We start from the raw sequence: 42,621 nt of genomic DNA, 5'->3' as shown, positions 1-42,621 counted from the left end.
CCCGAGGCGAACCCGCCACCCGCCAACAACGCCTCACCTTCAACACACCCGACTGACAGCAAAGTGAAACGCGCTCTCAGGGCGGCGGTACTCGCCAGCCGATCCTCCACCGGGCTGCCGTTGCCTCGCCCGGTTCCACTCCTCCCACGGCCAGCCAGAGCTGATGCAGAAGGTGGAGAGAACCCCCTGTCGGGCTAGCCAAACTTTGCCGCCCATTTGCCGCGACGAGTGAGACGCGGCGGCCCCGAGCGAGACGAAGTGAGACTGACTCGCCATTCACAGAAACGCCCCCCGGCCAGCGTTCGCGCTGGTCAGGGGGCGTTTTTGCTGTCCAGAGGGGCGGAGGGTGTGGGATTCGAACCCACGAAGACATCGCTGCCTTACCGGTTTTCAAGACCACGCGTGTCACGGCGCTGACCTGGGGATATGCAGTGTTGCCTACGTCTGCCGACACGAATCCGGCACAACGCGCCCCCCGCGACCATGATCCCGTAGGTAGTCTCCGCTGTCATGATCGCGCCGCCCCTCGCCTCACGCTCGTGGAAACTCCGCGCCGCAGTGGCCGCCGCTGTCGTGCTCGCGTCGTGCCTTGCGATCCCAGTTGGCTGGGCGGCAGTGAAGACGGCAGGAGCGGGCCGAGGTGAGGCGACCCCGGTTGCTGCTGCTGATGCCTACTTGCTGGCAGCGTTCGCCGAGTACGGCGACGGGCTCGGCGTAGAGCGTTGCCTCTGCGACAGTCGCCGCGACGCTCTGTTGGAAGAAACGAACAAAATGCGTGAGCAACTCGCGGCGACCGGCAAGAGCATCAAAGTGGAGTCGTCCGACTGGCGAGAAGTCGACGCGGACGGCACTGTCTCTGTACAGATACATCTACGATTTACCGACGTTGCTGCCAGCGGAGGGCCGATCTTTATCGTCGGCAAAAGCCATGAATGGCGCTTCAAGACTAAGCACGAACGGGGCCTTGACTCAGGTTGGAAAGTCTGCCGCATCGACGCTCCGCCGCTGTGTGGTACCCATATTCGCTGTTAGTGGCGCTTGTGCTCTTTCTCCATTGCAAGCAGGATGGCCCTTGCGGCATTGTCGGGATCGACTGCACCGGTATCAATGCGCAAATCTGCCTCTACGTTTTCGGTCGCATCCCACGCGCTTAGTCGAGCAGGCACATCACCCGTGTTCCGCCCGCGCATTCGCTGTTCAGCTACATCCCGGGCGCACCAGAGATACACCACTAGCCAAGCGATGGAATAGTCAGCGTTCTTCACGGCTTCGATGGCCTTGCTCTGTCCGAGGTGCAGTACCGGCACCCCGGAATCCGAATGCCTTGACAGGCCGGCGCGGTCGACCGCGTAAACCGCACCATACCTACGATTCTCCCAAACGATTTCGCCCCTGTCAGCTAGGTTCGCCAATTCGGATTCGCTGATCATCCGGTAGCCCTCGGTGCGCCCACCGCCGACCTTCAACCGCTCGAAGAGTGAGCAACGCGTGTCGGCCAAGTGGAGGGCTTGCGTCACTGTGTCTTTGCCGGCTGCGGGTGGCCCGTAGAGAATGATGCCTGCTCTCACTGCTTGACCTCGCTGCCCATCACCTCACGGAGAAGCGCTCTTGCCTGCGCCTTGAGTGGTGCACTAGAGACACAGTTCTTGATCAGCATGTGCGGAACCTGCGGCCGGAAATCCAGATCTATACGGCCAAGGTAGCCATTCCAATTTGCCAGCTTCGCTGCATCACGGGCAGCTCCCCGACGGCGGATATAGGTCTGCATGCTGCTTTCGTCACAGTAGACCCAAACAAACGTAACGCTAGCGTTCTTGTCAGCAAAGGACGACTGTGCACGTTCCAGCCAAGCCGAATCATTGAACTCGGCGACGAAAGGCGCGGTAATGATAGCGCTATTGCCGCAAGCGACGTTTTCGGCAGCGGCTTCCATCAGGGCTTCATATTCTCGCGGCCTCAGCAGTTTTAGATACTGCTCCGATTCGCGGTCATGCGGAGAAAGCCCAATAAGCTCTAGTGCGGCCTCTAGGACTGGACGTGTCAACGTGTCCTTATCCAGCATAGGCCAGCCTGTTTCGCGAGCCAGTATCCTGCCCAGCTCTGTCTTGCCGCTACCTGCGTACCCGCCGACGATCAGAACGCGCGGAGACTGAAGGCGGATCTCGTTCTTCTTGTTCTGATCCGGCGCGTTCACCACGCGCTTAGAGCGAGATTTGCTGACTACTAGTCCTTCGGCTGCCAATAGCTGCATGGCCTCGGTGATAGTGAAGACGCTTACGCCCCATTGGGCGGCAAGCTCGCGGGTCGAATCAAGCACCTGGCCATCCCGAAGTGCGCCCGACTCGATGTCGTTGCGGATGGTCCGGGCCACCTGTTGGTGAAGCGCCTCAGGGCGGTCCAGCCGTGGCTCAGGGGTTGGCATGACAGTCCTCTCGCGGTCAGACAGGAGCAGGGGAAGCCTACCAGCGGCCTACCAGATGGTAGGTGCCCTGCCGCTGTTGTGGCAGCTCAGACGCGAGTTTGGGCCTAACAGTTGACCTGACTGCATACCAGTTGTTAGGTTGCGTATGTCACACAGCCGGCAGGCAGCCGGGGAAGGCAGCCCCTCACGGAGCTGCGCGCCCACGAGCCTCCGCGCAGCCGTTCATTGAAAACCGAATAGCAGGAGTCGCCGCGTGGATTCGTCTGCGGCATCCCCGCCTTGAGCCACACGGTGGCCGACCCCGGTGTCTTCCCGGGCGAGCGGGGCGAGTGGGCCGGATCTGGCGCGCGGCATGGACTTCTGCCTCTTGATTCTTGTTCGCCCCGGGGTGCGGCCGATCTGGTCGCACCCCGGGGCGTCCCCCCACTTCATCGACACCGGAGGTTCCCCGTGCGTACGCACCTCGCCCTCGTTACCGCCGAACCGACCGCCGCCGAGTTGGCCGCGATCGACGCGGAGTGGCCGCTGATCGCGGCCGAGCTGGACGTCCTGGACGCCGAAATCACGCTGCTCTACGCCGAGGATCACGGCGGCCCGACCGAGCTGGACTGGCGTCGGTTGCGCCGGGCCGTGGCCCGCGTCACCCGCGCCGCCGCCGACACCGCTACCCGCACCGACCCGCTCCGCGCGGCCTGATGGCCCGCATCCGCGCCGCCTACTTCGATCCGGACGGCACGCGGTACGGCATCCCCACCTACTGGTGGCGCGGTGCCCCGCCCGGCTACGCCACCCGCCGCCAACTGACCGCCGCTGGCCTGCGTCCCGGTGGTCAGTCTGTCGCCGCTCAGGTGCTCTGGCGCGGCGTTGGGGGCACCCGCGCCGCGTACCTGTACCGGGTCGATCTGGCCGCGCCGAAGCGCACCGCGACCCCCGCGCAACGCGTCGCCATCGGCAAGGCGCTCACGGCCCGCCGTACCTGCCGGACCTGCCGTCAAGTGCGGCCCTACTTCATCCCGCGCTCGCTCGGCGAGTGCATCGACTGCGCCTATCCACAGGAGGCCGCCGCATGACCCGCACCTACACCCTTGTCGGCGCGGATGACGCCCGTTGCGCGGCCTGGCTGCACGCCGAGTCCTACCAACACCTCGTGGAGTACCTGCGCCACTACCTCGACGGCGACGTGTTCCCCGCGCACCGCGACCTGCTCGCCGACATCCTCGACCACTGACCAGGAGGTCACCCCCGATGTTTCGTCGTACGCCGGAAGACCCCGCGATCCTCGCCGCCCGCGCGGCGGCTAGCCGCGAATCCGCCGCCGCCGAGGTGGAGCGCACCCGCCTGGTGGCGCAGCTCGACCGGGAGCAGCAAGAGGCCGCCGCCGAGCACGCCCGCCGGCAGGCCATCGCCGACGAGCAGGAGCGCCGCCGCCGGCAGGCCGCCCGCCGCATCGACCGAGCCGAGGCCACCGCCCGCCGCCGCAAGGCTCGCGCGGAGTTCGCCGCGAAGCTGCGCCCGGTGCTGCCGCTACTGCTGATCAACGGCGGCGCGGCCTACGCACAGGCCGCCTACGCCTACTCCGAGATCGCCCCCGCCGCGTGGAACGGCCCGTCTCGGGTGGCGTTCGCGGTGGCGTTCTCGCTGGCGCTGGAATCCATCGCGGTCTACGTGCAGTGGCACGCCCACGATGCGCTGATGCTCAAGGCCCACGCCACCGCCGCCAGCTTGCGCCGGGCCGCGTGGGGCATCGCCGCCGTGGTCGCCGCCATCAACTACGCCCACTTCGCCAACGGCATCACGCCCACGGCGGCGGCTATCGCGTTCGCGCTGCTGTCCCTGCTCTCCCCGTGGCTGTGGGGACTGCACACCCGCCGCGCACAACATGTGCAACTGCTGGCGGAGGACGCGAGCCTGATCGATGACGCCGGGGTGGAGTTCTCCCCGAAGCGCCGCCGGATGTTCCCGATCCGCTCCCTGATGGCGGCGCGGTGGTCGATCGAGCACAACGAGCGTGACCCGCGCAAGGCGTGGGACGGCTACAACGCGGAGCGGGCCGCCCGCGCCGCCGCCCGCCAAGCCGACAAGGCCACCCGGGCGGAGAAGCCCACCGCACCGCCGACGCCGGAGGTGCCGGAGCACGCCGAGCCGGTCACCCCGACCCCGGTCACGCCGGTTCGTGAGCCGGTCCGCCCCGCGCGGGTCACGGCCCGATCCCTGACCGCCAGTGAGCGCGTCGTCGCCGCCCACATCGCCGACCCGACCGCACCCCACGGCCAGATCGCACGGGCCGCGAACGTCAGCGTGAGCACCGTCAAGCGCCACCGCCCCCACCCCGAAATCGGGTCACCATTCCGCCCGGACGCTGCGGCAACGCCGGTCAACGCCACCCCGATTGCCGCCTGAGGAGAACCGATGCTCGGCAAGAAGACCACCGTCCCGAACACGATCAGCGACCAGCAGATCAGCGACCTGACCCGCCGCGCCCAGAAGTCCAACCCGCAGATGTTCAGCGACAAAGCCATCAAGCAGCGGCTGGCCTCACAGGCACAGCAGCGCAAGGCCGACCAGAGCTAACCCCGCCCGGCGGCACGGCCACCGGCTCGCAACCTGAGCCGTGCCGCCGGTCCAACCCCTCAACCCGCATGGGATCTCAGGAGGACCACCAGTATGTCGGATCGCCAGCTCCGTGAGCAGCACGACCGGATCGTCGCCCGCAACCGGGCAGCCCGTGAGGCGCAGATGCGCGAGGCGCAGCGCCAGGCCGACGAGCGCAACCGCGCCCGCGCCGCCCGCCAGGCCGAGCAGCCCCGCAAGCGCTGACCGCTTCCACCGCCACCGGCTCATCACCCGGTGGCGGTGGTGGCCGCCAGACCCGCTGGACGGCCGGAAGGAGCACCCGTCATGGGCAAGAGCAACCAGAACCAGAACGTCGGCAAGAGCCTGATCACCCGGCGGGCCGACCTGCGCGACGCCAAGACCATCACGGCCAAAGCCGACCGGACCAAGGACCGCACGGAGCGCAAGGGCCTCGACACCGAGGCCGCCCGGCTGCGCAAGAAGCACGGGCAGTAGCGCCCGCCCGGCGGCGCGGCCCCTGGCTACCAACCTGCGCCGCGCCGCCGGCCCCCTACCGATCTCCCGACCGTTGGAGGAACCCCCATCATGACTGCCCCTGATGAGAACCGTTTCGACTGGCAGGCCGCCGAGAACGACCTGACGGACCCGACCACCGGCGGCCCGGATGCCGAGGTGGTTGACCTAGATGCCGCCCGGTCCCGCCGCGCCGGCACCGTTGACCCCGACCCCGGCCCCGACCCCGACGACCTCGACGCCGACTCGGGTGAGGGTGGGCCGGTGCTGGTGGACAGCATCGACGCGCAGCGTCGACCGCGGTTCACCCTCGCGGGGTTGCGTGACGCGCAGCGTCGGCCGATCCTGCCGGGTTGGCTGCGCTCGCGTTCTGAGTTCGCCGGGAATCTGACGTGGGCTACCGGCCTGGCCGGGCACGGGGTGCTCTACCACGGGCTGCGGGTGCCGAAGTACGGCGCGAAGTTGGCCTGGCGCGCCCCGTCCGGCCTCGGCCGGGTGGTCGGCGGGTATGTGCGCTGGCTGTTCGACCTGGAAGGCGAACCGGTCCGCCAGGCCGTGGTCCGCGCGTCCGTGACGAAGCCGGAAGAGGCCAAGACGTACGAGACGCTGTCGCGGCGCCGGGATCGGCGGGTGCGCTGGCGCGGCCTCACCGCCGTGCTGCTGTTCGTGCTGCTGGTCGTTGGCGTCGGTGGGCTGCTGCTGGCGAGCACCGCTGTTCAGGTGGCCGCGTTCGCGGTGGCGGTGGTGGTGTTCGGGGTGCTCGGTGCTCCGGCGGATCGGCCGCTGCTCGACACGGCCGTGGTGCGGACCGATGCCGCGCCGCTGACCAGTACGGAGGTGTTCACGGCCCTGGCGTCGCTGCGGATTGCGGGCATCGACGCCGCGATCCGCCGGGGTGACAACGGCAAGCGGTGGTTCCCCGCGCCGATCGCGCGGGAGAACGGCGTCGGCTGGCGCGCGGAGGTGGAGCTACCCCGAGGCGTGGTCGCCTCGGCCGTGATCGAAAAGCGCGAGGAGTTGGCGGGTGCGTTGACTCGCCCGCTGGGGTGCGTGTGGCCAACAGCCAACGCCGACGTGCACCCGGGCCGGCTGGTGCTGTTCGTCGCGGACAAGGACATGTCCCGGGCGAAGCAGAAGCCGTTCCCGCTGCTCACCTCCGGAACGGTGAACCTGTTCAAGGCCGCGCCGTTCGGCACCGACCCGCGCGGCGCGCTGGTCACCATCACCCTGATGTACGCCTCGATGATTATCGGTGCGTTGCCCCGGTTCGGGAAGACGTTCGCGCTGCGGTTGGCGTTGCTGCTGGTCGCGCTCGATCCTCGGTCGTGGGTGCTGGCGTTCGACCTCAAGGGCACCGGTGACCTGTCCCCGTTGGAGCCGGTCTGCCACGCCTACCGGGCCGGTGACGACGAGGACGACATCGTGTACCTGGTCACCGCGCTGCGTGAGGTCCACGCGGAGATGCGCCGCCGCACGAAGGTGATCCGGGACCTGCCGCGCGACCTGTGCCCCGAGAACAAAGTCACCGACGAGCTGGCGAACAACCGCAAGCTCGGATTGCACCCGATCGGCATCGGGATCGACGAGTGCCAGCGGGGGTTTGAGCACCCGAAGCACGGCCCGGAGATCGAGGAAATCTGCGAAGACCTCGTCCGCCGAGGCCCGGCCGTCGGGATCATGCTCAAGCTGGCCACCCAGCGACCGGACGCCAAGAGCCTGCCCACCGGAATCAGCGCCAACGCGGTGCTGCGGTTCTGCCTCAAAGTCATGGGACAGACCGAAAACGACATGGTGTTGGGCACCTCGATGTACCGCAACGGCATCCGGGCAACGATGTTCTCCCGCCGGGACAAGGGCATCGGCTACCTGGCCGGTGAGGGCGACGAGCCGGTCATCCTCAAGACGTTCGAGATCGACGGCCCGGCCGCCGAAGCGATCGTCGCCCGCGCCCGCAAGGCCCGCGAGCGCTACGGCAACATCACCGGCCACGCCGCCGGGGTGGTGCTCGACACCACCGCCGTACGGCGAGACACGATCCTTGAGGACGTCGCCGGGGTCATGGCCGAGGCCGAGCCGAAGCTGTGGTCGACCGTGATCGTGAAGCGTCTCGCCGCGCTGCGGGCCGACGTGTACGCCGGGTTCACCGCCGACCAGCTCCGCGAAGCGCTCAAGGTCCACGGCCTGGCGACGAAGCAGTGCTGGGGCGAGGACACCGACACCGGCGAGTCCGGCAACCGCAAGGGCTTCCACCGCGCCGACATCCTCACCGCGATCACCAAGCGTGACCGCGAGACGGGGAACGGCAAGACCGCGTAGCCCACGATCCGCCGCTAGGTCTAGCGGCCAGCCCCGCTAGACCTAGCGGCACCGCTAGCGACACAAACATTTCCTGGCCAGCGCCCTAGCACCTAGCGGCGTCGGCTGCTCGCACCCTCAAAACGGCCTGTGGAGGCGTTTCGTGCTGACCATCGCCGCGCTAGCTAGCCTGACCATCCTCGGTTACGCAGCGTTCTACCTGATCATCTGCTACGCATCCCCGTTCGGCCGCTGCCGCCGCTGCAAAGGTGCCGGCCAACGCCCCGGGCTGATCATCCGCCGCCTCACCCGCGAGTGCCGCCGCTGCGCCGCCACCGGCAAACGCGTGCGCGTCGGCCGCCGACTCATCGAGCACATCCGCACCGAGTACAAGGCTGGCCAGCAGTGAACCGGCGCGCCGCCGGGCACACCGAGTGGTGCGGGATGGATCACCGCTGCAACCTCGGAGAGCACCGCTCCGAAGAGATCGTGGTCGACGTCGCCGGGCGCTCCCGCGCGGTGCTGGTGCGGGTGCGTACCGCCGCCGGGCGGGAGCACGCCGAGGTGCGCGTCAGGGTCGCGCTCGCGCCGGGCGAGGTGGCCGCGCGCCGGCAGTTGGTCGGGCTGCTCGGCGACCTGCGCGACGCGGTGACCCGGGCCGCGATCACCGCGCGGCCTCGGCCGAGGCGGTGACCCGGTGGCCGCCCGGTGGCTGGTCGCGAGCGCGGTGCTCGGTCGGCCCGTGACCGACGCCGAGGCATATCCGCACATCTGCGGCCGGCTGCTCGCCGCCGACAACGCGCGCAGCGGCCAGCCCGTCCTGCTGCGACGCCGCGACTGCGCCGCCTGTGCCCAAGGCCGACACGAACGCCAACACGGTCGACCGCAAGCCGTTCGCCTCACCACCTCACCCGCACCACCGGAGAGGACCCGCACCATGCCCGATAACCCGCTGCTCACCGCTGCGCTCGCGCACGCCGAACGCGGCTGGCACGTCTTCCCGCTACGCCCCGACGACAAGCGACCCGCATTCCCCGACCACGCTGGCGACGACTGCACCGGCCGCGACCCGCGCTGCCACGCCGCCGGGCACCACCTCGGGTGGGAGCCACGCGCCACCTGCGATCCCGACCGCATCCGCCGGGCCTGGTCGGTCCGCCCCTATGGCATCGGGTTGGCGTGCGGCCCGTCCCGGCTGGCCGTGGTCGACCTCGACACCCCGAAGGACGGCACCGCCGGTCCGACCGGGCTGGACACCCTCGTCGAGCTGGCCGCCGCACACGCTGCCGGCATCGAACCGACGTACACCGTGACCACCGGGCGGGGTGGCACCCACCTCTACTACCGCCACCCCGACGACGGGCCGGAGCTGCGCAACACGGCCGGCACGCTCGGCCCGCTGGTCGACACCCGCGCCCACGGCGGTTACGTGGTCGCGGCCGGCAGCACCGTGGCCGGACGGCCCTACCGGGTCGACCTGGATACCGATCCCGCCCCGCTGCCCGGGTGGCTGGCCGCTCTGCTGATTCCGGCGCGGCTGCCGCCGCAGCGGCCGGTGGTGGTGTCCCTGCCGACCGACCGCAGCGGCGCGTACGTCCGGGCCGCGATCACCCGGGAAGCCGACCGGGTAACCACCGCGCCGGCAGGGGAGCGCAATCGCTGCCTCTACATCGCTGCCGTGGCACTCGGGCAACTCACCGCCGGTGGGTCGCTCACTGCCGAGAACGCCGAAAGCGTGCTGGAACAAGCCGCAGCGAGGGCCGGGCTGGGCCACGTCGAGACGGCCCGCACCATCCGATCCGGGCTGGCCGCCGGCAGCAAGCGACCCCGGCAGGTGGCCGCATGAGCGCCGCACGCCTCCACCTTGTGACCGACCACCCCGACGCCACCGGCGAGCCGGCCTCGGGCGGGCCGCTATGGGATGTTCCAGTGCCCTTGACCGGGCCGAGCACCGCGCCGCCGCCGTTCCCGGTCGACGTGTTCCCCGCGTGGTTGGGCGACATGGTGACCGGCGTTGCCCGCTTCACCCAGACCGATCCGGCGATGGCCGGCACCCTCGCCGTGGCCGTGCTCTCCGCGTGTGCGGGTGGCCGGTTGGAGGTGGAGCCGGTCGGCGGGTGGCGGGAGCCGGTGAACGTGTTCGCCGCTGTGATCGCTGGCCCTGGCGAGCGGAAGTCGCCTGTTCACCGGGCGATGACCGCGCCGCTGTTCGCCGCTCAGTCGACGCTCGGCGACGCAATGCGACCGCGGATCGCCGAGGCTGCCGCGCTTCGGGATATCGCCGACCGACAGGCGGAGCAGGCCAAGGCCCAAGCGGCGAAGGCCAGCGACCCGGGCAAGCGCGACGAGGCCGCCGCCGAGGCGGTAGCGGCTGCGATCGCGGCTGAGGCGATCACCGTTCCGGGCCTGCCTCGGCTGATCGTGGATGACGCCACCCCGGAAGCCCTCATTGGGCTGATGGCCGCCAACGGCGGACGGATGGCGATCATCTCGGATGAGGGCGGGATCTTTGACACCCTCGCCGGTCGGTATTCCGGTGCCCCGAACCTTGACCCCTACCTGAAGGGGCACGCGGGGCAGCCGATGAGCAACGAACGGCAGACCCGAGAGGGTGCCTCGGTCGACAAACCCGCGTTGACCGTGTGCGTGATGGCGCAACCGACCGTGCTGCGCAAGTTCGGCGGTAACGCCGACCTCGCAGGCCGTGGTCTGCCGGCCCGGTTCCTGTTCGCCCTGCCCCGATCCCTCGCGGGGTATCGGCTGGTCGACACGGAGCCGGTGCCGGAGCAGGTGACGGCCGGCTACCGGCACCGGGTGCACGACCTGGCCGCGACCCTCGCCGAGTGGGAAGACCCCGCCGTGGTCACCCTCACCCCCGAGGCGGGGCGGGTGCGGCTGGCTGCCGCTCAGGAGGTGGAGGCGCAGCTACGGCCCGGCGGGACGCTGCACGACATGCGCGAGTGGGGCAACAAGCTCTCCGGCGCAACGCTGCGCCTGGCTGGCCTGTTGCACGTCGCCCACTACCCCGCCGACGCGTGGCGACGCACCATCGACGCCGACCGGATGACCGACGCGGTGAGGCTGGCGGAGTTCTTCGCGGCGCACTACCGGGCAGCGCTCACCACGATCGGCAGCGACGCCGCGATGGAGAACGCCCGGTACGTGCTCGGGGTGCTCACCACCAAGGGCATGACCACCTTCACCCGCCGGGAACTGCACCGCAAGGTGTCCCGCCGGCTGCCGAAGTCCGATGAGGTGTCGGCGGTGCTCGCCGAGCTGGCCGCTCTCGGGTGGGTGCGCAACGGGCCGGACGGGCGGTACGAGCTGCACCCTCGCGCCGTGGCCGAGGTGCCCGATGGCGTTGACACGTTGACAACCGCCCCCGACGCGGACGTTTCCGCAGCTCAGGGCATCCGCGAGGGTGTCAACGGGGCGCGTTGACAGGCGTTGACAGGCGTTGACAACCCGCCGCCGGTCGACCCGGTGTCAACGGGTGTCAACGCCTGTCAACGGGGGGCGTTGACACCTCGGCACTGCCTCTCACCTGCGCAAACGTGGCCGCACTGGCCGATTGTCAACGTGTCAACGCTTCCCGGCCCCTCCCGGCCCGCATTCGCCCCGCCGCCGGGTCGACCAGCACCCGAAAGCGGCCCGCTGAGAGCCGCACAGCCGGTATGGCCCTATGCCTTACACCAACCCTGCCCGGATCTTGCCCCTACGGCGTTCTCAGCGGGCCGCCCTGCGCCCTTCTGCCGCACCGCTACCCCCACCCTCCACAGGTGACCAGCGCCGACCGGAAGCCGCTCACCGCGCCACTCAGCCCCGCAAAGCACCCCGCTGAAACAGCCGCAGCGCTAGCCACCCCCGCCCGCCCGCATCTGTTTCAGCGCATCACCTCCCCGCGATCGAAGGAGGACAACCACCATGGCCCCGCCGACCGACGCCGCAACACCGGCCAGCAGCGGACAGTGCACCTTTCCCGGGCACCCCGGCCCCGCCGGACACATCCCCGCCTGCCAGCTATGCCCCGCCTCGCCGACCTACTGGCGCAACCAACTCGCCGCGAAAGATCGCGCCCAGGTCGAAGCGGTCGACGCTGGCCAGTGGAAGGCACCGACCGCCGCCGAGGTGACGCGATGACTGCCCGCCGCACCTCTACCGGGAACCTGCTCACCCTCGCCGAAGCCCTCGACGAACTACGCGTGCCCCGGTCGACCTTCTTCCGCTGGAAGGCCACCGGCCGCGCCCCCAAAACCATCAAGTACCCAAACGGCAGCCTGTACGTCCGCCGCCGCGACCTGGACAACTGGCTCAATGACCACGAAGAGGCAGCATGAGTAGCTACGAGGTACGTGTTCACGCGATTCTTGCTAATGAGCTATCAGGCAAGAAGAAGTCGTACACGGTTCGATGGAAGGTCGCTGGCCAGCCGTTTCGAAAGACCTACGCCACCCGGGCACTCGCCGAAAGCTTCCGCTCAAAGCTGGTGGTGGCACAACGCGAGGGAACGGCGTTCGATGAAAAATCCGGGCTACCGGAACCGATGGCCCGCGAGTTAAACAGCCGGAATTGGTATGACCTGGCAGTCGCGTTCGTGGATATGAAGTGGCCTCGTGCCGCAGCAACCCAGCGCAAGAGCATTGCCGACGCGCTTACGACGGTCACGCTTGCCCTGCTCGCTACGTCGCGGGGCGCACCGGACGACGCCCACATTCGCCACGCCCTCTACACATGGACCTTCAACAAGTTGCAGCGTGACTACGACAAGGGCTCACCGCCAGGGACGCTTGCGCCGGCTATCCGATGGCTCGCGGCGAACACGTTGCCGCTAAGGGAGGTGGCGAATCCTGCCACTACCCGGAAGGCGCTCGACGCACTCACGGTTCGAATCGACGGCGGCCCGGCCGCAGCAAACACCGTCGCACGAAAACGGGCCGTCTTTTACAGCGCCTTGAAGTATGCCGTTGAACTTGGCTACCTCGACGCACACCCGATGGATTTCATTCAGTGGCGAGCGCCGAAGAATACCGACCAGGTTGACCGAAAGGTAGTCGTGAATCCCGAACAAGCACGTTCCCTGCTCTCAGCAGTTCGGAACCGCGATCCGCACTTGGAAGGCTTTTTTGCCTGCATGTACTTCGCCGCGCTTCGCCCGTCCGAGGTAATCCACTTACGCGCCGACGAATGCGAACTACCCGATACCGGGTGGGGGTGGCTTCGCCTCAGCGGCTCCACACAGCAGGTGGGCGAGGATTGGAGCGACAGCGGCCAGTCGCTGGAAGACCGGGAGTTGAAGCACCGGGCAAAGAAGGCGACCCGCGACGTACCGGCCTGCCCTGAGTTAGTCCGCATCCTGCGGCACCACCTACGGGAGCACTGTCGGGATGCCAATGGGCGGATGTTCAACGCGGCCGGCGCTCGACTCGCACCCGTGTCCAAGAGCACCTATCTGCGCGCCTGGCGACAGGCACGCGCGGCAGCGCTGACACCGGCTCAGCAGCGCTCACCACTGGCGCACCGGCCCTACGACCTGCGGCACGCCGCCGTGTCGCTCTGGCTCAATGCCGGAGTGCCGGCTACCCAGGTCGCCCAATGGGCCGGACACAGCGTGCATGTGCTGTTGAAGGTCTACGCCTCGTGCATCGACGGGCAGGACGAGGCCGCTCGTAGGCGGATCGAGGGAACATTGGGCACCGAGGATGGCACCAAGCCGGCCGAAGGGCCGGAGAACGCCGACACGTAAACGACACGACCAGTGAGACACGGCGGCATCGAGCGAGACGAAGTGAGACTGATTCACTGTTGACTAGTACGCCCCCTGGCCGGCGTTCACGCTGGTCAGGGGGCGTTTTTGCTGTCCAAGGGGCGGAGGGTGTGGGATTCGAACCCACGAAGACATCGCTGCCTTACCGGTTTTCAAGACCAGCGCCATCGGCCACTAGGCGAACCCTCCTGGGCCGCCACCCGCGGGCGTACGGCCACGCACAGTCTGCCACGCCTCCCGCCGGACGGCCCGGCGTCCCTCCCCCATCGCGGTGACCAGGCCGTCCCGGCTGTCCACTGTGGGCTCGCGGTTGCGCCTGCGGCACCCGACGAGATCGGGAAGACTGGGCCCATGCGAGCCATCACCATTCCGCAGCCCGGTGGACCCGACGCGCTGGTCTGGGCCGAGGTGCCCGATCCGGAGCCCGGCCCCGACGAGGTGATCGTGGATGTGCGGGCCAGCGGGGTCAATCGCGCGGACCTGCTGCAACGGCAGGGGCACTACCCTCCGCCGGCGGGCGCGTCCGCGTACCCCGGGTTGGAATGCTCGGGGGTGATCACGGAGGTCGGGTCGGAGGTCGCCGGGTGGGCGGTCGGGCAGCAGGTGTGCGCGCTGCTGGCCGGCGGGGGGTACGCCGAGCGGGTCGCGGTCCCCGCCGGGCAGTTGCTGCCGGTGCCGGCCTGCGACCCGGTGGACGCCGGGGCGCTGCCGGAGGTGGCCTGCACGGTCTGGTCGAACCTGATCCCTGTGGGTCGGCTCGGCGCGGGTGACACGTTGCTGGTGCACGGCGGGGGCAGCGGGATCGGCACCTTCGCGGTCCAGTTCGGGGCGGCCCTAGGCGCGACAGTGCTGACCACCGCGCGGGAGGCCAAGCACTCCCGGCTGCGTGAGCTGGGCGCGGCCCACACGATCGACTACCGGGAGCAGGACTTCGTCGAGGAGGTCCGGCAGGCCACCGACGGTCGGGGCGCGGACGTCATCCTGGACATCATGGGCGCGTCCTACCTGGGCCGGAACGTCTCCGTGCTGGCCACCGGCGGCCGGCTCGTGGTGATCGGGATGCAGGGTGGGCGGAAGGCCGAGTTGGATCTCGGCGCGCTGCTCTCGAAGCGGGCGAGTGTCGCCGCGACGTCGCTGCGCTCCCGGCCGCTCGCCGAGAAGGCGGAGATCGTGCAGGGCGTACGGGACGAGGTGTGGCCGCTGATCGAGGCCGGCACGGTCCGACCGATCGTGGACCGGCGGGTGCCGATGAGCGAGGCGGCGACGGCGCATCGGCTCGTCGAGTCGAACGACCACTTCGGCAAGGTGCTGCTCACACGCGGATGAGGCCGTCAGACGGGCGTGTCGTCAGTTGGGCGGGGCAGCATCAGGCGGGCGCCCGGCCCCTCGCCGGCCAGCGCGTCACCCGGGTTGTTGAGGGTGCAGCGTTGCAGGGACAGGCAACCGCAGCCGATGCAGCCGTCCAGGTCGTCGCGGAGGTTGGTGAGCAGTCGGATCTTCTCGTCCAACCGACCCCGCCAGCTCGCGGAGAGCCGCGCCCAGTCCTGTGGGCTGGGCGTGCGGGCCTCGGGGAGCGACTCCAAGGCCGCCCGGATCTCGTCGAGCGAGACGCCGACCTGCTGGGAGATCCGGATGAAGGCGACCCGGCGCAGCTCGGCGCGGGCGTATCGGCGCTGGTTGCCGCCGGTACGGTCGGCGCGGATCAGCCCGAGTCGCTCGTAGTAGCGAAGCGCCGACGGCGCCACGCCGGAGCGGGCGGACAGCTCGCCGATCGTCAGTAGATCCTGCATCACCAGGTCCTTGAGTTGAAGTGCACTTCAAGTAACACAGTAGTGGCATGACCACAGCACTGAAAACCGACACCGGGTCCCGACTCCCCGGTCTACTCCGACGACTGACCGGCGACGAGAAGCACGCGCCCAGCGCGCACTCCACAATCGACGTGCTCCAGGTGCTCTACGACCGGGTGCTGCGGGTCACCCCGGACACCGCCGACGACCCGGAACGGGACCGGTTCCTGCTGTCCAAGGGGCACGGGCCGGCCGCCTACTACGCGGTGCTCGCCGCGCACGGTTTCATCCCGGACGCCTGGCTCGACGACCTGGCCGGGCCGCACAGCCGACTCGGCCACCACCCGGACCGGTCGCTGGTGCCCGGGGTCGAGATCGGCTCCGGCTCACTCGGCCACGGCCTCGGGCTGGCCGTCGGCACCGCCCTCGGCCTGCGGGCCCAGGGGCTGCGCACCCCCCGGGTGTACGTGCTGCTCGGCGACGCCGAACTGGACGAGGGATCCAACCACGAGGCGATCGCGTACGCGGGGGCGACCGGCCTGGAGAGCCTCACCGCGATCGTGGTCGACAACTCGTCGGCCACCCACGGCTGGTCGGGTGGCATCGCCAGCCGATTCACTGTCAACGGCTGGACCGCCGACACCGTCGACGGCCGGGACCACACCGCCCTGTACCGGGCGCTGACCGGACACCGCCCAGGGCAGCCACACCTGGTGGTCGCCCGCGTCGAGAGCAGGGGATGACAGCCATGCGTGCCGCGTTCATCGACAGCACCGCCGCGCTTCTCGACGAGGATCCGCGTACCGCGCTCGTCGTGGCCGACATCTCGGCCAGCCAGTTCGCCCCGGCCGGTCGACGGCACCCGGACCGGGTGCTCAACGTCGGCATCCGCGAGCAACTGATGATCGGGGTGGCCGGCGGGCTCGCCCTGACCGGGCTCCGCCCGATCGTGCACTCGTACGCGACGTTCCTGGTGGACCGGGCGTACGAGCAGATCAAGCTGGATCTGGACCACCAGGGCGTGGGCGCGGTCCTGGTGAGCATCGGCGCGTCCTACGACGGGTCGGCGGAGGGTCGGACGCACCAGTCGCCCGGGGACGTGGCGCTCTTCGACTCTCTCGGCGACGGCTGGACGGTGCGGGTGCCCGGCCACCCGGACGAGGTGGCGCCGCTGCTCCGGCACGCCGCGACCGGCGACCACCCGGTCTACCTGCGGCTCAGTGAGCAGCGCAACGCCGAGGCGTACCCGGACGCGGACCGGCTGCGGGTGCTGCGGCAGGGCGGGGCGGACGCGCCGCTCGTGGTGGCCGTCGGGCCGACCCTCGACGCCACGTTGGCGGCGACCGAGGCGATGGACGTGACCGTCGCGTACACCCACACGCCCCGGCCGTTCGACAGCCAGGGGCTACGGGCGCTCGCGGGGACCGAGGTGGTGCTCGTCGAGCCGTACCTGGCGGGCACGTCGAGCGCGGTCGTCAGCCGGGCGATGACGGACGTGCCGCATCGGCTGCTCGCGCTCGGGGTGGGTCAGACCGACCTGCGCCGTTATGGAAGCCCGGCCGACCACACCCGGTGGCACGGCCTGGACGCCGCCGGTCTGCGGCGGTCGATCAGCGCGTTCCTGGGCTCAACGCGCGGCTGACGTGGCGGGACGGCGGCGTGCGCGCTCGCGACCGAGGATCCAGATCGCCTCGACGCCGTCCTTCCAGGTGATCTTCTTGCCCTCTTCCCGGCCACGGGCCCGGTAGCTGATCGGCACCTCGTACGGGCGGATCCGCTGGCGCAGCAACTTGCCGGTCACCTCGGCCTCCATGCCGAAGCCGCGCGAGCGCACCTGCAGCGACCGGTAGAGCGCCACCGGCATCAGCTTGAAGCAGGTCTCCAGGTCACCGATGTACGAGTTGAACAGCACGTTGGCCGCCATCGTGACGCCCTTGTTGCCCATCACGTACCAGAAGCTGTAGGCGCTGTGGCTGCCGAAGGTGCGGTTGCCGTAGACGACTGTGGCCCGCCCGTCGAGCACCGGGTCGAGCAGCTTGGGGATGTCCTGCGGGTCGTACTCCAGGTCGGCGTCGAGGATGACCATGTAGTCGCCCGACGCGCAGTCGACAGCCGTCTTGATGGCGGCGCCCTTGCCGGCGTTGCGCTGGTGGGTGATGACCCGCAGGCGTGCGTCGTCGGCGCGACCGAGAACCTCACCGGTGCCGTCCCGGCTCCCGTCGTCGACGACGAGCAGCTCGATCTCGCACGGATAGTCCACTGCCAGTGCCTGTTTGAGGGCGTCCGCGATGCGTTCTTCCTCGTTGAAGACCGGCATGAGGATCGAAAGCTTCACGGGGATTCTCCACGGTGGCGACGACACGTCGGGCATAGCCTAACCTGGCTGGTCGGCACGACGTATGCCCCCACCGGCGGGCAGTCGACGTGGCGGTCCCAGGCCGATGGTGTTTACTTCCGGCCATGTCGGCTGCCGGCTCCCTGTTCGCGGTGGTGCCAGCCGCCGCGGTGCTCCTGCTCACCGTCGTGACGAGGCCGCGCAGGGACGCCGGGGTGGCACCGTCGCGGCTCGCCGTGGTACGTGCCGCGCTGATCAGCGGGGCGTACGCGGTGCTCGTCGTCGAGGTGCTCGGCGCGGCGCACGCGCTGACCCGACCGGCGTTCGTCACCGCCTGGCTGTTCTTCCTGCTCGCCTGCGCGACGGCGGCGTGGCTGCGCCGGCGTCGGGACGCCGTTCCCGCGCGACAGCCCGCCGCGGCGCCCCGGCCGGTATCGGTCGGCGCAGCGGTCTCCACCGGCGCCGGCGGGGAGTTGCCCGCGCCGAGCGCCGACGGCGGCCGGGCCGAGCCCGACCACCGTCCGGTCCCTGTCGGTCCGGTACGCGGTGGCCTGCTCGCCCGGGCTGTGGACACCTGGCGGACGGCGGGTCGGGGCGAGCGCCTGCTCGCCGGCACTGTCGGCGGCCTGGTCCTGGTGGAGTTGCTTGTCGCGCTGCTGGCCGAGCCGAACAACTTCGACTCGCAGACGTACCACCTGCCGAAGGTGGAGCACTGGGTGGCCCAGGGCGACCTGGACTTCTGGCCGACCGCCATCCACCGGCAGGTGACCATCCCGCCCGGAGCCGAGTACCTGCTGCTGCACCTGCGCCTGCTGACCGGCGGGGACCACCTGCACAACCTGGTGCAGTGGGCCGCCGGGGTGCTCTGCCTGCTGGTGGCCGCACGGATCACGGCGCAGCTCGGCGGCGGGCGGCGGGCTCAGTTGATCACCGTGTTCGTGCTGGCGACCACGCCGATGGTGGTGCTCCAGGCGACGAGCACGCAGACCGACCTGGTCTGTGCGGCATGGGTGGTCTGCGCGGCGACCCTGGTGCTGGACGGGCTGCGTCGGCGGACCGACTGGGGCACCCTGGTCGGGTTGGGCGCGGCCACCGGGCTGACCGCGGTGACGAAGACAAATGGCCTGATCGCCGTGGGTCCGTTGCTGGTGCTCTGGGGGTTGGCGCAGCTCCGGCTGGCCCTGGCCGCCCGGGTGCCCGCCGCCGGGGGGTCGACTGCCCGCCCGGTCGCTGGCGTGGCGCGCGTCCTCTCCGGTTCGGTGCTGGTCATCCTGGTGGCGGCCGTGGTGGTCGGCCCGTTCCTGGCTCGGGTGACGGCCGAGTTCGGGCATCCGCTGGGCCCGCCCCGGTTGCGGGAGTCGATTCCGATGGAACGGCACGATCCGCCGTCGATCCTGATCAACGCGCTGCGGATCGGGCACACCGCGTTCGACACGCCGCTGGCGCCGCTGCGTCAACTCGGCGGGGAGGCGATCATCGGCGGTGCGGAGGCGATCGGCGTCGACCCCCAGGACCGGGCGACCACCTTCGGCCGGGAGAACTTCCCGGAACCCGCCTGGTACCCGGACGAGGACCGGGTGGCGTTCCCGATCGCCGGGGCGTTGGCGTTGATCGGCGCGATAATCGCGCTGGCCCGACCGCGCCGGATCGACGGTCGGCAGGTCGGGCCGCTGCGCGCGTACGCGGTGGTGGTGCTGGCCACCGTTCTGCTGCACACCTCGATGCTCAAGTGGCAACCGTGGGGCAACCGGCTGCTGCTGTACGCGCTCGTGCTCGCCGTGCCGCTCGCCGGGCTGTGGGTGGACGCGCTCCTGCGCCGCCGGGCCGGCCGCACAACCGGCACGGACGGCGGTCGGCGGCGTTCGGTGGCCACCCTGTCGGTGGTCGCCGTGTTGGTCACGTCCGCGCTGGCCGGGACGCTCGCACTGTCGTACGGCTTCCCGCGCCGGCTCGTCGGCGCCGGCTCGGTCTTCACCACCTCGGACTGGGACACCCGGTTCCTGCGCCGCCCGCAGTGGGCCGACGAGTTCCGCTGGGCCGCGGCGGCGGTCCGGGACAGCGATGCCCGGCGGATCGGGCTGGTGGAGCAGAACGACAACTGGGAGTACCCGTGGTGGTTGGCGCTGCGCCAGCCGGACGGCCGCTCGCCGGAGCTGGTGTCGTTGCAGTCGGTCCTGCCGAAACGGCCGCCGGCCGACCCCACCTCGGTGGACGCGATCGTCTGCACCGGCAGTCGGCCGGCCTGCGCCAAGCTGGTTCCGGCCGGTTGGCGGTTGGAGTTTCGCGGCTACGTCGGTTACGCGCTGCCACCCGGCCGCTGACCCGCGCCCGGATCGTCCGATCCGGGCGGTTCTGCAGCCCGCGCGCAAGGATCCGAGGCGCATTCACATCCATTGATCCGCACGTTACCGTCTGGTAACTCGGTCGACGTCCCGCGACTGAGCCGAAAGGAGTGCGTCGATGCCTGCAATCCCCGCCAGGCCCGAACGCGCGACCCGACGACGGGTCAGCACCGTCGTCGTCGCCGTCGCTGCTCTCGTCCTACCGATGCTCGCCGGACCGGCCACCCCCGCCACCGCCGCCGACCGGCCGGCCGTCCAGCCGCTCCCCGCCAACCTCGAAGCCGTCCGGGCCGCCGAGGCCACCGCCCTCTATGGCAGCCCCGCGATCCGTCCGATCGAGCAACGCCGCACCGCCCTGATCACCATGGGCGACAGCGAGATCTCCGGCGAGGGCGTCGGCAACTACGTCCCCGGCACCCACCAGGACGGCAACTGGTGCGACCGCTCGTACGACCAGGCGGTCTTCCGGACCGGCATCCCGTCGGACGCGCAGTACAACCTGGCCTGTTCCGGCGCCACCCCGTGGAACCTCGTCGCCGGTGGACCGACCCAGCACAACGAGCTGAACCAGGGCGACTACCTGGGCATCAAGGCGCGCAACACACACGTGAAGCTGATCTGGGTGGTGGTCGGCGCGAACGGCGACGGCACCATCCAGTTCGGCCCGGTCGCCACCGACTGCGCCGTCCGTCGGGTCCTCTTCCAGGGGCCCTGCTACCCCACCTACACCGACCAGTGGACGATCCGCACCGACGGCAGCCGGCAGGCCGTGACCGAGGCGCTCACCGACATCCGGCAGACCATGACCGACGCCGGCTACCTGCGCTCGGACTACGAGCTGGTACTCATGTCGTACCCGAGCCCGGGTAGCCCGGACGTGGAGGACAACCCGAACTTCCCCGGCTGGTACTCCGGTGGCTGCCTGCTCTACCTGGCCGACGCGGCGTTCGCCCGGAACAAGGCCGTGCCGATGTTCGAGTCGGCGCTGCGGTCGGCCGCCGCGACCACCGGCACCCGATACCTGGACGCCAGCCGACTCTTCCACGGCCACGAGGTGTGCACCGACAACACCTCGGTCCGTGGCCTCTTCATCGAGGTGGGGATCTGGAACGAGAACGCCGCCCGGCAGTCGTTCCACCCCAACGCTCGTGGGCACGGCATGTTCGCCCAGTGCATCACCCAGTTCTGGAACTCCGGGCAGGAGCGGGCCAGCTGCGTCGACCCGGCCAGCACCGGCAGCGGCGTGCTCCACCCCGGGCTGCTGGAGTTCAAGCAACTGCGCAACCTGGCCACCGGCACCTGCGTCGACGGCCGGGGATACGACTCCCGCAACGGCACCGTGCAGCAGCCGCACGCCTGCCACGGTGGGCGTAACCAGGGCTTCTGGTACGACTCGACCCGGCGGTCGCTGCACTCGGAACTGTCCCACGACCGCTGCCTGGACGTCGCCAACAGCTCGATGACCTCGGGCACGGCGGTCAACATCTACGACTGCAACGGCACCGCCGCGCAGCAGTTCGTCTTCGCCGGCAACCAGCTCAGGCCGGCGGCGGCGAGCAACCTCTGCGTGGCGTTCGACAACCCGTTGCTGGGCAGCTCCCGCCTGCGGTTGGCGAGTTGTTCCAGCAGCACCCGGCAGCAGTGGTCGTTCGAGGCCCGTACCGCCGCCAACCCGGTCGGCTACGGTCACGACGACTTCATCGGCTCCCGCGTCTACTGACGGAACGAGGGGCCCCCGAGTCGATCGGGGGCCCCTCGTTCACTTGGCGCGGGGGACGAGGATCAGCCGGGCCACGCTCTTGTCGCCGTCCTTCGCACCGGCGACACCGACAGTCGTGCCGACCTTCACCTCGCTCGGCTGCACCGTGGCCCGGCGCTCGACGACCCGCAGGTCGTCGCCGAAGGTCCAGGTCATGGTGAAGCCGTCGGTGGACTTGACGGTCATCGAGTCGCCGTCGACAGCCGTCACCTCGCCGCGCTGCACGGCGACTGTCCGCGTACCGCTGTCCTTCCCCTTCACCACCGCCTCACCGTGCAGCGTGTTCTTGCGCAGCAGCACGCGGGCCTGGCGGCGCTTGCGCCACTCCTCGCCGCGCTTCTCCCGGGCCTTCTCCTTGGCCGTGGGGGAGGCGCCCGGCGTCGGGGTGGCCGGCGCGGCCACGGTCAGCACGTCCAGGTCGTCGGCGTCGAAGCCCATCGCGGCCAGCGCCTGACCCTCCACGCCCAGCGCGGCGGCGACCTCGACGGCGGCCTCCCGGGCGGGTTGGCTGGCCACCTCGGCCGCACCGCAGCCGGTGACGCCGAGCGTGACCGCCGCGAGCAGTGCCGTGGCGCCGGTGGCGAATCCCCAACGTGGCATGACGTTCCCTTCGTCCGTGGAGCCCTCAGCATCCCGGCCGAGGACGAGCGGAGCGTCAGGCCGATGTTCGAGTCAGGTAAGGATCACCGGGCAGCCGGACCGTGAAGGCCGCCCCGCCCTCCGGCGCGTGGCCCGCGGCGATCTCCCCGCCCAGCCGACGGACCAGGCCGGCGGCCAGCGCCAACCCCAGTCCACTGCCCACCTTGCGCACCCCCCGGTAACGCTCGTGCAGCGCACCGCGTTCGAACGCCACCGCCAGGTCGTCGTCGGTGAAGCCGGGCCCGCCGTCGCGGACCTCCAGCTCACCGCCGGAGGCCGGGTCCGCGCCGGCCGGCCGGACCGCGAGCACCACGGGCGACCCCGGGGGTACGACCCGCAGCGCGTTCTCCAGCAACCCGTCCAGCACCTGCCGGATCCGCCCCGGATCGGTGTACGCGGGCACCGGCCGACCGGGCGTCTCCAACCGGAACGGGACCCCCACCGCCGCGCACCGAGCGGCCCAGGTCGGCTCCGCGCCCACGGCCAACCCGGTCAGGTCCACCGGCACGGGTTCGAGCGGGAAGTCGGCGGCCTCCAACCGGGCCAGCGCCAGCAGGTCGCCGATCAGCCGGTCCAGGTGTTGGGCCTCGGTCAGCATCGTCCGACCGGTGTCGACGGTGTCGTCCGCGCCGAGCACCCCGTCGGCGAGCGCCTCGGCGTACCCCCGGATCGCGGTCAGCGGGGTGCGCAGTTCGTGCGAGACGGACAGCAGGAACTCCCGTTGCCGCCCCTCACTGGTGGCCAGTGCGGCGGCCAGACCGTTAAACGCCTCGGCCAGGTCGGCGACCTCGTCCGGTGACTCGACGGGTATCCGGACCGCGCGGTCGCCGGCGCGGAGCCGGGCGGCGGCGGTGGCGGCGACGCGGATCGGCCGGGCCAGCCGGCGGGCCAGCAGCAGCCCGGCCACCACACCGGCGGCCAATCCGGCCAGCAGCGGCATCCAGAGGCTGAGCAGCACCCTTGCCCACAGCCCGTTCGACGCGCCTCGGGAGAGCACCACCCCGTTGCCGTTGGGTAGCGCCCGGCCTTCGACAAGGGCACGCTCGCCGTTGACGACGCGCCGCACCGACACGTTGCGGCCCTGGCCGATCCGTTGCACCACCCGGGGCGGCAGGCCCGGCCGGTCGACCGCCCCGTGCCGGATCAGGTACGCGTCGATGCCCTGGTTGCGTAGCTGCTGGATGATCCGCTCCTCGTCGGCGGTGCGCCCCCGGTCCAGGCGGGTCCGCAGCACCTCGGCGGCGAGCCGGGCCTGCGCGGCGAGCGCGTCCTGATCGCGTCGCTCCGCGCCGCGAATCGCCAACGGCACCGCCACGATCGCGGTGACGAGCACCGACACCAGCGCGACCGCGCAGGTGACGAGCACCGCGCGGGCGGTCAGGGTGCGGCCGAAGCGGCCTCGTCGGGGCGCGGCGGGCGCGCCGGCGCCGACCACCGGCAGGGTCATGGTCGGCGACTCGACGGGCGCGGGCTGGTCAGGCATCGACCGCGTACCCGACGCCACGGTGGGTCCGGATGACGCTGGCCGGGCCGAGTTTCGCCCGTACCTGGGCGACGTGCACGTCCACCGTGCGGGTGCCGGCGTGCGCCGCGTAACCCCAGACCCCGGCCAGCAACTCATCCCGGGTGAAGACCCGGCCGGGCCGGGCCATCAGGTGGGCCAGCAGGTCGAACTCGGTGGAGGTGAGCTGCACCGCAGTGCCCGCGACGGTGACCGTGCGGCGGCCCGGGTCGAGCGTCACCGGGCCGACGACGCGCGGCCGGTCCGCGCCCGCCGGGCCGCCGGCGGCCCGGCGCAGCACCGCGCGTACCCGGGCGACCAACTCCCGAGGGCTGAACGGCTTGGTGACGTAGTCGTCGGCGCCCAACTCCAGGCCGACGATCCGATCCACCTCGTCGTCCCGGGCGGTGAGGAAGATGACCGGGGTCCAGTCGCCGGCCTCGCGTAGCCGGCGGCAGATCTCGGTGCCGGGGAGGCCCGGCAACGCGATGTCCAGGACGCAGGCCACCGGGCGTAACCGGCGAGCCGCGTGCAGGCCGGCCTCGCCGTCGCGTTCCAGGTGGACGCCGAACCCGTCCCGGGCGAGGTAGAGCCGGACCAGGTCGGCGATGGCCGGCTCGTCCTCGACCACGAGGACGAGCCCGCGGTGCGGCGGTTCGACGGTCACCGGCCCATGATTGCCGACGGCGAACGCTCCGGACGATCGTTGTGTGTTCGAGTTCGGTAAAGGTGCGGCAAGGGCCGGTCCGGTGTCAGCTCACCAGGACGGGGCGAACAACCCGGGCCGTGTTACGGCCGGCGCGTCGCCGATGCTGGCGACGACCCGCGCGCCGGGCGGCCGCAGGCGGGTCCGGAACGCCTGGTTGAGCAGCGCGTCGAGCTGCCAGACCTGCTTCGGGTGGCTGGTGCGGATCAGGAACCGCTCACGGATCCCGTCGATCGCGGTGGCCGCCATCTCGACCGAGTGCAGTCGGGGATCGGGGCTCCAGGTGACGTTGCTCAGCTCGCGTAGCTCGGTGTTGAGGTGCAGACGCAGTCGGTGCAGCAGCCGGGTCTGCTGGGTCACCACGAGCCGACGATGGGTGAGCAGAAGCAGGTAGTCGCCGGTGACCGGACGGTCGGGGCGGCTGCAGCGGGTGACCAGGATGGTGGCGTCACCGGAGCCGACACAGCGCCGGAAGACCGGCATGTGCCGGCTCACGGTCTGCACGGCCAGGCCAGCCTCGGCGGCGGCCGGAAGGAACGTTCGGGAGAAGACGTCCATGACCTGCCCAACGACCACCCCGACGAGGTGACGTGGGTCACGATGGCTTTTTGGAAGTTCCATGCCGAGGGTCGCACTGGCTGTCCGATTTCCGACGTGGACGGATCATGGTCAGCAATCAGGCCGAAGCGGACTGGCGGAGAACAGCTCCGCCAACCAACCGGGGACCGCGTCGGCGTACTCGGCGCGGGACGCGTCGACGGTGTCCAGGGCGCGACGCCAGGACAGCGACCGGCTCACCGCGCCCAGGTTTATCGCGAGGTCGACGGCCTCGACGAGGGTCCCGCGGTCGTACCGGTCCGTCCACGCCTCCAGGTAGGCGTCCCGCAACCGAGCCAACCGGGCGTCGTCGGCCGCCAACTCCGTGGCGTACCGGATGGAACGCAGGGTCACCAGCAACGTGCCGAACGGGTGCGCCACCGAGGCGTCGCCCCAGTCGAAGTAGCGGTAGCCGTCCGGGCCCGCGAAGACGTTGCCGTCGTGCAGGTCGTCGTGTTGCACGGTGGCCGGGATGCCGAGGTCGGCGAGCCGCCGGCACCGCTCGGCGTACGACGGCAGCTCCGCCCACAGCCGCTCGTGCAGGTCCGGGCTGAGACCACCCTCGGCGCCGATCAACAGCGACCCGCGATCGTCGAGCAGTTCGGCGAGCAGCCCGGCCAGCACCTCGGGACGGTGGTCCGGCACACCCAGGGCGACCAACTCGTCGGCGCGCGGCGCGGTGGCCAGTTGGAGCGCCGCGTACCCGGGCAGGGCCCGCTCCCAGTGGGCCAGATCGGGGTCACGCGCCAACACGTCGCGCAACGACTCACCGCCGTCGGGCAACAGCGACCAGCCCTGCGCCGCGTCCACCGCGATCGGGGTCAGCACCCGTTCCGGCGTCAGCCCGGCGAGCGTCGCGATCAGCACCGCCTCGTGCACAGTGCCCCGGTTGTTGGCCTTGAACCAGACCGGGCCGTCGTCGGTCGGCACCCGCCAGACCAACGACCACGGGCGCACCCGCGGCTGCACCGGCCCGGTCACCCGACGGCCGACGCGGCCCAACTGCGCGTCGACCCAGGACCGGGCCCGTACCTGCCACTGCTCGCTGGACCGGTCGGGGACACGCGCACCCGCGATCGTCGTCGTCACGCTGGGCACCATAGGCGGCCCTCCCGGGCCGGGCGAGGCGTTTTCCGCCCGCACCCTCAGACCAGCTCGACGATCGTCGCGTTGGCCATGCCGCCGCCCTCGCACATGGTCTGCAGGCCGTACCGAATCCCGTTGTCCCGCATGTGCGCAAGCATGGTGGTCATGATCCGGGCGCCGGAACCGCCGAGCGGGTGACCGAGGGCGATCGCCCCACCGCGCGGGTTGAGCCGCTCCGGGTCCGCCTCGGTCTCGGCCAGCCACGCCAGCGGCACCGACGCGAACGCCTCGTTCACCTCGTACACCCCGATCTCCTCGATGCCCAGCCCCGCGCGGCGCAGCGCCTTCGCGGTGGCCGGGATGGGTGCGGTGAGCATGGCGACCGGGTCGTCGGCGGCGACCACGGCGGTGTGGATCCGGGCCAGCGGGCGCAGGCCGTGTCGGCTGGCCCACTCGGAGGTGGTCACCGCGAGGGCCGCGGCGCCGTCGGAGATCTGGGACGCGGAACCGGCGGTCACCACGCCGTCGGCGCGGAACGGGGTGGCCAGCTCACCCAGCTTCTCCAGGGAGGTCTCCCGGCGGATGCCCTCGTCGGCGGCGAACTTGCCACCGTCGGCGAGCGGCACCAGGGTCAGCTCCGGGTCGAACGCGCCGGCGTCCTGCGCGGCGGCCGCCTTCTCGTGGCTGGCCAGCGCGAACTCGTCCAGTTGGGTACGCGAGAGGCGCCACCGTTGGGCGATCAGCTCGGCCCCGACCCCCTGGTTGAACGGCAGCGGCGCGTCGTCGGCGAAGCCCTCGACACCCCGGTACCGGGCGCGTAGCTGGTCACTGAACGGCATGCCGCCGGCCACGCTGGAGCCCATCGGCACCCGGGTCATCGACTCGACGCCGCCGGCGACCACCAGGTCGGCCTGGCCGGAGAGCACCGTCGCGGCGGCGAAGTGCAGGGCCTGCTGGCTGGAGCCGCACTGCCGGTCCAGGGTGGTGCCGGGGACCGTCTCGGGCCAGCCGGCGGCGAGTACGGCGTTGCGGGCGATGTTCCAGGACTGCTCGCCGACCTGGGACACGCAGCCCCAGAAGACGTCGTCGACCTGGACCGGGTCGATCCCGGTGCGCTCGGCGAGGGCGCGCAGCACGTGCGCGGAGAGGTCAACCGGGTGGACGCCGGCGAGGCTGCCCCGCCGCCGTCCGACCGGGGTCCGCACCGCGCCGACGATGACCGCGTCACTCATGTTTACTCCCCGGTAACGTGGGCTGTCCCGATCCTACGTCGTCCGTGGACCGACTGATTGCCCCCGGGCTTGCTCTCCCTCTACCGACACGCCGGTGCGCGCCCGCGCCGGTGGCGCCGGGCGCGAGCACAGAGGCCGGCACTCGGGGGCCGGGTCGGCACTGCCGGGAGCCGGCAGCCGCTGGCATGCTGAGCGGGTGGATGAGATCTCCCCGGTCCGGCAGTGGCGAGTGTCGGCGAGCCTACCGGCGGCGAAGCTGGCCGGTGCCGTCCTGCTTGTCGCGCTCGGGCTGCTCTTCGCCGACGACGACCCGGTGCGGTTGGTGCTTGCCGTCCTGGCCGCCGCCGCGCTGGTCGCCTGGGCGGTACGCGACCTGATCGCACCGGTCCGATTGGCTGTGGATCCGGCGGGACTCACAGTCATCCGCGGGTTCGCCGGTCGCCAACTGCTGCCCTGGCCCGCGATCGAGGCGATCACCGTGGACCGGCGACCGCGACTGGGGCTCACGTCCGAGGTCCTGGAGATCGACGCGGGCGAGTCACTGCACCTCTTCGGCCGATACGACCTGGGCACCGACCCGGAAGAGGTCGCCGTCGCGCTACGCGCCGCCCGCCGCTCCTGACACCTTGAGATCTTGGAAGGAAACCGCCCCTGGAGGGGCACCTTCCTTCCAAGATCTCGATCGAGAGGTCAGCCGAGCAGGACGGCAGTGCGGACGAGGACCAGAGCGAGCAGGACCAGCAGGATGATCGCACCGCCCACGACCTGCACCAACGTGCGTCGACCACGTGGCGCGTACGCGAGCACAAGCGCCATCAACGCACCGACCACCAGGCCACCGAAGTGCCCGGGGACCGAGATGCCCTGCACGGTAAGCGTGAACACCACGTTGATCACCAGGATCGGAATGATCTGGGAGATGTCCCGGCCCAGCCTGCGCTCGATGATGATCAGCGCGGCGAAGAGCCCGAAGGTCGCCACCGACGCGCCGGCCGTGGCCGCGTTCTGTTCGCTGAACGCGTAGGCCGCGACGTTGCCGCCGAGACCCGCCAACAGATAGAGAGCGCCGAAGCGCAGCGGCCCGAGGTTGGCCTCCAACGACCGGCCGAGCACCCACAGCGACCACATGTTGACCAGCAGATGGAGCACGCCGTAGTGCAGGAACATCGCGGTCAGCAGACGGTAGTAGTCGCCGTCGGCGATGCCGTCCGGGAGATAGCCGGGCAGCGAGAGGCCGTACACCGCCCCCCAGGCGGTGAGCGGGGTGCCGTCGCCCATCAGCCCACCGAAGCCGGAGCCGCCCGCCACCGCCTTGAGGCTTCCGGCGGAGGCCACGGAGAGCAGGAAGAACAGCACGTTCAGGGCGATGAGCCCCTTGGTGACATAGCCGTGCCGGCCGGCCGTACCGCCACCGAAGGCGGTACGCGCCGGCCGGACACTGCGGCGCCCCTGGTCGACGCACTCCGGGCACTGGTGCCCGACGGACGCCTCCCGCATGCAGTCCGGGCAGATCGGCCGGTCGCAGCGGGTGCACCTGACGTAGGTCTCCCGGCCGGGGTGCCGGTAGCAGACCGGGGTGGTCGGCGGAGACTCGCTCACCGGGCCGACCCTCCGTCCGCCATCGCACAGTCCACCGGCGTCGGCGGTGCTCCGGAGCGCTCAATCATGCGAGCAAAGGTACCTCGCCCGTCGGTCAGGAGGCAGACCGCTCAATCTCGACCCGCTCGATGACGACGTCCTGGAGCGGACGGTCGCTCGGGCCGGTCGGGGTGCTGGCGATCGAATCGACGATCTTCACCGACTGCTCGTCGGCGACCTGGCCGAAGATCGTGTGCCGGTTGTTCAGGTGCGGCGTCGGGGACACGGTGATGAAGAACTGCGAACCGTTGGTGCCCGGTCCGGCGTTCGCCATCGCCAGCAGGTAGGGCCGGTCGAAGCGCAGCTCCGGGTGGAACTCGTCGGCGAACTTGTAGCCCGGTCCGCCCCGGCCGGTGCCGGTCGGGTCGCCCATCTGGACCATGAAACCGCTGATCACCCGGTGCGAGATGGTGCCGTCGTAGTACGGCCCACTGCCCGGCTGACCGGTACGCGGGTCGGTGTACTCACGGTTGCCCTCGGCCAGGTCGACGAAGTTGCGGACGGTCTTCGGCGCGTGGTTGGGGAAGAGCTCCAGCCGGATCGGGCCAGCGTTGGTGTGCAGGGTGGCGTAGACAGCCTCGGCCACGGGTACTCCTCACTTGTTGGTCAGTTCCATGCGGATCCTCCCATGTGCCCGATCTGGCATCGCGGAGGCATCCGTTGGTGGAGGATGACGAAGGAACAACTCCCAGGAGGTAGGACCGTGTTTGGATTCGGGCGGCGTAAGTCCCAGGGGCAGTTGGCAAAGGCCGAACTGAACCAGAGCATCAGCCACCTGATGCAGGCAGCCAACCACGCCGCGAAGGGTGCCGGCGCGACAGTCGGTCCGCGGGTCCAGGTGGCCCGGGGCTACGTCGGGCCGGCTGCCGCGAGGGTTCGCGACCAGGCGTCGACCGGCTGGGGGACGACACTCACCACGCTGGCACCGCTGGCCGCGGCGGCCCGTGACGGCGCCGCGCAGGCAGGGCCGCTGACCAGGAAGGCCAAGTCGAAGACCATGCGGATCACCGGTAAGAAGAAGCAGCCGCGCCGTCGCGGCTCGATGATGACCGGCCTGCTGGCCGCGGGTGTCGTCGCCGGCCTGGCCGGCGCAGTGGCGTTGCGCCGCCGCCGGGAGCAGCAGGAGTGGGCCGAGTACGACCCGACCCGCAACCTCGACCCGATGCGCGACGAGGTCGACTCGATCGAGGTGCGCACGCCGTCCACCCCCAAGGGGACCGACGGGGCGGCCATGACCGGCGCGGCCGGGATGACCGGCGCCGGCAGCTCGGCGGTGGCCAGCGGCCCCAGCGCGAGCACCACCGGCCCGGCCAAGCAGACGAGCGTCCGGCCGACGGACAAGGTCCCGTCGGTCGCCGAGGGCGCCACGGACGTCTCCGGTCGGCCGACCGACGACCTCACCAAGGCGCTGGGCAAGGACACCGCCCGCACCAACGGCCGCCGCTGACCCCACGACAGCGCATCCGGCGCCGGTGAGCGGGCTGCCCCCGTTCGCCGGCGCTTCGGCGTGGATCAGCGCGCCACGCGCCTCGCGGCGGGCCGCCGCGCGGTCAGAGCCAGCCGTTGCGGCGGAACCACCGGTAGAGGGCCAGCGACACGCCGAGCATGAGGGCCAGGGCCACCGGATAGCCGTACGTCATCTTCAGCTCGGGCATGTTGTCGAAGTTCATGCCCTCGACGCCGGCGATGGAGGTCCAGACCGCGGCGATCGCGGCCCAGGCGGCGATCTTGCGCATGTCGTTGTTCTGGTCCACGGTGACCTGGGCCAGCCGCGCCTGGAGGATCGAGTTCAGCAGGTCGTCGTAGGAGTTCACCTGCTCCACGGTGCGGCTCAGGTGGTCCTGCACGTCCCGGAAGTACTTGCGGATCTCCTTGGGCACGTCCCGGTTGACCTGGGAGGTAAGCGTCATCAGCGGCCGTTGCAGCGGCACCACCGCCCGCTTGAACTCCACCAACTCCCGCTTCATCTGATAGATCCGCTGGATCCGCCCGTGGCCCTGCCGGTCGAAGACCTCCGCCTCCAGCACGTCGAGGTCGTCCTCGATCTGCTCGGCCACCTCCAGATAGAGGTCGACCACCCGGTCGGTCACCCCGTACGCCACCGCCCACGGGCCCTGCAGCAGCAGATCCTGCTTGGTCTCCAGGTCGGCGCGGATCGGCGCCAGCCGGCAGGCGTCCCCGTGCCGGACGCTGATCACGAAGTTCGGGCCGATGAAGAGCATCACCTGCCCGGTCTCCACGACCTCGGAGTTCTCGGTCAGCTCGGCGTGCTCGCAGTACCGCGCGGTACGCAGCACCAGGAAGACGACGTCGCCGAACCGCTCCAGCTTCGGGCGCTGCTCGGCCTTCACCGCGTCCTCGACGGCCAGCTCGTGCAGACCGTAGGTCTCCGCGATGGCGGTCATCTCGGCCAACTCGGGCTGGTGCAGACCGATCCACACGAAGCCGTGGTCCTCGCGGCGGGCCGCGGCCAGCGCGTCGGCGTACGTCCAGTCGCCGGGTTGCCGCCTGCCGTCGACGTAGAGCGCGCAGTCGACAACGGCGCTGCGGCCGGTGCCGGTGCCGCCGGTGGGCGTCGGCGCGGGCGGCGAGCCGTCGGCGTTGAGGATCCGGGTCATCGCCCGGACCGGGGAGGGCCACGCCCGAGGCCGCAGCACCCGACCTGTGGTCGGCGCTGCCGTCCGGTCCCGCTCTGTCCGATCCGTCATCGCGTCACCTCCCACGCTCGGCTGCGGCTTGCAGGCTACGCCGACCGCGGCGCGGGACACCTGTGACGGCTGTCGCGTGGGGGCGGCGCCGGGCGGGCCGGGCCGCATCGGGGGGTGTGCGGGGACGACACGGCCCACCCGGCACCTGTGGGGGCGGGAGGTTGTGCTGCCGCGGCACCCAGGTCGCCGCCGGTCCGAAGGCCACGAGTGACCTCCGCAACAGCTACTGGGTGACGCTCGCAGCATTGTGGGCCGTCGGCCGCCCCGGGCGGGAGTCCCGGGGCGACCGGCGTCGTCGTTCTGTCGGGAACCCGACAGCTCAGTTACGGACGGCCTCGACGGCCTCGGCGAGCCGACGGACACCCTCGTCGATCTTGTCGGCGGTCACCGCCGAGAAGGCCAACCGGAGAGCGTGCCGCCCACCCTCCAGCACGAAGTCGCTGCCCTTGACCACGGCCACCCCGCGCTCGGCCGCCGCCGGGGCGAGCCGATCGACAAGCACGTCCTCCGGGAACTCCACCCAGAGGAAATAGCCGCCGTCGGGCTCCACGAAGCGCGCCTGCGGCAGGTGCCGGCGCAACGACTCGGCGAGCACCCGGGCCCGCTCGCCCAGCGCCGCCCGGACCGTCTCGATGGAGCGGTCGATGTCACCGGAGACGCAGAACTGGTGCACGATCGCCTGCGACACCATGCCCGGCGAGATGTAGAGGCTCGTCGCGTTCTTGGCGATGTCGGCGATCAGGTCCGCCGGGCCGACCAGGTAACCGACCCGGACACCCGGGCACACCGTCTTGGTGAAGCTCGACGCGTGCACCACCACGTTGCGGGTGTCCAGCGAGAGCATCGACGGCAACGCCTCGCCCCGGAACCGGACGTCCGCGTACGGGTCGTCCTCGAAGATCGTGAACTCGTACTCGGCGGCCAGGTCGAGTAACTCCCGACGCTTCTCCAGCGAGAGGGTCATGCCGGCCGGGTTCTGGTAGTTCGGAATGACGTGCGCGAGCCGGGGCCGGACCCCGGACTCCAGCAGCTTGCGCAGCTCGGCGGTGTCGAGCCCATCCGGCTGGACCGAGATGCCGTGCAGCTCACTGCCCATCCGCTGAAGATTGAGCAGCGTGCGGTCGTACGTCGGGCGTTCCACCACCACCGCGTCGCCGGGGCGGACCAGGTGGTCGAAGAGGAACGCGTCGGCCTGAAGCGACCCGTTGGTGACCAGCACCTGGTCGGCCTGGACGCCGTGCTTGTCGGCGATCCACTTCCGCAGCGGAAGGTAACCGACGGAGGTGCCGTACGCCGTGACCCCCGCGGGGTCGGCGTCGAAGGCGCGGACGGCGGCGGCCTTGAGCCCCTCGACATCGACGATGTCCAGCGAGGGAGCCCCACGGGCAAAGGAGATCAACTGCTCGGCGGTCATGGATGTTGAGCGTACGGGCGGCAGCGGGCGACGCGCGGACGGCACGGCGATGTCCGCATCCTGAGCCACCGGGACGGGTGACCCGACTCCACCGGTCGGCGACAGATCAGACCGGAAGTGCGAGCGCGTCGTGGTGCGCCACTCGGGAAAGTCCCTCAAACTGCACGCCGAGCGCGTCGAGGAGCTGGCTCCAGTCGAAGTAGGAACGCCAGGCGGTGATCCGCCCGTGACGAGCCCGGACCACGTCGGCCACCTCCCAGCTCACCAGCCGACCGGTGGGCGCGACGGTGCCGTACGGCGAGTGCAGCGTGCCGGTGTGGGTGCCGGTCAGGCGCAACTCGACGGCCGCCCCACCACCCGTACGGACCGCGCCGAGCGGGTCCACCCGCAGGTCACCGAAGGCACCGGTCCAGGTGCGCAGCAGCGCGGGCAACTCGATCGGGCGGACCGTCACACCCGGCATGGCGTAGAACGCCTCCGGGGCGTAGAGGTCCGGTAGACGGGCCACGTCCCGACGCAGGAGCATGGCGTACTGCTGCTCGACCAGGCGCTCCGCGTCACGCATCGGGCCCTCCCTCGCGGACCACGGCATCTCCGCGCCCGCACGGGGATCCTTACCCGTCTATCCGGCCCGGCACACCTGCCCGGCTCAGGTCGTGGCGGCCACCTGGCTCTCCGCCCAGACCCGCATGATGTCCCGGACGGAGATCACCCCGGCGACCTCACGGCCGTCCAGCACCACCAGGTGCCGGAATCCACCACGGGCCATGGCGGCGGCCGCCTCGGCCACCGTCCATTCCGGTCCCGCGTAGACCACGTCCCAGGTCAGATGGGCGCCGGTGCGTTCCACGTCACAGTCCAGGCCGGCGCCGATCGCCTTCAACACGTCGCGTTCGGTCATGATCCCGACCCCCTCGGAATCCGGGTCGATCACGACGGCCGACCCGACACCACGGGCCGACATCATCCGCGCCGCCTGGCGGAGCGTGTGCTCCGGACCGACGACGAGAACCTGGCTGGACATGGCATCCCGTACCTGCATCACACATCACTCCTTTGGGACGGTGGCCTCCGGTACGGACATGGTCGTCCGTGGATGTTTCCGGGACAAGACCGAACATCGCCGTACCAGCGGCCGCTCGCTACTGTCGGACCGTGTCCACCGAGCCCCTGCGCTGCGCCGGCGCGCTGATCGTCGACCACGACGGCCGCATCTTCTTCCAGCGCCGCTCACCGCAGCGACGCCTCTTCCCCGGCTGCTGGGACATCGTCGGCGGCCACCTCGAACCGGGCGAGGAGATCGACGAGGCGCTCCGCCGGGAGATCGCCGAGGAGACCGGCTGGTTCCTCTCCCACGTCCTCGGCCCGGTCGGCGAGTACAGCTACGTGGGCGACGACGGCCTGGCCCGGATCGAGTACGACTTCCTGGTCCGGGTCGACGGTGACCTGGACCGCCCGGCGTTGGAGGCCGGCAAGCACACCGAGTTCCGCTGGCTGGCCGAGCACGAGGTGGACGTCCTCGACGAGCACCGCGACGTCAACGACGGGCTGATCCGGCGGATCGCGGAGGAGGGCTTCGCGCTCCTGCGGTCGATCGGTCTGTGAACACCGTCGAGTTGGCGCCGCACCGCGTCGCCGGGCTGCTCGCCCCGGCCGTGGACCGGGTCTTCCGCGCCGGCATGCTGGCCGGCCGCGACGGCGGAGGCGCCGAGCTGAGCCAGCGGTACGGCGGGCCGACCGCGAGCGGCTTCCTGGTGGACCTGCGCACCCGCCTGGCCGCGCCGGGCGGCACCGTCGACGCCCCTGGATTCGCGGCGATCACCAGGTACGGAGATCCGGTCGTCGTCCGCCGGACGGTCGACAAGCAGGTGGCGCACGGCATGCTCCACCGCCGCCCGGACGGCGCGCTGTCCGCCACCGAGCGGGGCGGGGCCTTCCTCGCCGAGCTGTACCAGGTGCACGCGGAGGTCACCGAGGAGCTGTGGGCCGGGCACGACGAACGGGTGTCCCGGCTGGTCTCGGTGCTCGGCCGGCTGCTGTCGTACGCCCTGGTGCTGGCCGACACCGACGGCGACCGGGGCGGCTCGGCCTTCGCCGCGATGGCCCCGCCCCACGAGCCGGACGGCACCCCGTCGGGCGTGCTGCTGCTCAACCGGCTCGGCACGCTGCGCTACCACCGCGCCGACGCGCACGCCGAGGCCTGGGCGGCCGCCGGGCACACCGCGTCGAGCATCGCCACCCTCCCGGCCGGTCCCGAACGGCTCGCCATCGAGCTGGAGACCGACCGACGGGCCGCCGGCCCGTACTCGGTGCTCGGCGCGGACGAGCGGCTGACCATGCTCGCTGACCTGGCCGCGCTGCCCGGCTGACCCGGTTGGCCCCAGCGGCGGGGCCAGCCGGGGCTATCCTCCACCGGTGACGGGGAGCAGGACGAGGGAGGATGTCGCGATGATCGGAATGGTGCTCGCGGCCGGAGCGGGACGACGGCTGCGCCCGTACACCGACACCCTGCCCAAGGCGTTGGTGCCGGTGGACGGCGAGACCACGATCCTGGACATCGCGCTGGGCAACCTCGCCGAGGTCGGGCTCACCGACATCGTGATCGTGGTCGGCTACGCGGCGGAGGCGGTCCGTGCGCGGCAGGCCGACCTGGAGAAGCGGTACGGGGTCACGCTCACCCTGGTGCACAACGACAAGGCCGAGGAGTGGAACAACGCCTACTCGCTCTGGCTCGCCCGGGAGTACTTCGCCCGGGGGGTGCTGCTCGTCAACGGGGACACCGTGCACCCGGTGAGCATCGAGAAGACGCTGCTCACCGAGCGCGGGCCGGGCATCCTGCTCGCCGTGGACACGCTGAAGCCGCTGGCCGAGGAGGAGATGAAGACCACCTTCGACGCCGCCGGCCAGCTCACCCGGATCACCAAGCTGATGGACCCGGGCGAGGCGTACGGGGAGTACATCGGCGCGACGCTCATCGAGCCGCAGGTCGCCGACGCCCTCGCCGACGCGCTGGAGGCGACCTGGCGGCGGGACCCGAACCTCTACTACGAGGACGGCTACCAGGAGTTCTCCGACCGGGGCGGGGAGGTGCGGGCGGCGCCGATCGGTGACGTCCCGTGGGTCGAGGTCGACAACCACGCCGACCTGGCCCGCGCACGGGAGATCGCGTGCCGCTACTAGCTCGGAGCGTCCTCACCCCGCTGCACATCGACGTGCGACGGGGGGCGGTGGCCGACCTGGCGGCGATCCTGGCCGACGGACGGATCTCCGCCGGCGGTGACGTCGCGGTGGTGGTCGGCCCCGGTCAGGGCGCCCAGATCGCGGAGCTGATCCGACCGTCACTGCGGACGGCGGACGTGTTCACCGTCTCCGGGGGGACCCTGGACGCCGCCGACGACCTGGGCGGCAAGCTGCGCGCCCGGTCGTACGACGCGGTCGTCGGGATCGGCGGCGGCAAGACCATCGACGTGGCCAAGTACGCGGCGACCCGCCGGGGGCTACCGATGGTGTCGGTGGCGACGAGTCTCGCCAACGACGGGATCGCCTCCCCGGTGGCCAGCCTCATCACTGACGGGCTCAAGGGCTCCTACGGTGTGCACATCCCGATCGCGGTGATCGTCGACCTGGACTTCGTGGAGAGCGGCCCGGACCGGCACAACCGGGCCGGCATCGGCGACGTGATCAGCAACATCAGCGCGCTCGCCGACTGGGAGCTGGCCCGCCGGGTACGCGTCGAACCGTTCGACGGGCTCGCCGCCTCGCTGTCCCGGGCGGGTGCCGAAGCGGTGCTCAACCACCCGGGCGACATGGCCGACGACGCCTTCGTCACCGTGCTGGCCGAGGCGTTGATCTCCAGCGGCCTGGCCATGGCCATCGAGGGCACCAGCCGCCCGTGCAGTGGCGGCTGCCACGAGATCATGCACGCCATCGACGCGCTCTTCCCCGGCACCGCCTCACACGGCGAGCTGGCCGGGTTGGGCGCGCTGTTCTGCACCTGGCTGCGCGGTGACCTGCGCCGCTTCGGGGAGATGTCGGCCTGCCTGGCCCGGCACGGTCTGCCCCGGCTCCCCGCCGAGGTGGCGCTCAGCGACGACCAGTTCGTGGAGGCGGTGCAGTTCGCGCCGCGTACCCGACCAGACCGCTACACCATCCTCGAGCACCTGGCGCTGTCTCCTACCGAGACGCGGGAGCGGCTGGCAGACTACGCCGGTGCAATCCGCGACCAGCTTGGCTGACCCCCGTCCCACCGTCGCCGACTTCCACCGGGTGAACCGGGGCGGCGGCCTGTTCAGCGAGTCGATCAGCCAGTGGCTGGGCGCCGTCTTCGCGCTCGTCGCCCAGCGCCTCGGCCTGCGGCCCACGGCGCTGACCATCACCAACCTGGTGCTCGGGCTGGCCACCTCGGTCACCGTGGTGGCGCTCGCCGGCCCGGTCGCGGACGGGGACGTACCGGCCTGGGTGGTCGGCCTGCTCGCCCTGGTCGGCTGGCAGGTCGCGTACTCCCTGGACTGCGCCGACGGGCAGCTCGCCCGGGTGACCGGCCAGGGCAGCGCGGCCGGGGCCCGGGTCGACGTGCTCTGCGACGTGGCCGCGCAGATCGCCCTGGTCGCCGCGTTGGCCGCCACCGCCGTGGCACAGGAACCGTCCACCCCGACCTGGCTGGTGGCGACGTTCGCGGGGACCTGGATGGTCAACCTGGTCACCTCGGTGATGCAGGCCGGCCCGAACGCCGCCAGCATGGTCACCTCGACCTCGCTGCCGGTACGCCTGGTGAAGCTGGTCCGCGACTACGGCGCGGTGGTCTTCGTGGCCGCCCTGGTGCTGGCCGTGGCCCCCGCGCTGGTCCTGTGGGTGCTCGTCGCGTTCACGATCGTCAACGGCGGCTTCCTGCTGGCCAGCATCGCCTTCTCCGCCCGCGCCTCCCTGTAAGGGCCCTGCGGCGCGTCGACGAAACGCCACCCGTTGGCATCACCTTCGTCGTCGGCAGCGCTGCCCTCACGGTCCCGCAGGCGGTTCAGAACCGCTGTCTTCCGCACGTTGTTGGCGGAGTTGTTCGAGGAGGGCGGTGTCGGCTTCGAGGTCGGGGTGGTCGACCTGCCGGTCGAGGTCGACGACGTATTCGAGTTCCCGGATCGCCTGGTCGAGGTCACCGCCCGCCCGGTGGATCATCGCGATGTTGTACCGGGTGACGGCTTCCCCGGCCCGATCGCCGACCTCCCGCCGGATGGGCAGGGCCTGGTAGTAGTGGTCGAGGGCCTGCTGACGGTCCCCTAAACCGACGTACGCGCTGCCGATGTTGTTGAGGGTGGTGGCTTCGCCGGCCCGGTCACCGACCTCCCGCCGGATGGGGAGGGCTTGGTGGTAGTGGTCGAGGGCCCGCTGACGGTCCCCTAAATCGGCGTACACGTGGCCGATGTTGTTGAGGGTGGTGGCTTCGCCGGCCCGGTCGCCGACCTCCCGCGTAATGGGGAGGGCTTGGTGGTAATGGTCAAGGGCCCGCTGCCGATCCCCCAACCCGCCGTGAACGCTGCCGATGTTGCTGAGGGTGGTGGCTTCGCCGGCCCGGTCGCCGACCTCCCTCAGGATGGGGAGGGCCTGGTGGTAGTGGTCGAGGGCCCGCTGCCGATCCCCCAACCGGTTGTACACGTTGCCGATGTTGGTGAGGGTGGCGGCTTCATTGGCCCGGTTGCCGGCCTGCTGGTAGATGGTCAGGGCGTGCTGGTAGTCCTCCAGTGCCGGCCAGGGTCGACCGGTCGACGACCGCGCCCAGCCACGCTGATAGAGGGCGCCGGCGTCCAGGCTGAGGGTCAGGGTCGCGGTGGCCATGGCCTCGACCGCAGCGAACCGCGAGGTACGCAGCCACACCCGACACACCCGATCACCGACATCCCGGGCGATCGCCGGCAGCCGCCCGGCGACAGCAAGCCGATGTACCTCCACATGTCGGGCGACGGCGGTCGCCGCAGCGGGAGCGACCTGGCGCGGTCCCGGCGGTTCCCGATCCTCCATGCCCGATCCACCTCGCTCTTCCTGCTTCTCCCGGGTGCCGACCTTCTCCCGGTTGCCGACGCGGCGGTTGCCGAGGGTCGGACCGTGGCACCACCGGCGTACGGCGGTGGCATCGGCCGTCATTGTTCTTCCCACGATGGCCGGGATGCGGTCAGCGAGTCGGAAACCCGTCACCTGAGCCGGGCTCACCGAGCGGTCCCGGGACGCGAATGAAACGTACAGTGGCCGCCAAGGTCCGCCCCTCGATCACCTGGCCGGGGCCGAGCACGGGCGGTCCTGGGCCGGCTTGACCGGGCGTGTCGGGGGAGGGTGCGGGCGATGGGAAACGCCACGGTGGAGGTGTCCGGGGCGCACGCCGCGAGCTGGGCGGCGGAGCTGCGGGCCGCACTGGTCGGGGCCGTGGGGCCGGACGACACCGGGCCGCGCTGAACTGACCGCCACGACGGGATGGGCAGATGGGCACCTTCGAACTGGAGGTCTTCGCGCAGACCTCGAACTACTACGAGCTGCGGCTGTCCGCCGACGGCGATCCGCCCCGGACCCGCGGCCTGGACCGGGCCGCGGTCGATGAGCTGGTCACGCTGGGACGACGTGACTACAGCACCGACGCCGCCGCGCAGAAGGTGTACGGCGCGGTCCGGCTGGCTGAGCTGGGGGCGCGGCTGGCGGAGTTCCTCGACGGTGACCAGCGGTGGCTGACCTCGATGCTGGCCCATCCGGCCGGGGCGGTGCTGCGGATCACCGCCGAGCAGCGGCTGCGGCACCTGCCCTGGGAGCTGCTCGCGCAGGACGGCGCGTTCCTGAGCGTGGCCGGGCGGGCGCCGCTGCTGCCGGTCCGTGCGGTCGGCACCCACGCGGCGCTGACCGGCCCGGTCACGCCGGGCAACCGGCCGTTGCGGGTGCTGTTCATGGCAGCTTCGCCCGAAGGCGTCGAGCCGGTGCTCAACTTCGAGGCCGAGGAGGCCGCGATCCTGGCCGCGACGCGACGGACCGGCACCGATCTGGTGGTCGAGGAGAGCGGCACCCTGGACGGGCTCCGGTTCCTCAGCCGCGACTACGGGCCCGGCCACTTCGACGTGCTGCATCTGAGCGGGCACGCCACCACCGACGGCGGGGAGCCGGTCTTCGTGGTGGAGGACGAGTTCGGCGCGCGAGCCAAGGCGACGGCTGACCAGATCGCCGAGGCGATGCAGAGACACTGGCCGAGGCTGGTGTTCGTCTCCGGCTGCCTGACCGCTGACGCCCCCGGGGGTGGGGCGTTCCCGTCGATGAGTGAGAGCCTGGTGCAGGCTGGTGCCCCTGCGGTGCTCGGCTGGGCTCTGCCGGTCGGGGACGTCTCCGCCACCGATTTCGCCGCCGCGCTCTACCAGGCCCTGGCCGACGGCCAATCGTTGGACCGGGCCGTCGTCGAGGCCCGCCGTCACCTGTTCCACGACAAGAAGAGCAGCTACTGGCATCTGCTCCGGGTCTACGCCGACCGGTCCCCGCTGACGCCCATGGTCACCCCGCTGCACACCCGGGGCCGCAGACGGTCGCAGGTACGCGCCGTCGACCGGCAGTTCCTGGACCCGCAGACCCAACTGTCCCGGGTCGCCTCCCGCGCCGAGTTCGTCGGCCGGCGTCGACTCATCCAACGGTGCCTGCGCGCCCTCCGGCAACCCGCCGACACCCCCGGCGCGGCGCAGGGCCTGCTGTTGGCCGGCATGGGTGGGCTCGGCAAGAGCAGCCTCGCCTCCCGGCTCCTGGAACGCATGCCCACCCACCAGTACGCCGTCTGGTACGGCCGGGTCGACGCCATCAAGTTCCGCGAGCTGACCGACAAGATCCGCTTCGACAGCATCGACCAGAGCATTGAGGCCGGCGCACTCCTCGACAATGAGCAGGTTCCCCTCCTGACCCGGCTGCGGCACCTGCTCGACGCCGACGGGCCACTCGGCGGGACACCCTGCCTGTTCGTCTTCGACGACTTCGAGACCGGCAACCTCGACACCCGCGACGACGGCAGCCGAGTGCTGGCCCCGGCGATGGCCGAGATCCTGCCCGCCCTGCTCGCCGCAATCCGCGACACCGGCAGCCCGAGCCGCGTCATCATCACCAGCCGCTACCGCTTCCCCGCCCCGGCCGGCACCACCGTCGCCGTCGAGGCCCTGGAGACCCTCACCCTCGTCGAGCAGACCAAGAAGATCGCCAACCTGGCCAACCTGCGCCCCGAATCCACGATCGACCCTGGCATCCGGGACCGGGCGATCGAGGCCGCGGCTCGCAATCCCCGGCTGCTCGACTGGCTCAACCGGATCGTCGACGATGCCACCCTCGACATCGACGGCCTGCTCACCGCCATCGAGAACGAAGCCAACCGGTTCCGCCGCGAGACGGTCCTGGCCGACAACCTGCTCGATTCCCAGCCTCTCGAACTCCGCCGGATGCTCGCCAGGATCAACGTCGTCGAGCTACCCGTACCCGCCGCCACCGTTCACGCCCTGCACCAACACCCCGACGCCACCCGGCACCTCCAGCGGGCCGTTGAACTCGGCCTGCTCGAAGAGGGCATCGACCCCGAGAGCCTCCAGCCCCGTTACTACGTCTCCAACATCCTGCATCCCCTCGTCCGCCCCCTGCTCACCGACGACGAACACACCGAGGCCTGCGCCGCCGCCGCCCAATCCCTCTACCAGCTCTGGGTCCTCGACCCCGCCGCCCCCGATGGCCACTGACGCGATGGTCCTGGCCCGTTGGGTCGAGGTGCATCGGCTTGCTGTCGCCGGTCAGCAGCCGGCGATCGCCCGGGCCCTCAGTGACCGGGTGTGTCGGGTGTGGCTGCGTACCTCACGGTTCGCGGCCGTCGAGGCCATGGCCACCGCGACCCTGACCCTCGGCCCGGACGCCGACGCCCTCTATAAGCGTGGCTGGGCGCGGTCGTCGACCGGTCGGCCCCGGCCGGCACTGGAGGACTTGCAGCAGGCCCTGACCATGTACCAGCAGGCCGGCGACCGGGGCAACGAAGGCGCCACCCTCACCGGCATCGGCAATGTGTACAACCGGTTGGGGGATCGGCAGCGGGCCCTCGACCAGTACCACCAGGCCCTCCCCATCCGGCGGGAGGTTGGCGACCGGGCCGGCGAAGCCGCCACCCTCAACAACATCGGCCTCGTTCACGACGGGTTGGGGGATCGGCAGCGGGCCCTCGACCACTACCACCAAGCCCTCCCCATTACGCGGGACGTCGGCGACCGGGCCGGCGAAGCCACCACCCTCAACAACATCGGCCTCGTGTACGACCGGTTGGGGGACCGGCAG

General features: G+C 70.9%; 47 protein-coding genes and 1 tRNA gene. 30 read left to right on the top strand and 18 right to left on the bottom strand.

The window, feature by feature from the left end:
• Positions 1–510 precede the first annotated feature (510 nt).
• Entirely contained in the window at positions 511–1,032 is a 522-nt protein-coding gene (locus ACLQ29_RS26595; protein ID WP_425774173.1) for a hypothetical protein, read from the top strand.
• Here the strand turns inward: ACLQ29_RS26595 and ACLQ29_RS26590 are convergent.
• Complete coding sequence (locus ACLQ29_RS26590; protein ID WP_425774172.1) at positions 1,029–1,568, bottom strand: kinase; 540 nt, start codon at positions 1,566–1,568, stop codon at positions 1,029–1,031. The two genes, ACLQ29_RS26595 and ACLQ29_RS26590, sit on opposite strands and share 4 nt — an antisense overlap.
• Complete coding sequence (locus tag ACLQ29_RS26585) at positions 1,565–2,422, bottom strand: GntR family transcriptional regulator (protein WP_425774171.1); 858 nt, start codon at positions 2,420–2,422, stop codon at positions 1,565–1,567. The genes ACLQ29_RS26590 and ACLQ29_RS26585 overlap by 4 nt, the downstream gene beginning before the upstream one ends.
• Positions 2,423–2,872: 450 nt before the next feature.
• Here ACLQ29_RS26585 and ACLQ29_RS26580 point away from each other — a divergent pair, with 450 nt between their 5' ends.
• The 15 genes from ACLQ29_RS26580 to ACLQ29_RS26510 all read left to right on the top strand — a co-directional run bounded on the left by ACLQ29_RS26580 (position 2,873) and on the right by ACLQ29_RS26510 (position 13,547).
• Entirely contained in the window at positions 2,873–3,118 is a 246-nt protein-coding gene (locus tag ACLQ29_RS26580; protein WP_425774170.1) for a DUF6284 family protein, read from the top strand.
• Positions 3,118–3,492, top strand: a complete 375-nt coding sequence (locus ACLQ29_RS26575) for an RRQRL motif-containing zinc-binding protein (RefSeq protein ID WP_425774169.1) — start codon at positions 3,118–3,120, stop codon at positions 3,490–3,492. The genes ACLQ29_RS26580 and ACLQ29_RS26575 overlap by 1 nt, the downstream gene beginning before the upstream one ends.
• Positions 3,489–3,650, top strand: a complete 162-nt coding sequence (locus tag ACLQ29_RS26570) for a hypothetical protein (RefSeq protein WP_425774168.1) — start codon at positions 3,489–3,491, stop codon at positions 3,648–3,650. The genes ACLQ29_RS26575 and ACLQ29_RS26570 overlap by 4 nt, the downstream gene beginning before the upstream one ends.
• A 17-nt stretch (positions 3,651–3,667) precedes the next feature.
• Positions 3,668–4,822 (top strand): hypothetical protein, encoded by a 1,155-nt coding sequence (locus ACLQ29_RS26565; RefSeq protein ID WP_425774167.1) that lies wholly within the window; start codon positions 3,668–3,670, stop codon positions 4,820–4,822.
• 9 nt (positions 4,823–4,831) lie between these two features.
• Positions 4,832–4,993, top strand: coding sequence for a hypothetical protein (locus ACLQ29_RS26560; protein ID WP_425774166.1), 162 nt, complete (start codon positions 4,832–4,834; stop codon positions 4,991–4,993).
• Positions 4,994–5,086: 93 nt separating this feature from the next.
• Positions 5,087–5,239, top strand: coding sequence for a hypothetical protein (locus tag ACLQ29_RS26555; RefSeq protein WP_425774165.1), 153 nt, complete (start codon positions 5,087–5,089; stop codon positions 5,237–5,239).
• 81 nt (positions 5,240–5,320) lie between these two features.
• The gene (locus ACLQ29_RS26550; protein WP_425774164.1) at positions 5,321–5,491 is read left to right on the top strand and encodes a hypothetical protein; all 171 of its coding nucleotides are present in this window, start codon (positions 5,321–5,323) and stop codon (positions 5,489–5,491) included.
• Between the two features lie 90 nt (positions 5,492–5,581).
• Positions 5,582–7,825, top strand: coding sequence for a cell division protein FtsK (locus ACLQ29_RS26545; protein ID WP_425774163.1), 2,244 nt, complete (start codon positions 5,582–5,584; stop codon positions 7,823–7,825).
• Between the two features lie 142 nt (positions 7,826–7,967).
• A complete protein-coding gene (locus ACLQ29_RS26540; RefSeq protein ID WP_425774162.1) occupies positions 7,968–8,213 on the top strand; it encodes a hypothetical protein in 246 nt (81 codons plus the stop codon).
• Positions 8,210–8,497, top strand: a complete 288-nt coding sequence (locus ACLQ29_RS26535) for a hypothetical protein (protein WP_425774161.1) — start codon at positions 8,210–8,212, stop codon at positions 8,495–8,497. Before ACLQ29_RS26540 ends, ACLQ29_RS26535 begins: the two co-directional genes overlap by 4 nt.
• Before the next feature lie 4 nt (positions 8,498–8,501).
• Positions 8,502–9,650: a bifunctional DNA primase/polymerase gene (locus ACLQ29_RS26530; RefSeq protein WP_425774160.1), complete on the top strand. Its 1,149-nt coding sequence runs from the start codon at positions 8,502–8,504 to the stop codon at positions 9,648–9,650.
• Positions 9,647–11,245 (top strand): YfjI family protein, encoded by a 1,599-nt coding sequence (locus tag ACLQ29_RS26525; RefSeq protein WP_425774159.1) that lies wholly within the window; start codon positions 9,647–9,649, stop codon positions 11,243–11,245. Before ACLQ29_RS26530 ends, ACLQ29_RS26525 begins: the two co-directional genes overlap by 4 nt.
• Positions 11,246–11,728: 483 nt before the next feature.
• Positions 11,729–11,944, top strand: a complete 216-nt coding sequence (locus ACLQ29_RS26520; protein ID WP_425774158.1) for a hypothetical protein — start codon at positions 11,729–11,731, stop codon at positions 11,942–11,944.
• Positions 11,941–12,141 (top strand): helix-turn-helix transcriptional regulator, encoded by a 201-nt coding sequence (locus ACLQ29_RS26515; RefSeq protein ID WP_425774157.1) that lies wholly within the window; start codon positions 11,941–11,943, stop codon positions 12,139–12,141. The genes ACLQ29_RS26520 and ACLQ29_RS26515 overlap by 4 nt, the downstream gene beginning before the upstream one ends.
• Complete coding sequence (locus ACLQ29_RS26510; protein ID WP_425774156.1) at positions 12,138–13,547, top strand: tyrosine-type recombinase/integrase; 1,410 nt, start codon at positions 12,138–12,140, stop codon at positions 13,545–13,547. Before ACLQ29_RS26515 ends, ACLQ29_RS26510 begins: the two co-directional genes overlap by 4 nt.
• A 123-nt stretch (positions 13,548–13,670) precedes the next feature.
• On the opposite strand, the gene ACLQ29_RS26505 is transcribed toward ACLQ29_RS26510, so the two are convergent.
• A tRNA-Ser gene (locus ACLQ29_RS26505) sits at positions 13,671–13,757 on the bottom strand.
• 162 nt (positions 13,758–13,919) lie between these two features.
• On the opposite strand from ACLQ29_RS26505, the gene ACLQ29_RS26500 reads away from it, so the two are divergent.
• Positions 13,920–14,894, top strand: a complete 975-nt coding sequence (locus tag ACLQ29_RS26500; protein WP_425774155.1) for an NAD(P)H-quinone oxidoreductase — start codon at positions 13,920–13,922, stop codon at positions 14,892–14,894.
• Positions 14,895–14,899: 5 nt separating this feature from the next.
• Here ACLQ29_RS26500 and soxR read toward each other — a convergent pair whose 3' ends face one another.
• Positions 14,900–15,358, bottom strand: a complete 459-nt coding sequence (gene soxR, locus ACLQ29_RS26495) for a redox-sensitive transcriptional activator SoxR (protein ID WP_425774154.1) — start codon at positions 15,356–15,358, stop codon at positions 14,900–14,902.
• 47 nt (positions 15,359–15,405) lie between these two features.
• On the opposite strand from soxR, the gene ACLQ29_RS26490 reads away from it, so the two are divergent.
• Both ACLQ29_RS26490 and ACLQ29_RS26485 read left to right on the top strand, forming a co-directional pair.
• Positions 15,406–16,101: a transketolase gene (locus ACLQ29_RS26490; protein ID WP_425774153.1), complete on the top strand. Its 696-nt coding sequence runs from the start codon at positions 15,406–15,408 to the stop codon at positions 16,099–16,101.
• A 5-nt stretch (positions 16,102–16,106) separates the two neighbouring features.
• Positions 16,107–17,000, top strand: coding sequence for a transketolase family protein (locus ACLQ29_RS26485; RefSeq protein ID WP_425774152.1), 894 nt, complete (start codon positions 16,107–16,109; stop codon positions 16,998–17,000).
• On the opposite strand, the gene ACLQ29_RS26480 is transcribed toward ACLQ29_RS26485, so the two are convergent.
• Positions 16,986–17,693 (bottom strand): glycosyltransferase family 2 protein, encoded by a 708-nt coding sequence (locus ACLQ29_RS26480; RefSeq protein WP_425774151.1) that lies wholly within the window; start codon positions 17,691–17,693, stop codon positions 16,986–16,988. The two genes, ACLQ29_RS26485 and ACLQ29_RS26480, sit on opposite strands and share 15 nt — an antisense overlap.
• A gap of 125 nt (positions 17,694–17,818) precedes the next feature.
• Here ACLQ29_RS26480 and ACLQ29_RS26475 point away from each other — a divergent pair, with 125 nt between their 5' ends.
• Complete coding sequence (locus tag ACLQ29_RS26475; protein ID WP_425774150.1) at positions 17,819–20,014, top strand: ArnT family glycosyltransferase; 2,196 nt, start codon at positions 17,819–17,821, stop codon at positions 20,012–20,014.
• Positions 20,015–20,153: 139 nt separating this feature from the next.
• Positions 20,154–21,755, top strand: coding sequence for a ricin-type beta-trefoil lectin domain protein (locus ACLQ29_RS26470; protein WP_425774149.1), 1,602 nt, complete (start codon positions 20,154–20,156; stop codon positions 21,753–21,755).
• Positions 21,756–21,794: 39 nt separating this feature from the next.
• Here ACLQ29_RS26470 and ACLQ29_RS26465 read toward each other — a convergent pair whose 3' ends face one another.
• From ACLQ29_RS26465 to ACLQ29_RS26440, 6 genes are all read right to left on the bottom strand, one after another.
• Positions 21,795–22,394 carry a hypothetical protein gene (locus ACLQ29_RS26465; RefSeq protein ID WP_425774148.1) on the bottom strand — a complete coding sequence of 200 codons (600 nt, stop codon included), beginning with the start codon at positions 22,392–22,394 and terminating at the stop codon, positions 21,795–21,797.
• Positions 22,395–22,449: 55 nt separating this feature from the next.
• The gene (locus tag ACLQ29_RS26460; protein ID WP_425774147.1) at positions 22,450–23,916 is read right to left on the bottom strand and encodes a histidine kinase dimerization/phospho-acceptor domain-containing protein; all 1,467 of its coding nucleotides are present in this window, start codon (positions 23,914–23,916) and stop codon (positions 22,450–22,452) included.
• On the bottom strand, positions 23,909–24,601 hold the full coding sequence (locus ACLQ29_RS26455) for a response regulator transcription factor (RefSeq protein WP_425774146.1): 693 nt from the start codon (positions 24,599–24,601) through the stop codon (positions 23,909–23,911). The genes ACLQ29_RS26460 and ACLQ29_RS26455 overlap by 8 nt, the downstream gene beginning before the upstream one ends.
• A gap of 90 nt (positions 24,602–24,691) precedes the next feature.
• Positions 24,692–25,198 (bottom strand): hypothetical protein, encoded by a 507-nt coding sequence (locus ACLQ29_RS26450; protein WP_425774182.1) that lies wholly within the window; start codon positions 25,196–25,198, stop codon positions 24,692–24,694.
• Between the two features lie 111 nt (positions 25,199–25,309).
• Positions 25,310–26,326: an aminoglycoside phosphotransferase family protein gene (locus tag ACLQ29_RS26445; protein ID WP_425774145.1), complete on the bottom strand. Its 1,017-nt coding sequence runs from the start codon at positions 26,324–26,326 to the stop codon at positions 25,310–25,312.
• A gap of 56 nt (positions 26,327–26,382) precedes the next feature.
• Positions 26,383–27,555 (bottom strand): thiolase family protein, encoded by a 1,173-nt coding sequence (locus ACLQ29_RS26440; protein WP_425774144.1) that lies wholly within the window; start codon positions 27,553–27,555, stop codon positions 26,383–26,385.
• 196 nt (positions 27,556–27,751) lie between these two features.
• Here ACLQ29_RS26440 and ACLQ29_RS26435 point away from each other — a divergent pair, with 196 nt between their 5' ends.
• Positions 27,752–28,177, top strand: coding sequence for a PH domain-containing protein (locus tag ACLQ29_RS26435; RefSeq protein WP_425774143.1), 426 nt, complete (start codon positions 27,752–27,754; stop codon positions 28,175–28,177).
• Positions 28,178–28,245: 68 nt separating this feature from the next.
• Here the strand turns inward: ACLQ29_RS26435 and ACLQ29_RS26430 are convergent, their stop codons facing one another.
• Positions 28,246–29,154 carry a rhomboid family intramembrane serine protease gene (locus ACLQ29_RS26430; protein ID WP_425774142.1) on the bottom strand — a complete coding sequence of 303 codons (909 nt, stop codon included), beginning with the start codon at positions 29,152–29,154 and terminating at the stop codon, positions 28,246–28,248.
• A gap of 94 nt (positions 29,155–29,248) precedes the next feature.
• Positions 29,249–29,779: a peptidylprolyl isomerase gene (locus ACLQ29_RS26425; RefSeq protein WP_272614231.1), complete on the bottom strand. Its 531-nt coding sequence runs from the start codon at positions 29,777–29,779 to the stop codon at positions 29,249–29,251.
• A gap of 84 nt (positions 29,780–29,863) precedes the next feature.
• Between ACLQ29_RS26425 and ACLQ29_RS26420 the strand changes: the two genes are divergently transcribed.
• A complete protein-coding gene (locus tag ACLQ29_RS26420) occupies positions 29,864–30,640 on the top strand; it encodes a hypothetical protein (protein ID WP_425774141.1) in 777 nt (258 codons plus the stop codon).
• 103 nt (positions 30,641–30,743) lie between these two features.
• Here ACLQ29_RS26420 and corA read toward each other — a convergent pair whose 3' ends face one another.
• From corA to ACLQ29_RS26400, 4 genes are all read right to left on the bottom strand, one after another.
• On the bottom strand, positions 30,744–31,901 hold the full coding sequence (gene corA, locus ACLQ29_RS26415) for a magnesium/cobalt transporter CorA (RefSeq protein WP_425774140.1): 1,158 nt from the start codon (positions 31,899–31,901) through the stop codon (positions 30,744–30,746).
• A gap of 319 nt (positions 31,902–32,220) precedes the next feature.
• The gene (locus tag ACLQ29_RS26410) at positions 32,221–33,315 is read right to left on the bottom strand and encodes a PLP-dependent aminotransferase family protein (RefSeq protein WP_425774139.1); all 1,095 of its coding nucleotides are present in this window, start codon (positions 33,313–33,315) and stop codon (positions 32,221–32,223) included.
• 106 nt (positions 33,316–33,421) lie between these two features.
• Positions 33,422–33,880, bottom strand: a complete 459-nt coding sequence (locus ACLQ29_RS26405; RefSeq protein ID WP_393364764.1) for an ester cyclase — start codon at positions 33,878–33,880, stop codon at positions 33,422–33,424.
• Between the two features lie 84 nt (positions 33,881–33,964).
• The gene (locus ACLQ29_RS26400; protein WP_357808804.1) at positions 33,965–34,357 is read right to left on the bottom strand and encodes a CBS domain-containing protein; all 393 of its coding nucleotides are present in this window, start codon (positions 34,355–34,357) and stop codon (positions 33,965–33,967) included.
• 113 nt (positions 34,358–34,470) lie between these two features.
• Here ACLQ29_RS26400 and ACLQ29_RS26395 point away from each other — a divergent pair, with 113 nt between their 5' ends.
• From ACLQ29_RS26395 to ACLQ29_RS26375, 5 genes are all read left to right on the top strand, one after another.
• Positions 34,471–34,920, top strand: coding sequence for an NUDIX hydrolase (locus ACLQ29_RS26395; RefSeq protein WP_425774138.1), 450 nt, complete (start codon positions 34,471–34,473; stop codon positions 34,918–34,920).
• Positions 34,917–35,684, top strand: coding sequence for a hypothetical protein (locus ACLQ29_RS26390; RefSeq protein ID WP_425774137.1), 768 nt, complete (start codon positions 34,917–34,919; stop codon positions 35,682–35,684). The genes ACLQ29_RS26395 and ACLQ29_RS26390 overlap by 4 nt, the downstream gene beginning before the upstream one ends.
• A 79-nt stretch (positions 35,685–35,763) precedes the next feature.
• A complete protein-coding gene (locus ACLQ29_RS26385; RefSeq protein WP_425774136.1) occupies positions 35,764–36,495 on the top strand; it encodes a sugar phosphate nucleotidyltransferase in 732 nt (243 codons plus the stop codon).
• Positions 36,483–37,550 (top strand): iron-containing alcohol dehydrogenase family protein, encoded by a 1,068-nt coding sequence (locus tag ACLQ29_RS26380; protein WP_425774135.1) that lies wholly within the window; start codon positions 36,483–36,485, stop codon positions 37,548–37,550. Before ACLQ29_RS26385 ends, ACLQ29_RS26380 begins: the two co-directional genes overlap by 13 nt.
• The gene (locus ACLQ29_RS26375; protein ID WP_425774134.1) at positions 37,525–38,244 is read left to right on the top strand and encodes a CDP-alcohol phosphatidyltransferase family protein; all 720 of its coding nucleotides are present in this window, start codon (positions 37,525–37,527) and stop codon (positions 38,242–38,244) included. Before ACLQ29_RS26380 ends, ACLQ29_RS26375 begins: the two co-directional genes overlap by 26 nt.
• A 66-nt stretch (positions 38,245–38,310) precedes the next feature.
• Here the strand turns inward: ACLQ29_RS26375 and ACLQ29_RS26370 are convergent, their stop codons facing one another.
• Positions 38,311–39,447 carry a tetratricopeptide repeat protein gene (locus ACLQ29_RS26370; RefSeq protein ID WP_425774133.1) on the bottom strand — a complete coding sequence of 379 codons (1,137 nt, stop codon included), beginning with the start codon at positions 39,445–39,447 and terminating at the stop codon, positions 38,311–38,313.
• A 332-nt stretch (positions 39,448–39,779) separates the two neighbouring features.
• Between ACLQ29_RS26370 and ACLQ29_RS26365 the strand changes: the two genes are divergently transcribed.
• A complete protein-coding gene (locus tag ACLQ29_RS26365) occupies positions 39,780–42,038 on the top strand; it encodes a CHAT domain-containing protein (RefSeq protein ID WP_425774132.1) in 2,259 nt (752 codons plus the stop codon).
• On the top strand, positions 42,028–42,621 hold a 594-nt coding region (locus ACLQ29_RS26360), incomplete at its 3' end, for a tetratricopeptide repeat protein (protein WP_425774131.1). The genes ACLQ29_RS26365 and ACLQ29_RS26360, both read left to right, overlap by 11 nt.

The organism is Micromonospora sp. DT228 (assembly GCF_049841595.1).
Classification (GTDB): domain Bacteria; phylum Actinomycetota; class Actinomycetes; order Mycobacteriales; family Micromonosporaceae; genus Micromonospora.
Note: the sequence above shows the minus strand (reverse complement) of the source record. Positions and strands in the feature narration are given on the sequence as shown.

What these genes read in the sequence shown, in the direction of transcription:
- ACLQ29_RS26545 (WP_425774163.1), top strand. Translation starts at nt 5,582, where the DNA reads ATGACTGCCCCTGATGAGAACCGTTTCGACTGGCAGGCCGCCGAGAAC.
- ACLQ29_RS26470 (WP_425774149.1), top strand. Translation starts at nt 20,154, where the DNA reads ATGCCTGCAATCCCCGCCAGGCCCGAACGCGCGACCCGACGACGGGTC.
- ACLQ29_RS26475 (WP_425774150.1), top strand. Translation starts at nt 17,819, where the DNA reads ATGTCGGCTGCCGGCTCCCTGTTCGCGGTGGTGCCAGCCGCCGCGGTG.
- ACLQ29_RS26465 (WP_425774148.1), bottom strand. Translation starts at nt 22,394, where the DNA reads ATGCCACGTTGGGGATTCGCCACCGGCGCCACGGCACTGCTCGCGGCG.
- ACLQ29_RS26440 (WP_425774144.1), bottom strand. Translation starts at nt 27,555, where the DNA reads ATGAGTGACGCGGTCATCGTCGGCGCGGTGCGGACCCCGGTCGGACGG.
- ACLQ29_RS26460 (WP_425774147.1), bottom strand. Translation starts at nt 23,916, where the DNA reads ATGCCTGACCAGCCCGCGCCCGTCGAGTCGCCGACCATGACCCTGCCG.
- ACLQ29_RS26400 (WP_357808804.1), bottom strand. Translation starts at nt 34,357, where the DNA reads ATGCAGGTACGGGATGCCATGTCCAGCCAGGTTCTCGTCGTCGGTCCG.
- ACLQ29_RS26585 (WP_425774171.1), bottom strand. Translation starts at nt 2,422, where the DNA reads ATGCCAACCCCTGAGCCACGGCTGGACCGCCCTGAGGCGCTTCACCAA.
- ACLQ29_RS26485 (WP_425774152.1), top strand. Translation starts at nt 16,107, where the DNA reads ATGCGTGCCGCGTTCATCGACAGCACCGCCGCGCTTCTCGACGAGGAT.
- corA (WP_425774140.1), bottom strand. Translation starts at nt 31,901, where the DNA reads ATGACGGATCGGACAGAGCGGGACCGGACGGCAGCGCCGACCACAGGT.
- ACLQ29_RS26515 (WP_425774157.1), top strand. Translation starts at nt 11,941, where the DNA reads ATGACTGCCCGCCGCACCTCTACCGGGAACCTGCTCACCCTCGCCGAA.
- soxR (WP_425774154.1), bottom strand. Translation starts at nt 15,358, where the DNA reads ATGCAGGATCTACTGACGATCGGCGAGCTGTCCGCCCGCTCCGGCGTG.
- ACLQ29_RS26595 (WP_425774173.1), top strand. Translation starts at nt 511, where the DNA reads ATGATCGCGCCGCCCCTCGCCTCACGCTCGTGGAAACTCCGCGCCGCA.
- ACLQ29_RS26575 (WP_425774169.1), top strand. Translation starts at nt 3,118, where the DNA reads ATGGCCCGCATCCGCGCCGCCTACTTCGATCCGGACGGCACGCGGTAC.
- ACLQ29_RS26450 (WP_425774182.1), bottom strand. Translation starts at nt 25,198, where the DNA reads ATGGACGTCTTCTCCCGAACGTTCCTTCCGGCCGCCGCCGAGGCTGGC.
- ACLQ29_RS26570 (WP_425774168.1), top strand. Translation starts at nt 3,489, where the DNA reads ATGACCCGCACCTACACCCTTGTCGGCGCGGATGACGCCCGTTGCGCG.
- ACLQ29_RS26510 (WP_425774156.1), top strand. Translation starts at nt 12,138, where the DNA reads ATGAGTAGCTACGAGGTACGTGTTCACGCGATTCTTGCTAATGAGCTA.
- ACLQ29_RS26385 (WP_425774136.1), top strand. Translation starts at nt 35,764, where the DNA reads ATGATCGGAATGGTGCTCGCGGCCGGAGCGGGACGACGGCTGCGCCCG.
- ACLQ29_RS26365 (WP_425774132.1), top strand. Translation starts at nt 39,780, where the DNA reads ATGGGCACCTTCGAACTGGAGGTCTTCGCGCAGACCTCGAACTACTAC.
- ACLQ29_RS26410 (WP_425774139.1), bottom strand. Translation starts at nt 33,315, where the DNA reads ATGACCGCCGAGCAGTTGATCTCCTTTGCCCGTGGGGCTCCCTCGCTG.
- ACLQ29_RS26520 (WP_425774158.1), top strand. Translation starts at nt 11,729, where the DNA reads ATGGCCCCGCCGACCGACGCCGCAACACCGGCCAGCAGCGGACAGTGC.
- ACLQ29_RS26565 (WP_425774167.1), top strand. Translation starts at nt 3,668, where the DNA reads ATGTTTCGTCGTACGCCGGAAGACCCCGCGATCCTCGCCGCCCGCGCG.
- ACLQ29_RS26490 (WP_425774153.1), top strand. Translation starts at nt 15,406, where the DNA reads ATGACCACAGCACTGAAAACCGACACCGGGTCCCGACTCCCCGGTCTA.
- ACLQ29_RS26405 (WP_393364764.1), bottom strand. Translation starts at nt 33,880, where the DNA reads ATGCGTGACGCGGAGCGCCTGGTCGAGCAGCAGTACGCCATGCTCCTG.
- ACLQ29_RS26550 (WP_425774164.1), top strand. Translation starts at nt 5,321, where the DNA reads ATGGGCAAGAGCAACCAGAACCAGAACGTCGGCAAGAGCCTGATCACC.
- ACLQ29_RS26500 (WP_425774155.1), top strand. Translation starts at nt 13,920, where the DNA reads ATGCGAGCCATCACCATTCCGCAGCCCGGTGGACCCGACGCGCTGGTC.
- ACLQ29_RS26420 (WP_425774141.1), top strand. Translation starts at nt 29,864, where the DNA reads ATGACGAAGGAACAACTCCCAGGAGGTAGGACCGTGTTTGGATTCGGG.
- ACLQ29_RS26555 (WP_425774165.1), top strand. Translation starts at nt 5,087, where the DNA reads ATGTCGGATCGCCAGCTCCGTGAGCAGCACGACCGGATCGTCGCCCGC.
- ACLQ29_RS26525 (WP_425774159.1), top strand. Translation starts at nt 9,647, where the DNA reads ATGAGCGCCGCACGCCTCCACCTTGTGACCGACCACCCCGACGCCACC.
- ACLQ29_RS26560 (WP_425774166.1), top strand. Translation starts at nt 4,832, where the DNA reads ATGCTCGGCAAGAAGACCACCGTCCCGAACACGATCAGCGACCAGCAG.
- ACLQ29_RS26370 (WP_425774133.1), bottom strand. Translation starts at nt 39,447, where the DNA reads ATGACGGCCGATGCCACCGCCGTACGCCGGTGGTGCCACGGTCCGACC.